Origin of the sequence: Micromonospora sp. NPDC007271 (assembly GCF_040634005.1) — a bacterium.
GTDB lineage: Bacteria > Actinomycetota > Actinomycetes > Mycobacteriales > Micromonosporaceae > Micromonospora.
In genome coordinates, this window is record NZ_JBEYER010000036.1 from 1 (window position 1) to 57,671 (window position 57,671).

A 57,671-nucleotide genomic window follows, 5' to 3' on the forward strand; every position below is an offset into this window, starting at 1 on the left:
GCCCCACCGGGAGCTACCCCGAGAGTCCGCGTAGCGGTCGTTGTGGATTCTGAGACCGGGTGTGTCGTTTCGGTGCGGCGCTGGCGTTGAAGCGGATCTCCTCGTCGGGCAGTCGTAGACCGTCCAGCCCTTGTGGTGTCCGGCGAGGTGATCTGCGGCGGCATCTCTGAGGAGGGCGGGGTTCGGGGCAGAGCCCGAGGTCTTCGGGTCTGGTCGTCCCTAAGCGTGGCCGGCGCACCGGGTGCTGTCGCTGGCCCTTGCGCACACCGTGCGGGACGGTCGCATGTCCCGGAATCCGGCGCGGGCGTGCGGCTGCCTCGGGTCGTGCGGGAGGAACCGGTGTTCCTCGACCACGACCAGGTGGCGAGGCTCGCGGAGGCGTGCGGGCGCTACGGGCTGCTGGTGCGGTTCCTGGCCTACACGGGCCTGCGGTGGGGTGAGGCGTCGGCGCTGCGGGTGTCGCGCCGGGATCTGCTGCGACGGCGGGTGACGGTGGCGGTGGCGTTCGCGGAGGTCGGCGGGGAGCTGGTCGAGGGCACACCGAAGAACCACCAGCGCCGGTTGGTGCCGATTCCGCGGTTCCTCGTCGACGAGCTGGCCGCGCACGTCGCCGGGAAGCGTCGGGACGCGCTGGTGTTCACCGCCCCGAACGGCGGGCCGCTGCGTAACACCAACTTCCGGTCGTGGGTCTTCGCGCCGGCTGCGGTGTCGGTCGGGCGCTAGGGGAGGGCGCGCAGGGTGAACAGGTTGTCGGCGGGGTCAACGATGGCCTTCAGCCGCGCGCCGACCTGAAGGACGGGCTCGTCGTCACAGCGGTAGACGGCCTCGAACGGCGGCACTCCCTCACCGCTGATGCGCAGGGTGAGCACGGCGTAGTCGGCACTGCCGTCGTGCGGGTCCTCCAGCTCCTTGGCCAGGACCTCAGCCGAGGCGGGCCGCCCGGCGGCACGCAGCCGCTGTGTCTCGTCGCGCCCCGCGTCGGCGCCGAACCACAGCGCCAGGCCCACCACCAGCAGGATCAGGACTGAGAGGACGCCGACGGGCACGGCGACCCACCACGGCCAGTCCACCTGGCCCGTCACGAACAAGAACGCCAGGGCGACCGCCGAGGCAAGGCAGACCACACCGGAGATGCGCGATCCGAGCAGGGCGTGCCTCCCGACGATCATCGCCTGCTTGCCCCGCATGCTCGAATCGGCGGTCACCGAGCCATCGTAATGACCGGGTGATTCGTCGCAAGGCCCACGAAAGGTTGAGGTCCGAAGGATAACGACGCTCGCGCGACGCCGTGGACGATCTGCTGAATGCCACAGCAGCGTCCGCCGATCGTGTCTGGTTCAGAAAAGCGGCGGGATAGTCGGACTGCGAGTGCGATCCGCCTGCCAGCGGGGGCGTGGTCGACCTCGGGAAACGGCGAAGCCCAGGTCGGTGACCTGGGCTTCTGCACCGAGCCGCCTGACGGAATCGAACCGTCGACCTACGCATTACGAGTGCGTCGCTCTAGCCGACTGAGCTAAGGCGGCAACGATCGCCAAGTGTACGGCACACCCCGGCCCGAAGCCGAACCGGTATCCCCGATCACTCCCCGATCCGGACATCGAGGCAGGTTCGGTACGTTCGCGGGAGGCCGTTCGCGTTCGGGCCGGACTACCCTGCCCGGGTGAGCGACGACCACGCACCGCCACCGCAGCCGATCCCCGAGGCGCATCCCGGTGCGCGGGCCGGCCGCCGGCCGCGCAGCCTGGACCCGCTGGAGCTGGGCTTCACCCCGCGCAAGCCGGTGCCCTGGCTGGCGCCGCTGCTGCTGATCAGCACCGGCCTGCGTACGCTGCTGGCAATGCTGTTCGGGGCGTACCTGGACAAGCGGGAGCTGCAGAACGCGTTCGGCGACGACACGTTCCGGCAGGTCGGGCCGGACGGCGGGCTCTGGCTGGACTACGTGGCCGACCTGGGCGACGGCTTCGACGCGACGTACTCGGTGGCGTACCTGCTCGCCCAGCCGGAGCTGACGGTCGACGGGCACCGGCTGCCCCGGGCGCAGACGCTGGTGATGGGGGGCGATCAGGTCTACCCGTCGGCGGCCTACGCGGCGTACGAGGACCGGTGCAAGGGGCCGTACCAGGCCGCGTTGCCGATGGCGCCGCCCGAGCGGCCGACGATCTTCGCGGTCCCTGGCAACCACGACTGGTACGACGGCCTGACCGCCTTCCTGCGGCTCTTCGTCCGATCCCGGGACCGGTACTTCGCCGGTTGGGGCACCGGTCAGTCCCGGTCGTACTTCGCGGTGGAGCTGCCCGCCGGCTGGTGGCTGCTCGGCCTCGACGACCAGTCCGGGTCGTACCTGGACGACCCGCAGCTCACCTACTTCGACAAGGTCGCCCGGAAGCTCACCCCACGGTCGAAGGTGATCCTCGCGGTACCGGCGCCGACCTGGGTGAAGGCCGCCGACCACCCCACCGCGTACGACTCGATCGACTACTTCATCCGGACGATCCTCGCCCCGACCGGGGCGCAGGTGCGGCTGCTGATCTCCGGCGACCTGCACCACTACGCCCGCTACGCCGGGCCGGAGCGGCAGCTCATCACCTGTGGGGGCGGGGGTGCCTACCTCTACCCCACGCACACTCTCCCGGAGCGGCTGGAGGTGCCGCCGCGCGACACACTCTCCCGCCGGGCCAGCCGCACCCGCGAGTACGACCTGGCGGCCCGCTTCCCGGAGAAGGCCCGCTCGCGGCGGTACGGCTGGGGCATCTTCGCCCGCCTGCCGTTCCGCAACCCGGGTTTCGCCACGCTGCTGGGCACCCTGCACACGCTGCTGATGCTGGCCATGGCCGGGGTGGCGGCGGACCGGGTGGGCGCCGCGGAGCAGCGGCTGTTCAGCGTGCCGCTGGTGATCATGCTGGTGGTGACCATGCTGGGCGCGGCGTTCTTCGCCAAGCCGCCCAGCGCCGGCGGGAAACGGCACGCCCGGCACTGGATCCTCGGCGTCTCGCACGGGCTGGCCCATGTCGCGCTGGCGGCCGGGGGCACCTGGCTCTGGCTGAAGCTGCCCTTCTTCGACTGGCCGTGGCCGTTGCCGGCGGTCGCCGCGGCGGTGCTGTACGGGCCGGTGAGCGGTCTGGTCGCCAGCCAACTGGTGGCGCTCTACCTGCTGGTGGCGGGGACGTTCGGGGTGAACGTCAACGAGCTCTTCGCCGGCCAGGGCATCGAGGACTCGAAGGCGTTCCTCCGCTTCCGGTTCGACCCCGACGGCACGCTGACCGTCTACCCGATCGCCCTTGACAGGGTCTCGCACGCCTGGCGGCTCAACCCCGACCAGTCCCCCACCGCCTCCTGGCTGCTTCCCGAGGCCCCCCTGCAGCCCCGCCTGGCCGAACCCCCCGTCGTCCTCCGCTGACCGCGGGGCGACCAGCAACGCCCGCGGAGGTCGCTCGCGCCACCGGGGCATGCCACGCTACGTCGAGGGCCGGTCCTCGTACGCCTGACGGGAACCGCAGACATCGGAGAGGGCACACCGGCTGACCGCTCCGTCGGAGTGGCGTCGAACGGTGATCGTCTCGCTCGGTGGGTGCCGGGACACGACCCGCCCCTCGCCCTCCGGGGTGCTGACCCGCTGGCCGGTTGTCGGATAATCGCTGCTTCGGGCGTAGAGCGGGTGCTCGTATTTGAGACAGCACATCAGCCGGCCGCACGCGCCGGAGATGCGCAGCGGGTTGAGCGGCAGGTCCTGGTCCTTTGCCATCCGGATGGTCACCGGCTCGAAGTCGGTGAGGAAGGTGGCGCAGCACAGGTCCCGGCCGCAGGAGCCGATCCCGCCCTGCACCCGCGCCGAGTCCCGGGCGGAGAGCTGCCGCAGCTCGACCCGGCAGCGCAGGGTGGCCCCCAGGTCGCGGACCAGCGAGCGGAAGTCGACCCGGTGCGGAGCGGTGAAGTAGATCGTGGTGCGGTCGCTGCCGGACTCCGACGTACCGAAGACGTGGTCGACGGCCACCACCTTCATCGGCAGCCCGTGCTCGCGGATGAGCCGCTTGGCGGCGACCTTGGCGTCGGCCTTGCGTCGGCGTAGCTGCTCGTCGCGGCGCAGGTCGTCCTCCTGGGCCAGCCCGGCCAACCTGGGGAAGCCGGCAGTGTCCTCGGCCACCCACTGCGCGGCCCAGACGCACTCGGCCACCTCGGGCCCGTCGTCGGTGGGCACCAGCACCTTGTCGCCCACCTGCGGGCGCAGCTCGCCGGGGTCGAGGTAGTAGAGACGCCCGTACCGGTTGAAACTGACCGCGCAGAGCATGCCCATGCCCTTCACCCTACGACCATCGGACGGTGCCGGCCCGGCCGCCCGTCGCCGTCCGGTCACCCGGCGCAGCGATCCATGATCGTCGACCCGACCGGGGCCCTGCCCGGGACGCGCCTCTTCTAGCCGATCCGCAGGGTCGAGTTGGCGGCCACGACGCCGGTCGTCCGCTCCCGCCACGTGGTCTCCGCCAGGCTCGGCGCCCACTGGCGCAGCAGCGTCTCCGCGCCGTCGTACGCCACGCCGAGCACACCGAGGACCCGGGTGGCGATCTCCGCCGCCGCCAGCGCCGCGGCCGGCCCGGTGTCGCCGCCCGGCCGGGTGACGGCGTGCACGGTCACCGCCTCGGCCGAGCGCAGCACGTCGGCCAGCGCCCGGGCCAGGGCGAGCCGACTCCCCTCCACCCAGTCGGCGAGCGCGTCGGCGTATCCGGCGGTCGACTCCAGGCGCCCGACCAGGCTCTCCGGGCCCTCGTCGAGGTGGCGGAGCAGTGCGGCGCGGGCCTCGTCGTACGCCGACGCGGCCGGCCCGGACCAGGCGACCGGATCGGCGAGCAGGGCGCAGGCGTCGTCGTACCCCCGGATCAGCCGGCGCACCGCGTGCCCGGCACCGGTCAGCGGTGCCGGATGCAGGTCGAGGAACTCGCGCACGGCCGCGCCGGGAAGCACCTGCATGCGGCGCAGCAGCGGCCAGAGCCGGTGCCCCTCGGGCGCGCCGGTGGCGAGCAGCGTGTCGACCCGGGCGAGCAGGTCGAGGCCCGGCTCGGCGAGGCGGTCCAGGGCGTCCATCAGGCCTCCCGGGCGAGCCGGTGGCGCACGGACTCGTCGGTGGCCGCGTAGCTGTCGGCGGCCCCGCGCAGGGCGGCCGCGGCGGCGGCCAGCCGGGCCGCGGCGACGGTGGCCTCCCGGGCCCGGTCGCCGGTGGCGGTGGTCCACTGCCGGTGCAGGGCGCGGCCGAGCTCGCCGGGACGGCCGTCGGCGTGCGCGCCGAAGGCGGGGTGCGGCGGGTCGGTGGCGGTCACCGTGCGGGCCATGGTGGCGAGGGTGGCGCTGGCCTCGTCGAGCCGGGTGGCCAGGGCACGCAGGATCTCCATGTCAGGCTCCCGCCAGCGGCCGGTACGCCGCGAAGGTCTCGTTGTGCAGCTTCTCCCGCGCCCACTGGGCGGCGTCCGCGGCGGCGGTGACCGCGGCCTGCACCGACCCGGCGACGTCGCGTGGGTTGCGCTGGTGCAGCGGGGCGAGGAAGCGCACGTCGGTGATCCGGCCACCGGCGGTCACCACCACCTCGACGAGCCCGTCGGGCGAGCGGACGGTGACCTCGACGGTGGCCACCGCCTGGTCGAACTCGGCCTGCAAGGCTTCGATGCGCCGGTAGCGCCGCACCGCCTCCTCGATCCAGGCCTCGTCGATCTCCCCCCGCGGCATCGGCGGACTCCTCCCGGCAGACCATCACTGAGCGTGCCGCCACCGTCACCGCGGCACACCGGACCGTACCGCACGTCAATCGCGCGTGTCGATGCCCTGTGGACAACACCGGAGGCCGGGCTTCAGCCCTTCCAGAGGGCGAGCATCATCGCCTCCACCGCGATCCGTGGCTTGACGTTCGCCTCGATCGCCGCCCGGCACTCCAGCACGGCCTCCAGCCGGCGCAGCGCCCCCTCGGCGGCCCACTTCTGCGCGCCGGCCTCGGCCAGCGCCGCGGTGTCGGTGTGCACCGGGGCGACCGGTGCCCGCAGCGCGCTGGCCAGCGCGTCCCGGTAGAAGCCAGCGAGGTCGACCAGCGCCCGGTCGAGGGCGTCCCGCTGGGCCCGGGTGGCCCGCGACTTCTGCCGCTTCTCCAGGTCCTTGAGCTGGCCGGCGGCGCCCCGCATCGCGGCAGCCGCGCCCCGGCCGGTCCCGCCCGCGCCCAGCGCGGTCTGCAACGCGGCCCGCTCCCCCTCGTCGAGTTCGGCGACCGACGCCGCGGCCTCCGCCTCGGCCGCCTCGATCAGCGCGGAGGCGGCGTCGAACGCCGCACCCACCCCGGTCAGCCGGCGCGGCACGGCGAGCACCGCGTCGCGGCGCTGCCGGGCCTCCGGGTCGCGGGCCAGCCGCCGGGCCCGGCCCACGTGCCCCTGCGCGGCCGCCGCGGCCCACTCGGCCACGTCGGGCGCGATGCCGTCCCGGCGTACGAGCACCTCGGCGACGGCGGCGGCCGGCGGCTGCCGCAACGCTACGATCCGGCAGCGCGACCGGATGGTCACCGAGACGTCGTCCGGGTGGGTGGACGGGGCACAGAGCAGGAAGACGGTACGGGGCGGGGGCTCCTCGATCGCCTTGAGCAGCGCGTTGCCGGCCGCCTCGGTGAGCCGGTCGGCGTCCGAGATGATCACGACCTGCCAGCGTCCGCCGGACGGCGTGCTGGCGGCCCGGAGCACCAGCGCGCGCATCTCGCCGACGCCGATGGAGAGCCCCTCGGGCACCACCAGCCGGACGTCGGCATGGGTACCGGTCATCGTGGTGTGGCAGCCGGGGCACCCGCCGCAGCCGGTGCCGTGCACGCACTGCAACGCGGCGGCGAAGGCCCGCGCGGCCACGGAGCGGCCGGAGCCGGGCGGCCCGGTGAAGATCCAGGCGTGGGTCATGCCCGCCCCGGGGCCGGCCCCCGCTCCGGCGGCGGCTGGGCCCGCCGTCGGGTCCGGTGCCGCGCCGGCCGGGGGCGCGGCATCGGCCGCCGGGCCGCCGGCACGGGCCGCCGGCACGGTGGAGGCGTGCAGCAGCGCGGCGGCCGAGGCGGCGGCGCGGCGCAGGATCGCCACCGCCTCGTCCTGCCCGACCAGGTCGGCGAAGACGTCCGCCATCAGGGAGAGCGCTCCATGGCCACCAGCTCCGCGTCGGATAACTCGGGCTGCACCGTGGTGTCGGGGCCGTGGGCGGGGCGCGGGTGCACGATGCCGGCCGGGTCGACCAGGAACTCGTCCACCCGCCGGGCGACCGCCTCGGCGATCTCCTCGGCCGGCCGGGAGGCGTCGAGCACCAGGTAGCGCTTGGGGTCGGCGGCGGCCAGGTCGAGGAACGCGTACCGGACCCGCTCGTGGAACGCGATCGACTCGGCCTCCAGCCGGTCGGCGCCCTGGCGGCGGGACTCGACCCGGGCCAGGCCGGTGTGCGGCTCGACGTCGAGGAGCACCACCAGATCGGGCTTGAGCCCGCCGGTGGCCCACGAGGAGAGCCAGGAGACCTCCTGCGCCGGCAGCGTACGGCCGGCCCCCTGGTAGGCCAGGGACGAGTCGACGTACCGGTCGCTGATCACCACGGCGCCCCGGACCAGCGCCGGCCGGACCACGGTGGCGACGTGGTGCGCCCGGTCGGCGGCGTAGAGCAGCGCCTCGGCGCGCGGCGACGGGGCCTCGACGCCCTCGGTCTCCAGCACCAGCGCGCGGATCCGCTCGCCCACGGCGGTGGCCCCAGGCTCGCGGGTGACCACGACGTCCCGCCCCTGCGCCCGCAGCCGGTCGGCGAGCGCGGCGAGCTGGGTGGACTTGCCGGCGCCCTCGCCGCCCTCGAAGACGACGAAGAGGCCGTTGGAGACGAAGGGCTCGGCCGGCATCAGCGGGCGGCCCCGGATCGAGCCCCACAGGTCGGCGAGGACCGGTACGCCCTTCTTGTCGTCCATCTGGCCGAACGCGCTGATCCCGGCGAAGATGCCGGCGACGCCCGCGGCGAGCAGCAGCAGCCGGGTCGAGGAGACCGAGACGCCCAGGTCTGCGATGGTCAGCCGGCGCGAGCCGCCGACCCCGACCAGGATGCTGCTCAGCGCGATGGCCAGGATCAGCACCAGCCGGGTGCCGATCTGCACCACCGCGAAGACCCGGCCGCGCACCTCGTCGGCGACCTCGCCGCCGAGCAGGGTGGTGCCGGCCAGGAAGGCCATGCCGGCGCCCGCGCCGACCAGGATCGCGCCGAGCATCGCCATGGAGAGATGGATCGCGAAGGCGAGCACCAGCACCGAGGCGCTGGCCAGCACGATGCTCATGCCGAACCAGCGCCGCCGGGACATGTCCCGCACGATCATCGGGCCGGCCCCGATGCCGATCGCCAGGCCGATGAAGATCGCGCCGAAGAGCAGGAAGAACGCGGCGTCACCGGCGCCGAGCGAGGCGGCGAAGAACTTGGCCGTGCCGACCACGATGCCGCCGCCGGCGAACGCGCCGAAGATGCCGAGCACCAGGCCGCGGACCAGTGGGGTCTGGCCGATGAACCGCCAGCCCTCGGTGAACTGGCGCACCATGCTCTGCTCGGTGGGCTCGCGCTCGCCCGTCCGGACCTGGCTGATCTCCCTGATCCCGAAGACGACCACCAGCGCGGTGGCGAGCCGGGAGAACGAGTTGACCCAGAGCGCGAGCTGCGCCGGCTCGGCCCAGGACGGCATCTGGCCGCCGGTCACCCCCCGGACGCTGCGGTCGAGCACCGCGGCGACGAGGGCGGCGGCGATCGGGGTGATGCCGTACGTGGTGATGAGGGTGAGCTGGTTGGCGGTCTCCAGCCGGGCGCGGGGGATCAGGTTGGGGACCGCGGCCTCCTTGGCCGGGATCCACAGCAGGGTGACCGTCTCGATCAGGAAGGTCGCGATCGCCGCCCAGGTGACCACCAGCCCGCCGCTGGCGCCGGTGAGCGCGTAGAGCGGGATGGAGGCGAAGAGGACGAAGCGCAGGAGGTCGCAGATGACCATCGTCCAGCGCCGGTCGAAGCGGTCGGCGAAGACGCCGGCCACCGGGCCGAGCACCAGCGCCGGGAGCAGCCGGATCGCGATCACACCGCCGAAGGCGGCACCCTTCGCCGTGCTGCCCGAAACCTGGGCGGCGGCGAACACGGAGGTGGCGAGCAGGCCGAGCCAGTCACCGAAGGAGGCGACGCCGAGCACGATCCACAGCCGGCGGAACGGCCGGATGCGCAGCACCGAGCGGATGGCGGCGGCTCCGGACCGGTCGGCCTGAGCCGCGGGCGACGACACGCCGGGCGACTCGCCGTTGTTCTGGCTTTCGATGGCCGTACCTCCACGTGCCGGCCCAGAGCTGGGCATCCCCGGTGGAACACTCTAGTCGCGGCGAGAACGCCCTCCGGAGCGACATTCGCCTGCTCGCCGAGCCTAGGCCGCCGGCACCACCGCCCGCAGCCCGGACATAAGCGAGGGTATTTCGCATTGACGCCCAGACAGTTAGCGTGCAGACGTGGCCACTGATCGTGACAAACTTCGCGATCGCCTCGACCGGGCGACCGCACACCTCGACCCGCCGTACGCCGTGGTCGATCTCGCCGCTTTCCACGCCAACGCGGACGCGCTAGTCGGCCGGGCCGCCGGCAAGCCGCTCCGGGTGGCCAGCAAGTCCGTCCGGGCACGGGACCTGCTCAGCCGGGTGCTGGGCCGCCCCGGCTGGCGGGGCGTGCTGGCGTTCACCCTGCCCGAGGCGATCTGGCTGGCCCGCACCGGCCTCAGCGACGACGTGCTGGTGGCGTATCCCACGGCCGACCGGGGGGCGCTCGCCGAGCTGGCCGCCGACCCGGCGCTCGCCGCGGTGGTCACGCTGATGGTCGACGACCCCGGTCAGCTCGACCTGGTCGACGCGGTGCGCCCGCCCGGGCGGCAGCCGCCGCTGCGGGTCTGCCTCGACCTGGACGCCTCCTGGCGGCCGCTGGGCGGGCGGGTGCACCTGGGCGTCCGCCGCTCCCCGGTGCACAGTGCCCGGGCGGCCGGCGCGTTCGCCGCCGCCGTCGCCGGCCGGCCGGGCTTCCGGCTGGTCGGCCTGATGTCGTACGAGGCGCAGATCGCCGGGCTCGGCGACGCGCCACCCGGGCAGGCGGTACGCGGCGCGGCGATCCGGGTCGCCCAGCGCGGGTCGTACCGGGAACTGCTGGACCGGCGGGCGGCGGCGGTCGCCGCGGTACGCGAGCACGCCGACCTGGAGTTCGTCAACGGCGGCGGCACCGGCAGCGTGGCCACCACCAGCGCCGACCCCGCGGTCACCGAGATCACCGCGGGGTCGGGGCTGTACGGGCCGACGCTCTTCGACGCGTACCGTGCCTGGCGGCCCACTCCGGCGGCGTTCTTCGCCTGCGCGGTGGTCCGCCGGCCGGCGCCCGGGCTGGCCACCGTGCTCGGCGGCGGCTGGATCGCCTCGGGTGCGGCCGGCGAGAGCCGGCTACCGCGCCCGTGGCTGCCGGCGGGGCTCAGCCTGCTCGGGGCCGAGGGCGCCGGTGAGGTGCAGACGCCGGTCACGGGTGCGGTCGCGACGACCCTGCGGGTGGGCGACCGGGTCTGGTTCCGTCACGCCAAGGCCGGCGAACTGTGCGAACGGGTCAACGAGCTGCACCTGGTCGACGGCGACGAGGTGGTCGCGACCGTGCCCACCTACCGGGGCGAGGGCCGCGCGTTCCTGTGATCGGGCCCGGAAAAAGGTGGCGGCGGGCCCCGGCGCACCTCGGGAACCCGCCGCTGCTCGTCGCGCCCGGTCGCACCCCGGGCACCGCACCGTTACGCGCGCCGGCAGGGCCGGCCACGCCTGGTTCAGCCCGACTGGGCCGCCTCGGTTCGGGCGTTGACCTGCCGGTGCAGGTACTCCCGGATGAGCGCCTTCGCCTCGGCCAGCACCCGCTCGTCGCCCTCGGGCCGGCGGCGGAACGCCAGCTTGATCAGGGCGTCGGCCGCTTCCACCGCGATCTCCAGGGCGAACCGGAGATCGGGTACGTCGGCCAGGCCGAACCGTTCGGTGAGCACGCGGGCGAGCTGGTCGGCGATCACGCCGTTGTTGTCCCGCTGCTCGTCGAGCAGGTGCAGGTCGACCACGTCGCCGAAGTGCAGGGTACGGAACCCCGGAACGGTGCGGTGCATCGAGATGTACTCGTCGATCGCCGCGTCGACGCCGTCCCACCAGTAGGTCAGGTCGTCGGAGGCGAAGCGCTCGTCGAGCCGCTGGAGGTAGGACTCCATGGTGCGCAGGGTCAGCGCCTGCACGATCGCCCGCTTGTCCGGAAAGAACTGGTAGACCGATCCGATCGCCACCTCGGCACGTTCGGCGAGCAGAGTCGTGGTCAAACCCTCGTACCCCACCTCGTCGACGAGCTCGGCGCAGGCGTCCAGCATCCGCTGGACCCGCGCGACACTTCGACCCTGCACCGGTACCCTGCGCAGCGGCCCGGTCGTGGCGGCTGGTGTGGACACTCGGCGCCACCCCCCTTCGACGGATGAACATATCTGCACGTCACCAGACTGTGACTACCGGTACAACGAGCAAGCCTCGATTACGGTATTTACCAGGCACAACGTTCCTGATATGAATTCAGTTCGTATTCATGTCGAGGAGCGTCCATGGCCGGTACGCCAGCCGCCTGGTCCAACTGGGCCGGCAACCAGCGCAGCACCGCCGCCCTGGTGGCGCACCCCCGGACCGTCGACGAGGTCGTCGAGGCAGTCCGGGCCGCCGCCGACGCCGGCCGGACCATCCGGGCCGTCGGCAGCGGGCACTCGTTCACCGGGGCCGCCCTGACCGACGGGCACCGGCTCGACCTGTCCGACCTGGCCACCGACGTCACTGTGGACACCGCCCGCCGGCTGGTCACCCTACCGGCCGGGATGACTCTGCACGCCCTCAACGAACTGCTCGCCACCCACAACCTGGCCCTGCCCAACCTCGGCGACATCGACGCGCAGACCGTCGCCGGGGCGCTCTCCACCGGCACCCACGGCACCGGCGCGCGGCTCGGCTGTCTGTCCACCTTCGTCACCGCGCTGACCCTGGTCACCGGCACCGGCGAGGTGCTGCGCTGCTCCGCCGACGCGCACCGCGACGTCTTCGCCGCGGCCCGGGTCGGACTCGGCGCGGTCGGGGTGCTGGTCGAGGTCACCCTGCGCTGCGTCGACGCCTTCGTGCTCCGCGCCCACGAACGGCCGGCGCAGCTGGACTCGGTGCTCGCCGACCTACCCGCGCTGGTCGGCGAGCACGACCACGTCGAGTTCTACTGGTTCCCGTACACCGACCGGGTGCAGGTCAAGACCAACGACCGGGTGCCCGCCGACGACCGGCCGCTGTCCCGCTGGCGCGGCTGGCTGGACGACGACTTCCTGGCCAACACCGTCTTCGCCGGGGCCTGCCGGCTGGGCCGCGCCGTGCCGGCGCTGGCCCCGGGGATCAGCGCGATCTCCGCCCGGGCGCTCACCGAACGCACCTACACCGGCCGCTCCGACCGGGTCTTCTGCACCCCGCGCCGGGTCCGCTTCGTGGAGATGGAGTACGCCCTGCCCCGTGCCACGCTGCCGGAGGCGCTGGCCGCGCTGCGCCGCATCGTCGACGGGCTGCCGTTCAAGGTGCTCTTCCCGGTCGAGGTGCGGTTCACCGCCGCCGACGACATCTGGCTCTCCCACGGGTACGGGCGGGACTCGGTCTACCTCGCCATCCACCAGTACGTGGGCATGCCGTTCGAACCGTACTTCCGCGCGTTCGAGGAGGTGGCGACGGAGCTGGGCGGCCGGCCGCACTGGGGCAAACTGCACTACCGGGACGCGGCGTCACTGGCTCCCGCGTACCCGAGGTTCGCCGACTTCCTGGCCGTCCGCGACCGCCTCGACCCCCACCGCCGCTTCACCAACCCCCACCTGACCCACATCCTCGGCGCCTGACGGCCCTCCCTCGCAGATCTTGGAAGGAAACGGCCTCCGGGCCGAAAGCTTCCAAGATCTCCTCGGAGGGACCTGTTACTCGGCGGAGGTGGGTGCCTTCTTGGGGGCCGCCTTCTTGGCCGGGGTGGCCTTGGCGGTTGTCGTCTTCTTGGCGGTGGTGGACTTGGCGGCAGCGGTCTTCTTGGCCGCCGTCTTCTTGGCCGGGGCGGCCTTCTTGGCTGCCGCCTTCTTCTTCGGCGCGGGGCCCTTCGCCCGCTTCTCGGCGAGCATCTCGGAGGCCTCCTCCAGGGTCAGCGCCTCCGGCGTCTGCCCGCGCCGCAGCGACGCGTTGGTCTCCCCGTCCGTGACGTACGGCCCGAACCGGCCGTCCTTGATCACCAGCGGCTTCTCGGTCAGCGGGTCGGTGCCCACCTCCCGCAGCGGCGGCGCGGCGGCCCGGCGCTGGCGGGTCTTCGGGGCGGCCAGCAGCGCCAGCGCCTCGTCCAGCGTGACCGTGAACATCTTCTCTTCCGAGTCCAGCGAGCGGAACTCGTCACCGCGCTTGACGTACGGGCCGTAGCGGCCGTTGTTGGCGAAGACCTCGTTGCCCTCGGCGTCCTTGCCGACGAGCCGGGGCAGGCTGAGCAGCTTCAGCGCCTCGTCCAGGGTGAGCGTGTCCGGCGACTGCGAGCGCAGCAGCGACGACTTCCGCTCGCCACTGGCCACGTACGGGCCGAACCGGCCGGACTTGAGCACGATCGGCTCGCCGGTGGCCGGGTCGTCGCCGAGCTTGCGCTCGCCCCCGCCGCCCAGGAACAGCTCGTGCACCTTCTCCGGGGTCAACTCGTCGGGCGCCAGCCCCTCCGGGATCGGTGCCCGGTCGCCGGAGGCGCCGCCCTCCTCGCCCTCGGCGGCGGCCGCCGGCGGCTCGCCCGGCAGCGCCCGCTGCAGGTACGGCCCGTACCGGCCGACCCGCACGACGACCTCGCGCCCCTCGTCGTCGGTGAAGAGCGGGATCGAGTTGACGCTGCGCGCGTCGATGTCGCTGAGGTTCTCCGTCACCAGCTTCTTGAGGCCACCGGCGTGCGCGATGGCCTGGTCGCCGGTGCCGTTGGCGCTGCCGAAGTAGAACGAGGTGAGGAAGTCCACCGCGGCGTGGTCACCACCGGCGATCTCGTCCAGCTCGTTCTCCATGCTGGCGGTGAAGTCGTAGTCGATCAGGCGCGGGTAGTGCTGCTCCATCAGCCCGATCACCGCGAACGCCAGGAACGACGGGATCATCGCCTGGCCGCGCTTGAAGACGTAGCCGCGGTCCTGGATGGTCTGCATGATCGACGCGTACGTCGACGGGCGGCCGATGCCCAGCTCCTCGAGGGCCTTGACCAGCGACGCCTCGGTGTAGCGGGCGGGCGGCTGGGTGTGGTGGCCCTGCGCGGCCAGCTCCTCGGCGGTCAGCGGCTGGTCCTTGACCAGGGTGGGCAGCCGCCGCTCGGCGTCCTCGGCCTCGGCGTTCTCGTCGTCGCTCGACTCGACGTACGCGCGCAGGAAGCCCGGGTCGGTGATGGTCTTGCCGGTGGCACCGAAGTCGGCCTCCTCCTGCGCGGAGGAGACCGCGCGGATGCGCACCGAGACGCTGGAGCCGACCGCGTCGGTCATCTGCGAGGCGATGGTGCGCCGCCAGATCAGCTCGTAGAGCTTGAACTCCTCGGCCGACAGCTCCTTGGCCACCTCGCCCGGGGTGCGGAAGTTGTCGCCCGCCGGGCGGATCGCCTCGTGCGCCTCCTGCGCGTTCTTCACCTTGCCGGTGTAGCGGCGCGGCTCCGGCGGCACGCTGCGCTCGCCGTACAGCTCGACGATCTGCCGGCGGGCCGCCGCGACGGCGGTCTCCGACAGGTTCACCGAGTCGGTACGCATGTAGGTGATGTAGCCGTTCTCGTAGAGCCGCTGCGCCGTGCGCATCGTCTGCTGGGACGAGAACCGCAGCTTGCGGGCCGCCTCCTGCTGCAGGGTGGAGGTGATGAACGGCGCGTACGGGCGGCGGCGGTAGGGCTTCTCCTCGACCCGGGTGACCGTGAACGGGCGGCCCGCCAGGCGGGCGGCCAGGCCCCTGGCCCCGCCCTCGTCGAGGTGGACCACACCCGCGCCGGCCTTCACCCGGCCGGTGGTCGGCTCGAAGTCCTTGCCGGTGGCGATCCGGTCGCCGTTCAGCGCGATCAGCGTGGCGTTGAACGCCCGCGGCCCGTCACCGGGGTTCACCACCGCGAGGCTGGCCAGGATGTCCCAGTACTCGGCGGTGCGGAAGGCCATCCGCTGCCGCTCCCGCTCGACCACGATCCGGGTCGCCACGGACTGCACCCGGCCCGCCGAGAGCTTCGGCATGACCTTCTTCCACAGCACCGGGGAGACCTCGTAGCCGTACAGCCGGTCGAGGATGCGCCGGGCCTCCTGGGCGTCGACCAGGTCCCGGTCGATCTCACGCGGGTTGGCCACCGCCGCCTGGATGGCGGGCTTGGTGATCTCGTGGAAGACCATCCGCTTGACCGGCACCTTGGGCTTGAGCGTCTCCACCAGGTGCCAGGCGATCGCCTCGCCCTCGCGGTCCTCGTCCGTCGCCAGGAAGATCTCGTCGACCTCCTTGGCCAGCTTGGTCAGCTTGCTGATCTGCTGCTTACGGTCCGCCGAGACCACGTAGAGCGCGTGGAAGCCGTTGTCGACGTCGACGCCGAGCCGCGCCCACGGCTCGCCCTTGTACTTGGCCGGCACGTCGGCCGCGTTGCGGGGCAGGTCCCGGACGTGGCCGAAGCTGGCCTCCACGACGTACCCCGGGCCCAGGTAGCCCGAGATCGTCTTGGCCTTCGCCGGTGACTCGACGATGACCAGACGGGTGGTTCCAGCGTTGCTCGGCACGTCTCTCTCCGACCTCACTCCTGCGTCCAGCCCGTGCCCGGGCCGTCTTACCTATGCCCGTTTCAGGCTGTGTTGCACCAGCCGGACCAGGGGCGGTCCGGATGTCCAACGTAACGCGCCGTCCGCGCTCCGGGTTTCGTGGGCGGGAAACGTCCGGTTCGGGCGACCCGGTCGGCCGCGCCGCCGGACGGCGCCACCGTACACCGTGGGTAGGGTGTCGAGCGGGCCACTGTGACGATCACGCACCCTCGGGCGAACCGACACCGGCCGGATTTCCTGTACAAACCGCTGCGGCGGTGTCCGGGATCGGACAACCGGCTCCGGTGACGCCCCGTTCAGCCGGCACCCGGCCACTCGGCCGCCGGTGCCGCCGCCGGGCGATCACCCACCAGCTCGGCCAGCCGGGCCACCCGCCGCCGCCCGCTGATCCGGTACGCGGGCCCGCCCTCCTCCGGCTCCACGAACGCCCCCGGCAGCCCCACGGCGGCCAGCGCCGCCCGCACCCGCGGCCAGCACTCCTCGTCGGCCGGGCCGAGGCCGAGCCGGACCCCGGCCGCCTCGACCACCCCGGCGGCGGCCAGCCAGAGCCGCAGCCGGCGCCCGTTGAGGTGGAAACCGGCCGGGGGTCGCTTCACCGTGCCGCGCAGCCAGGCCGCGGCCAGCGGCGCCAGGGTGGTCGCGTACGCGGTGCGGACCAGGTGCCGCCCGTCCTCGGTCGGCTCCCAGCTCGCTGCCACGCCCCGCGCGCCCAGCTCGGCCACCAGCGTGTGCACCCGCCAGGCGGCCGGCACCACCACGGCCAGCCGGGCCGTGCCGCCCATCCGGACCACCTCCCCGGGGCCGGCGAGCAGCCCGGCCAGATCCGCCAGGGACGGGTCCGCCGCCTCGGTGGAGAACAGCGAGGGCTGGCGGACCGGGTGCGGGGATGGTGGCGTCAGCGACACTCCGGGACCTCGTCGAAGGCCTCTTTGAGCTCGGGCGAGTTGAGCTTGCTGGTGTCCAGCGCGCTCCCGTCGTACTCCTTGTTGAGGGTGTCCACCGCGGCCCGCACCCCGTCGTAGAAGGGTCCGGGCTGGGCGGTGTCGAGCCCGTCGATGGTGTCCCGGGCCCGGCCGTACGCGTCCCGCATCCGGCCCAGCGAGGCGCGGAACCCGGCGGAGATCTCCTCGCCGTTGTCGGTCTCCGGCACGCCGGCCTGCTCGACCTTGCGCCGGGCGGTCTCGCTGGCCTCCTCGGCCCCGGCGAAGAGCCGAACCAGGTTCTCCTTGGCCTGCGCCGGGGTGGTCTGCGCGGTCATCTGCTGCTGGGTGCTGCTGGTGAGTTTGTTGATCTCGGCGCGCCACGGGGTGAGCGCCTGACAGACCGATGCCGCCCAGGCCCGGGGGCTGGGGCCACCGCACCCGGCGAGGAGGAGGCCGAGCGCGGCCAGGACCACCGTGAGCTTTCCGGCGGCTGCCGCCCGGCGCGTACGCATGCGAAGCAGCGTACGGCCTCCGGGTGGAACCGCCAGCGGTCAGGCTTCGTGCACCGGGCCACCGGGCGGGCCGGTTCCCGGCCGGCAGAGGTGCCGACCGGGAACCGTCACCGTCTCGCCGAGGGTCAGGCCCCGACCGGCTCCACCCGCTCCTCCGGGCTGCCCGCGCCGGCGTCGCTGCCGCCGTCGGACTCGCCCATCGCGATGCCCTTGCGCTTGCTGAACACCACGGCAGCCACGATGACCAGCGCGGCCGCCAGCGCGACCGTGATCCGCAGGGCGTTGTTCTTGTCCTCGCCCACGCTCCAGGCCACCACGGCCGGCGCGATCAGCAGCGAGACCAGGTTCATCACCTTGATCAGCGGGTTGATCGCCGGACCGGCGGTGTCCTTGAACGGGTCGCCGACGGTGTCGCCGATGACGGTCGCGGCGTGCGACTCGGAGCCCTTGCCGCCGTACGCGCCGTCCTCCACCAACTTCTTGCCGTTGTCCCAGGCGCCGCCGGAGTTGGCCAGGAAGACCGCCATCAGCGTGCCCGCCCCGATCGCACCGGCCAGGTACGACGCCAGCGCGCCCGGGCCGAGCCCGAAGCCGACCGCGATCGGCGCCATGATGGCCAGCAGGCCGGGGGTCATCAGCTCACGCTGCGCGTCCCGGGTGCAGATGTCGACGACCTTGCCGTACTCGGGGCGCTGGGTGCGGTCCATGATCCCGGGCAGCTCGCGGAACTGCCGACGTACCTCCATCACCACGGCGCCGGCCGAGCGGGAGACCGCGTTGATGGCCAGGCCGGAGAAGAGGAAGACCACCGCCGCGCCGACGATCAGACCGACCAGGTTGCGCGGGTTGGCCACGTTGAGCAGGTCGGCGATCGCGGCCTCGACGTTCTCCACCTTCGCGTCGCCGAACGCGGTCTTCAGCGTGTCGGTGTACGAGCCGAACAGCGCGGTCGCGGCCAGCACCGCGGTGGCGATGGCGATGCCCTTGGTGATCGCCTTGGTGGTGTTGCCGACCGCGTCCAGCTCGGTCAGCGTCCGCGCGCCGTGCTCGTCGATGTCACCGGACATCTCGGCCACGCCCTGCGCGTTGTCCGAGATCGGGCCGAAGGTGTCCATCGCGACGATGACACCGACGGTGGTGAGCAGGCCGGTGCCGGCCAGCGCGACCGCGAACAGCGACAGGGTGATGGAGCTGCCGCCGAGCAGGAACGCGCCGAACACGCCGGCGCCGATCAGCAGCGCCGAGTAGACCGCCGACTCCAGGCCGACGCTGATGCCGGCGAGGATGACGGTGGCCGCGCCGGTCTGCGAGCTCCTGCCGATGTCCTGCACCGGGCGCCGGTTGGTCTCGGTGAAGTAGCCGGTGAGCGCCTGGATCGCCGCGGCCAGCACGATGCCGATCAGCACCGCGCCGATGGCCACCCACTGCGGGTTGCGGTCGACGTCGGTGAGCCCGCCCTTGAGCTCGGCGAACGTCGCCGGGAGGTAGGCGAAGGCCGCGACCGCCACCAGCACCGCGGAGATCAGCGCGGAGAGGAAGAAGGCGCGGTTGATGGCGGTCAGGCCATTGCGGTCGGTGGCGCGCAGCCGGGTGATGAAGACGCCGATGATCGCGATGATCGCGCCGATGCCGGAGACGATCAGCGGGAAGACCAGGCCGTGCTCGCCGAACGCGGCGCGGCCCAGGATCAGCGCGGCGACCAGGGTGACCGCGTACGACTCGAAGAGGTCGGCCGCCATGCCGGCGCAGTCACCGACGTTGTCACCCACGTTGTCGGCGATGGTGGCCGCGTTGCGCGGGTCGTCCTCCGGGATGCCCTGCTCGACCTTGCCGACCAGGTCGGCGCCGACGTCGGCGGCCTTGGTGAAGATGCCGCCGCCGACCCGCATGAACATGGCGAGCAGCGCGGCGCCGAAGCCGAAGCCCTCCAGCACGGTCGGGGCGTCACCCTTGAAGAGCAGGACGACCAGCGCGGCGCCGAAGAGGCCGAGGCCGACGGTGAGGAAGCCGACCACGCCACCGGTCCGGAAGGCTATCTTCATGGCGCCCTCGCGCCCGCCTTCCCGCTCCCGGGCGGCCGCGGCCACTCGCAGGTTGGCGCGGGTGGCCAGCCACATGCCGGCGCCGCCGATGAACGCGCTGAACAGTGCGCCCACCACGAAGAACGCCGAGCGGCCGATCTTCACCAGGGTCTGGTTGCCGTCGGTGTCGTGCACCGGCAGCAGGAACAGCAGCACGACGGCGATGACCACGAAGATCGCCAGGGTGCGGAACTGCCGGAGCAGGTACGCCGAGGCGCCCTCCTGTACAGCGCCGGAGATCTCCTGCATGTTCTTGGTGCCCGTACCGGCTGCCAGCACCGCCTTGGTCAAGGTGGCGGCGAAGACGAGCGCCACCAGCGCGATGACCGCGGCGATGACGACGTACGTCGTGTTGGCTCCGGTAAGGGACAGGGCGCCGCCGTCGGCGGCCAAGGTCCCGGACATCTATGTCCTCCTGTACCGAACACTCGCGTCGCTCCGTGGAGACACACGGACCGACGCCTGGATGCGGATTCGCAAGCGAGCGCCAACCCACCCCGGCGGACCAGCGATGAACACCCATTCCCGCTGGCTGCGGGACAGATCACTTGCTGACAACCCGCGTACTGTAGCCCTCCGGCGTGTTGCGGGTCACACCGAGGGGGCACCCTGTCCCGATGATCTTCGTCGCTGTGCTATGCGAAAAAATCTGATATACGGCCGGAGCAGCACGACGAGGCCGCGTTCCCCGAGCGGGAACGCGGCCTGCGGCGCGAATTCAGGTCAGCGGCCGACCGGCCACACCATCCGGACCTCGGTGCCGACGCCCTCGTCGACCGGGCGCACCTGGAGGTCCTCGACGAAGCCGGCGAGCAGGGCGAAGCCGACCCCGGTGGTCAGCGCGTCCTCGCTGAGCGACTCCTTGGCCAACTCGTCGGGGGGCAGGGCGGCGAGACCGATGCTCGCCTCGATCGGGGCGCGGTCCACCACCCGGACCGTGTACGCCCCGCTGTCGGACATCTCCACCAGCACCGGGTCGGGCAGCCCGTACTGCCGGTGCAGGGCGACCGCCCGGGTGCACGCCTCACCGATCGCCAGGCGCACCTCGTCGAGCAGGTCCTCGCGTACGCCGGCCCGCCGGGCCACCGCGACGCCGACCAGGCGGGCGGTGCGGACGTGCACCGGGGCCGGCGAGAAGGAGAGCTTGACCGTCGCCATCACGCGCCGGCGCCGGTCGGGTCGGCGCTGACCGCCGCGTCGACCGTGGGATGCAGCGGGAAGACCTGGTCCAGCGCGGTGATCCGGAAGATCTTGAGCAGCGGCTCCTTGTCGCAGACCAGGCCGAAGGAACCGTCGGCCGAACGCAGCCGCTTCAGGGCGCCGACCAGCACGCCGAGGCCGGTCGAGTCGAGGAAGTCGACCCGCCCCAGGTCGACCACGACCCGGCGGGCACCGCCGTCGATCAGTTCGAGAAGCCGTTCCCGCAGGCGTGGCGCCGTGTACACGTCCACCTCACCGCCGACCTCGAGCACCGTGTGCTCCCCCACGGTGCGGGTCGCCAGCGACAGCTCCATCGGCCCCTCCTCGGTAAGCTCTCCTGGGCATCTAACCATCCCCGCCGGAGCGCCCCTTGGTCACCGGCCAGGGCACTCCCTTACCCAGGCGCCCCGCGTTTCATCTCCCCCGACCGTGCTCCGAAGGTGCAGGACGTGACTGACGACCCCGTGTCCGCGGGCGGCGGCCCCGGCCGGCCGCCGGCCGAGCTGCTGCGCCGGCTGCGCGCCCGGCACGCCTGCGACCCGGTCACCCACGTCGAACGGGTGGCCGCCCGGCCCGGGGAGCCGGCACCATGGCCGGCGTGGGCCCCCGAGGAGCTGCGGGCACCGTTCGCCCGGCGCGGCGTGGTCGCCCCGTGGCGGCACCAGACCGAGGCCGCCGAGCTGGCGTACGCCGGGCAGCACGTGGTGGTGGCCACCGGGACGGCGTCCGGCAAGTCCCTGGCGTACCAGCTGCCGGCGCTGGCCACCCTGCTCGCCGACCCGCGCGCCACCGTGCTCTACCTGGCCCCGACCAAGGCACTCGCCGCCGACCAGCTGCGCGCCGTCGCCGGACTGGAACTGGAGGGGGTACGCCCCGCCTGCTACGACGGCGACACCCCGCGCGCCGAGCGGGAGTGGATCCGCCGGCACTCCCGGTTCGTGCTGACCAACCCGGACATGCTGCACCACGGCATCCTGCCCGGGCACGCCCACTGGTCCGGGTTCCTGCGCCGCCTCGCGTACGTGGTGATCGACGAGTGCCACACCTACCGGGGCGTGTTCGGCTCACACGTGGCGCACGTGCTGCGCCGGCTGCGGAGACAATGCGGACGTTCGGGCCGCGTCTCCTCCCCGGCGCTCGCAGGCTCGCGCCACACGCCGGTCTTCATCCTGGCCTCCGCCACGTCGGGCGACCCGGCGGCGGCAGCCGGGCGGCTCACCGGCCTGCCGGTCACCGCCGTCACCGAGGACACCTCGCCGCGCGGCGGGGTGACCTTCGCGCTCTGGGAGCCACCGCTGCTGCCTCCCGACGCGTCGGCCTCGGCGGTGGACCTGGCACCGGTACGCCGGTCGGCGCTGCGGGAGACCGCCGACCTGCTCGCCGACAGCGTGGTCGAGGGGGTCCGCACCCTCGCCTTCGTCCGGTCCCGGCGCGGCGCCGAGGTGGTCGCCGCCAACGCCCGGCGCGCGCTCGACGAGGCGGTGCCCGGGCTGGGTGAACGGGTGGCCGCCTACCGGGCCGGCTACCTGCGCGAGGAGCGGCGCGAACTGGAACGCGCCCTGCTGCACGGCGACCTGCTCGGGCTCGCCTCCACCAGCGCCCTCGAACTCGGCGTCGACCTGGTCGGGCTGGACGCGGTGCTGATCTGCGGCTGGCCGGGCACCCGGGCGTCGCTCTGGCAGCAGGCCGGCCGGGCCGGGCGCTCCGGCGACGAGGCGCTCGCCGTGCTGGTGGCCCGGGACGACCCGCTCGACACCTACCTGGTGCACCACCCCGAGGCGCTGTTCGGCCGGCCCGTCGAGGCGACCGTGCTCGACCCGGCCAATCCGTACGTGCTCGCCCCGCAGCTCGCCTGCGCCGCGTTCGAGGCCCCGCTCACCCCGGCCGACCTGGAACTCTTCGGGGAGGGGGCGAAGGAGGCGGTCGACTCGCTGGTCGAGGCCGGGGCGCTGCGGCAGCGGCCGACCGGCTGGTACTGGCGCCACCGGGAACGCCCCGACGTCGACCTGCGCGGCGAGGACGGGGCACCGGTGTGCGTGGTCGAGGCGTCCACCGGCCGGCTGCTCGGCACCGTCGACGGCGGGTCCTCGCACTTCCTACTCCACCCCGGCGCGGTCTACCTGCACCAGGGCGTCTCGTACGTGGTCGACTCGCTCGACCTGGCCGACGGGTGCGCGCTGGTGCACGCCGAGGAGCCGGACTGGTCCACCCACGCCCGGGACGTCACCTCGCTCTCGGTGGTGTCGGTCCGGTCGTACGTCGACGCCGGGCCGGTCGGGCTCTTCCTCGGCGAGGTGGACGTGACCAGCCAGGTGGTGTCGTACCAGCGGCGACGGATCGCGACCGGCGAGGTGATCGACACCCGACCACTGGACCTGCCGGCCCGGGAGCTGCGTACCGTCGCCGTCTGGTTCACCCTCTCCCCGGAGTCGCTGGCTCTTGCCGGTGTGGAGTCGGCCGACGTGCCGGGTGGGCTGCACGCCGCCGAGCACGCCGCGATCGGCCTGCTGCCGCTCATCGCGACCTGCGACCGCTGGGACATCGGCGGACTGTCGACCGCCCTGCACCCGGACACCGAAGCGCCCACCGTGTTCGTCTACGACGGTCACCCCGGCGGGGCGGGCTTCGCCGAGCGGGCGTACGGGACGGCGGCGGCCTGGCTGCGCGCCACCCGCGACGCGATCGCCGAATGCGGCTGCGAGGCGGGCTGCCCGTCCTGCGTCCAGTCCCCGAAGTGCGGCAACGGCAACAATCCGCTCTCCAAGCCCGACGCCGTCCGGGTCCTCGACGTGGTCCTCGACAACCTGCCCCCGGCGGCGAACATCGCCGACGAACGCGGCGCGGCGCCGGACCGGGCGCACGGCGACGCCCCGGACGCACGCGGCGCGGCCCCCGACTCCGCGGCCGGCGGGCGCCCGGGCGAACGCGGCGCGGCCGTGCCTCGACAGGACGAGCGGTCGCCGGAGCGATCGGTCAGCGAGGGCCAGGCCGCATTGGAGACCGGCTGACCCGTCCGGCGGTGGGCGGCGGTCGTTGACGGCCACAGTGGACGGCAGCCGCTGACGGCGGCCGGACCGGTCGGCCGGTGAGACGGGCGGCTCGGCGGGCCACGCCGAGGATCGAACTGTGCGAAACTCCGGCGTTCGTTTTGTCGAAGGAGACCCGATGCAGCTCGACAGCTTGCAGACCCAGCACCAGTTCCTCATCCGCCAGCGGATCCGGATGATGGTGAACCAGTACGAGGTCCACGCCGTGGCGCCGGACGGTTCCGAGGGGGCGCTGCTCGCGTTCGCGCAGCAGAAGCGGATGGCGTTCAAGGAGCAGGTGACCATCTACACCGACGATTCCAAGCAGCACCCGCTGCTCGGTTTCAAGGCCCGCCAGGTGCTCGACCTCGGTGCCACATACGACGTGACCGACCACGCCGGCACCCCGATCGGCCTGTTCCGCAAGGATTTCGCCCAGTCGCTGCTGCGCTCCACCTGGCACGTCGAGCAGGCCGGCCTGCCGCAGGTCACCGGGCAGGAGCGCAGCCTGCCGGTGGCGCTGCTGCGCCGGTTCGTCGACTCGCTCTCGTGGCTGCCCTACCACTTCGATTTCGTGGCCGGCGGCCAGCCGGTCTTCACGGTCGTCAAGAAGTGGGGCCTCCGCGACCGGTACCTCGTCGAGATCCAGCACCCGCAGATCGACCGCCGGCTGGTCATCGCCATGGCGGTCGCGCTCGACGCGCTGCAGAGCCGCTGAGGCGTCCGCCTCGCTCGTCGGCCGACGGCGGCCCGGATTCCACCGGTCCCCGCCCTGGCCCGGGCCATCAGGTTCGATTCGGGTGGCCCGGGCCAGGGCGGAGGACAAGGTCAGCCGCGTACCGGGCCGGCCCGGGACGTCGCGGTGACGGTGCGTACCAGCCCGGGCAGCGGCGCGACCGTGACCTCGACCGTGACCACGGCATCGAGCCCATCGAGCCGGCAGGTCACCAGCCGCCCACCGTTGGCCCGGGCCAGCTCGTCGGCCCGGCCGCACGCGACGCTGTCGCTCTCGAGCGCCCGGCCGGCACCCGCCAGGGCCGCGAAGTCCGCGGCGTTCCGGGCCTGCTGCCATGCCGTCCGGGCCGAGCCCAGCGCCGCACCGAAGAGCCCGACCAGCACGAACACCAGACCTACGGCGAGCAGGCAGACGGTCGCCCCGCCCCGGTCCGCCGTTCGGCGACCCGGGATGCCGGCCCGCTGGTGGTACCGCCGTGCGCCGCGTGCCGGTGGTCGATCGTTCCTCACGATCGTGGCCTCGGCGTGCCTGGTTCGACGGCGGCCGCCGCGCTGGCCGCCACGGTGATCCGGGGCAGCCGCGCGCCAAGGGCCCGGACCGGTGCCCGGACCGTCGCGGTGACCCGGTCGTCGGCGACGGTGACCGAGATGTCCGCACCGGTGGGGGCGTGCCGGGCACCCGCCGCCGAACCGGACTCCCCCCGCGAGGCGGCCAGCGCCGCCTCCCGGGCCGCGGCCAGGCATCCGGCCCGTGTGGTCACCGCCTCGACCGCGGTGAGGCCGGTGAGGAGCAGCAGGACGAGCGCCGGCAGGCCAGCCGCCAGCTCGGCAGTGAAGGAGCCCCGCTCCCCAGCGCCCCACGACCGTCCCGGCGCGGCGGCTCCGGTCGAACCCGGACCGCACCGACGACGGCCGGCCCACCGGCGCCCGATCACTTCAGTGCTCGGTCGATGACGGCGGTGAGCGCGGACTGCACGTTGCCCGAGGTGAGCACCTTGAGCAGGATGCCGGCGAAGGCCACCGCGGCCAGCGTGCCGACGGCGTACTCGGCCGTGTTCATCCCGGCGTCACCCCGCAGACGGGCGAGAAGTTTGCGCATGTCGTCCCCTTTCTCGTGGGTTCACAGCACGTCGCCGAGGACGGCGACGATCACCGGCACCAGGCCGGCGAGAATGAAGGCGGGCAGGAAGCAGAGCCCGAGCGGCAGCACGATCAGCACGCCCGCCCGCCGGGCCGACGCCTCGGCCGCGATGGCCCGATCGGACCGCAGCTCGTCGGCGAGACGGGTGAGCGCGCCGGCCAGCGCCGTACCGCTGTTGGACGAGCGGATCGCGGCGGCCACCAGACGCTCGGCGCCAGCCACGGCATTCAGGTGGGCCCACGCCTCCGCCGCCGTACCGCCCAGTTCCAGCGTCCGGCCCACCCTCCCGAGCCGGCCGGCCAGCGGGCCGCCGAGCGCCTCGGCGACCGCCAGCACCGACCGGTCGACCGGCGCGCCCGCCCGGAGCGCGGCCGCCAGCAGATCCGCGGCGAGGGGCAGATCGGCGATTTCGCGGAGCCGACGGTCGCGAACGGCCCGCGGCTCGATCCGCCGCAGCAGCCGGTCCGCGGCCACGCCGGCCAGCACCCCGGCGATCAGGCCGGCCCACCCGCCGACCACGACCAGCGCGGCCACCCCGGCCAGGCCCGCCCCGAGCCGGATCCGGTCCGGCCACCACGCCGGCCTGGTCCGCTCCGCCACCGCCGGCCGGACGAGCAGACGAAGGCGTCGCCCCGAGCGGGCCGGCCTGCCGGTGGCGACCAGGAGCAGCGCCGCTCCGGCCAGGCAGCCGGCAGCCATCACCTGCCGGAACATCAGTCGTCCCGCCCCGGCGTCGCGCCGAGCCGCTCGGCCCAGAGCAGCCCGCCGATCTGCAACGCGACGGCCGCGAGTGCGCTGCCCCCGCCGATGGTCGTGTGCAGCAGCACTGAGACCGGGTCCACGCCGATGGCGTAACCGAGGCCAATGCCACCGAGCGGCAGCGCGGCCAGTAGCCACGCGGTCGCCCGGGACCCGGCGGCCTGGGCGGCAGCCGCGGCGAGGCCGCGGTCCGCGGCACGGGCGTCCGCCTCCACGCGTTCCAGCAGCTCGGCCAGGGGCGCCCCGGTCCGGTCGGCCAGCCGCACGGCAGCCCGGGCCAGCCGGGCGATCCGATGTGGCCCGTCGACGGCCGCGTTCCCGGCCGGCAGCCCGGCACGGAGGTCGGCGGCGAGGGCGCAGAGCTGGTCCAGTTCGCGGCGGCGGGCTCGATCGGCCAGCTGACGGGCACGTCGCCGCCGGACCGCCCGGGCCGCGAGCACGCCGTACGCGGCCAGCACCACCGCCGCCACCGGCCCGCCCAGTACGGCTCCCGCCCCGCCGCACGACAGCGCCGCCAGCAACAGGTCCCGCTGGCGTGCGGGCGCCGCCACCCGCTCCGCCAGCCGTCCTCCGGTGGCGAACCGGGCGGCCACCCGCCCGGCCGACGCGAAAACCTCCGGCAGGATGACGGCTCGGCACAGCACGGCCACCGGCCCACCGGGGACCTGGCCGACGGTCGGCCCACCGCGGCCGTGGTCCACGTCCGAGGCGCCGCCGGCCGACCCGGTCACCGCGGCACCGGCCGAGGTCGGGCTCATCGCCACGGCCGCCCGGGGCCGGCATCCGTCGGCCGGTCCGGGCGCGGCGGCCGGGTGCGTCGCGTCGTGCCGCCCAGGTGGGCGGACCGGCAGCGGCCGCTCCGCGACGGAGCGCGTCCCGCGTCGTCCGCCACGGGCCGTCGTCCGTGCTCCGCCGCTCCGGAACCCGGGGGCGGGACCGGCGACGTGGGACGCCGGCGGCACCAGGTTCCGGCCCACCGGGCCGAGGACGACCCGCTGCCGGGCCCGGCCGGCGCGCACCGGCCAGGCCACCGCCGCCGCGGCGGCGACCAGGAACACGATCACCAGCCAGCCCTGGGCGGTCACGACGGGCCCGCCGAACCCGGCCAGGCCGCGCAGAGGATGGGCGGCACGGTCACGTCCCGCTGCCGCAGCAGCGCGCCCAGCGGCCGGGCGGCAAGGCCGAGCCCGCGCCCGCGTACCCAGGCGGGAACCACGGTGACCAGCCGGTCCGGCCCCTCGGGGAGCAGCAGGCTCACCGACTCCAGCACCCGCCCCTCGGCGGTGCGCCGCATCTGCAGGAGGACCTGCAACGCCGCGGCGACCTGGGCGTGCAGGGCGGCCCGGGGCAGATTGCCGAGCAGCCCGAGCGCCTCCAACCGGGCCGGTACGTCCGTCGCGGCGTTGGCGTGCAGGGTCCCGGCGCCACCGTCGTGGCCGGTGTTCAGCGCGGCGAGCAGGTCGACCACCTCCGCGCCCCGGCACTCGCCCACCACCAGCCGGTCCGGGCGCATCCGCAGCGCCTGCCGGACCAGGTCGCTCAGCCCGACGGCGCCGACGCCCTCCACGTTGGACGTACGAGCCTGGAGACCGATCACGTGGGGGTGCACCGGACGGAGCTCGGACGCGTCCTCGACGAGTACGATCCGTTCCGTCCCGGGCACCATCCCGAGCAAGGTGTTGAGCAGGGTGGTCTTCCCGGAGCCGGTGCCCCCGGTGACCAGATACGCCAGCCGGGCCGCCACGACGGCGGCCAGCAGCGGCGCCACCGGCCGCGGCACGGTGCCCTGGCGCACCAGTTCGTCGAGGGTGAACGGCCGCTGCCGGAAGGTACGCAGCGAGAGGTACGGCCCGTCGGTCGCCACCGGCGGCAGCACGGCGTGCAGCCGGGTGCCGTCGGGCAGCCGGGCATCGGCGTACGGGGAGGCGTCGTCGAGCCGGCGGCCGGCTGCCGCGGTGAGCCGCTGCGCCAGCCGGCGTACGTCGTCGACCGTGCCGAGCGGCACGGCCACCTGCTGCAGCCCGCGTCCCCGGTCGACCCACACCCGGGTGCCGTTCACCAGCACGTCGGTGACCTGCGGGTCGGCCAGCAACGGGGCGAGCGGGCCGGCACCGACGAGGTCGTCGTGCACCCGGTCGGCGATCCGCAGCAGCGCGGTGTCCCCGAGCACGGCACCCGGCTCGGAGCGTACGGCGGTGACGATCGCGGCGGGGGTGACCGGGGTGGCCGCCTCCGCGAAGCGTTGCCGGACGCGGACGGCCAGTTCTTGCGAGTCGGCCGGGCCGCTCACGCCGCACCCCGCGCCGGCACGTCGGTCAGCTCGCCGAGGATCCGCTGGCAGAGCGCGGCGAGCGGCCCCTTCCCGGCGGCGGCGGGCGCCTCACCCCGCTCCAGGCCCCGGCAGAGCCCCGGCTCGGGACGCAGCGTGCCGGCGAGCGGCAACCCGAGCGCCCGAGCCACCTCACCGGCCTTGAGCCGGCCCGGGGCCGGCCCGCGCACGATCACCGCCAGGTCGGTGCAGTGCGGGGCGGCGACCGCCACCACCCGGGCCGCCGCGGCGGTGGCCCGCAACTCGGCCGGCACGACCACCAGCGCCCGGTCCGCGGCCTGCAACGCGACCACGGCCGCGTCGTCCAGATACCGGGGCAGATCGAGGATCACGACGTCCCGGCCCCGGCGGGCGGCGTCGACGGTGGCGGCCATCGCCTCGGCCGGCAGGTGCAGCAGGTCACCCCGGTCCCAGGAGAGCACAACCAGGTCGCCCCGGCTGGGCAGGGCCCGGACGAGCGACGGCGGGTCCACCCGCCCGTCGGTGTCGGTCAGGCCCGGCCAGCGCAACCCTTCCAGCTGTTCCCAGCCGAGCACGAGGTCGAGGCCGCCGCCGAGCGGATCAGCGTCGACCAGGAGGGTCCGCAGCCGGGCCCGCGCCGCGGTGACGGCCAGCCCGCCGGCCAGCACACTGGCCCCGGCACCGCCGCGCCCGCCGAGCACCGCCACGACCCGCGCGCCGCCGGGACCGGGCTGGTCACCCGCGCATTCGGCGAACCGGTCGACCAGCCACGGCTCGGCGGCGGGCAGGGTCGCGACGTGCTCGGCGCCGAGCAGCTCGGCAACCTGCGTACCCGGATCCAGGTGGCCGGAGCGGCCGACCAGCACCGTGCGGGGCCGGCGCGGCAGCCGGGCCCGCAGGCAGGCCTGCGCCTGGTCGGCGCCGACGAGCACCAGCGGGGCCGGCGCCCAACGGGCCCGGGCGGCGGCGGGATCGGCGGCCAACTCGACCTCGGTGCCGCCCGCCGCAGCGAGCCGGAGCAGCTCGTCGAGGAGTTCGCCGTCGGCGGTGACGAGCAGGGGAAGGCGGTGGTGCGGCGGGAGCGGGGTACGGGGCGGCATGACGGCCTCCAGCGGTCGGACTCGGACGTGCCGCCGGGAAGCCTGCCGGGACAGCCGGGCCGCCGCCCGTATCCCGCGGCTTCCTGTGGATGACGGAGGGCACTGTGGACAGGCCACGGCCGGAGGGATGATCTGTTATGGGCACCGGAGTCGGCGATCGACATCGCCGATTGCGTCACGGGCGGCGACGGCTGGCCGACGGAGCATCGCGGGCACCCGAAGTGCACCCACACCTGACGCGGGATGCCGCGGCTCCCACGTAGGGACGACCCACGTCGGGGGGAGGCGGTCCGGCTGTCTGGCCGGGACCGCGGTGTGCGGTGTGCGGTGCCGTAGCGTCATCCATACCGCCTGACCGGCAACGGCCGCCGCCGTTGATGTCAACCGCTGGTGTCAAGCGGACCCAGCCGCCGCTCCAACTGCTCGTTCCCGTCGTCACTCGGAGAGCCAAAGCAGCGGTGTCATCGCAACTGGGTCGCCCAAGATCTTCCTGGGCTCCATAATCCCTGCGTGTCGATCTCCGCCGACATCCGGGTCGTACGCGATCGGCTCGTCCGCTTGCCGAGCGCGACGCTGCGCTTGTGCGCTGCGTTGCGACGTTCAGCCCTTTTGGCCTGATCGGCACATTTGCCTATCTCGACCATCTGGCCGGCGATGGCGACCCATCCGACCGACTCATCGCGGCCGCCGACGTCCTCGACGCAGGTCACCTCGCTTGGCGCGACGAGCTGGCCCTGTTCGCCCAGCGGCGGAAAAGCGCTAAAGCCCGCGGTCTTCGTCGGGTCACACAAGCAGAGGTAGAGAAGTACGCGACTTTCGGGTGGCCCGGCAGCCTGACCGGCGAGACCACTGGACGCGCGCTCGATGAGCGTTTCTTGCGTGCCTGCGGGCTGGCGCTCTGGACGCCGGAGCCGGTGAACCTGCGCCGCCGCCTGCGCTGGTCCGAGCGCGCGTTGCAACCGCCGCCACGTTTCGAGGGCTGTCTGCCTGGCTGCATGGTCGTCGTGGAGGCCGTCATCGCGGCACTAGCGTGGGCGGTCTTCACTCCGCCCAGGATTTTCTGGTACAGCTTCGGCAGCATCGCTGCCGTAGCCCTGGTCGTCGCCGTCATCGACGGATTTCGTCGGGCCGCTGAGCAACGCCCACGGCACCGATCGACAGTGGAGCTGCTCACCCGCCGCCGTGAGGCTCTGACCGAACGGCTACGCCTAGCGGAGCAACAGAGTCAGGAGGCTCGGGCTGAACGGCATGGCAACAGCTGCCCCGGCTAAGCGGCCGCCGCTGTCGCGTCCTGAGGACGAGATGTCCCGCCGCCGCCATACCGTTCTCTGGCCGTAATCGGCGGGTGACCGTCGGTGCTCACCCTTGAGGGATGCTACGCACGGGGATGCTGGGACTGATCTGCCTGTTGGTGTTGGCCGGGCTGACCAGTTGCAGCCCGCCCACCGAAGGCGCGGTCGGGGTACGGCTGGACGCCGACGGCCGGCTGGTCGGGGTGTTCGACTGGTGCCGGGGCAAGGCCGGAACCAACGTGATCGCCCTCTACCTCGGCTCGGGCGGCGGCGGGGCCACGGGCGCCGACCCGGTGGTCTATCTCGAGCGGGATCCCGGGCGCAGCGCCCGCACTGCGGAGGAAGTTGTGCTGCTCGACCCAACTTCCGGCTGGCAGACGAAGGTGACACCGCCTTCGTTGGACGACGACCAGGTCTACGAACTGCGTGCGTGGAACGAGGACCACGGCAAAGTGCGGGATTTCCCGTTCCGGATCAGTGAGCTGCGTGGCCGCACCGGCTCCGAGGTGATCCTCACCAAGAGCTGGGACCTCGAGGAGCAGGCCTACGTTGCCACGTTCCGCACGCCAGAGGACTTCGTCAGCTACGCCGACACGGTGTGCAACCACTGAAGAGGCGCACCTTATCCGATCGGATCGTCTGCTGCCCCTCCCGCCTTTCCCAAGCGTGCCGATCAACCTCGTGCAGCGAGTGATGGGCCACGAGCAGGCGTCAACGACGCTCAATCGTTATACGCACCCCGGACGACTACGCGGCCCGAATCCTGGCGGCCTTCGACGCTTCTGCTGCCTCTCTGCTGCCTCAGGAGGAGGAACCGTCGGCGGAAAGCATGCTGGACGCAGAAGAGGAGGACCTGTGACCTGCGGTGGAGCATCGCTGCGCATAGGGACGACCCCCGTCGGGGGGAGACGGGGGTCGTCGGGAGGTTCGGCTCCGGGGGGGTCGAGCCGAAACCACTCAGCGGTAACGGGGGGCGCAACCGCCGAGGCCTACTCACTGACGGGATGTGAACTCTCGTCGCGAGCACAAGCATGCCGCAGCCGACCCTTATACGTCGAGTGGCGTCGGGTCCACCCACCGCTAAATCATGTTCGGAGAGTGTGATCGCCGTCACGATCCGCAGGCCTGCGCGCCACAGCGCCGGCCACCCCACCCCGGGCACCCGATCTTTGTTCTTTCTCGGGCTAGACTTTCGCGCCGTGGGCCGAGGTGCCGCTTTTTTCGATCTCGACAAGACCGTCATCGCCAAGTCGAGCGCTCTGGCGTTCGGTCGGCCGTTCTACCGGGACGGGCTGATCACACGGCGTGACGTGGTCAAGTCGGCGTACGCGCAGCTGATGTTCCGGCTCGGCGGGACCGACGAGCAGACCATGGCCCGGACCCGGGACTACCTCGCCACGCTCTGCAAGGGCTGGCAGGTGGAACAGGTCCGCCAGATCGTCGCGGAGACGCTGCACGAGCTGATCAACCCCTACGTGTACGCCGAGGCCGCCGCCCTCATCGAGGAGCACCAGGCTGCCGGCCGGGACGTGGTGCTGGTCTCCGCCTCCGGCGAGGAGATGGTCCGGCCGATCGGCGAGCTGCTCGGGGTGACCGACGTGATCGCCACCCGGATGGCGGTCGTGGACGGCCGCTACAGCGGCGAGGTGGAGTTCTACGCGGCCGGCCCGAGCAAGGTCGACGCCGTCAGCGAGTTGGCCACCGAACGCGGGTACGACCTGGCCGACTCGTACGCCTACTCCGACTCGTACAGCGATCGGCCCCTGCTGGAGTGCGTCGGCCACCCCACCGCGGTCAACCCGGACCGGGCGCTGCGCAAGCTGGCGGTGGAGAACTCCTGGCCGGTGCTGGAGTTCCGGCACCCGATCCCACTCGGTCGGCGGCTGCGCGAGCGGCCCGCCGTACCGGTCGCCGCGGCGGCCCTCGGCGTCGGCGTCGGCATCGCCATCGGAATCGCCTGGTACGGCCGGCACCGTCGCACCCGCGCCACCGCCGTCTCCTGACCCCACCCACCCCGGCCCGGCGAAGCACTGACCGAAGGGCCGGCGGCGCGGTCTCAGCCATCGCCGAGATCGCCCTGCCTCGCCCGGTCAACCCGACCGGTCGCGCAGGCTGACCACGCAGCCCCACCTTCCCTCTGCCGATCCGGCGCACCCGACGGTCCGCGCGTCGGCGGCGTCCGCTGGCCGCTGTTCGCCGTCCACCCACAGTCAGCCGCCGCCGAGCGCGGTATTGAGCAGACGCTCAAATTGCCCTACCCTCCCCTTAAGCAACTGCTCAAAACGGGGAGGACTGGCATGTCCGAGCAGGATGACCAACGACCACGCCGGACGACCGCCAACTGGGTGCTGGCCGGACTGATCACGGCCTTCGGGCTCCTGGTCTTCACGGCTGCGGTACGCGCCGGACGCGCCGACAGCGCCCTGCTGTTCGTGGCGCTGCCCGTCGTCCTCGCCGCAGCCCTGGCCCTCACCCCGGGCCGGACGACACACGGCCGGGTCTTCGTGATCACAACGATCTGTCTGCTGCTGGCGGCGGTCGCGCTGCACGAGGGCGCCGTCTGCGTGGTCCTGGCCGCTCCGCTGGTCTACCTGGCGTCGCACGGCACCACCGCCCTGATCCACGCCCTCCGGAACGCCTCGCGGCCGTACGCGATCATCGCGGTGCCGCTGCTGCTCCTGCCCGGCCTGGAGGGCAGCGGCATCGCACCTCGGGTGGACCCGGAGCAGTCGGTCGAGGTCGTCCGCGTCGTCGCACTCCCCGCCGACCAGGTGGCCGAGCGCCTCACGGCCGGCCCGCACCCCGTACCGGTCCGCTCCACGCCCCTGCGGATGCTGGGCGTACCCACGCCGGGCCACGTCAGCGGGGACGGCCTGGCCGTCGGTGACCGCTGGGCGTTCGGCTACCACGGCAGCGCGCACGGGCCGGGCGGCCACCTGCTCGCCGAGGTGGAGAGCGCCGGGCCGGAACGGGTGGCCTTCCGCTTCGTCGAGGACACGTCCATCACCGCGCGCTGGTTCACCTGGCGGCACGCCGAGCTGCGCTGGCGGGCGGTCGACCCCGGGCACACCGAGATCACCGTCACCGTCGACTACCGGCGCGGCCTGGACCCGTCCTGGTACTTCGGTCCCCTGCAGCAGCTCCTGCTCGGCGCAGGGCTCGGGCATCTGCTGGACATGATGGCGCTGCGATGACAGCTGCGATGACAGCAGCCCGTTACGTCAGCCTGGCGGTGCCGCTACTGGCCGTACTCGCAGCCGCACGGCTGGAGCGGCGCCAGCACGCTCGGGCGGCAGCGTTGCTGGCCTTCGTGGCGGCCGGGATCGGCATCGCGGCGCTCAACGAGGTGGCCCGCCGCACGGGCTGGTACGCCTTCGCGCCGGTGCGGGGCAGCTACCGGGGCATGCCGGTCGACCTCTGGCTCGGCTGGGCGGCCCTGTGGGGTCCCCTGCCGGTGCTGCTGCGCCGTTTCCTCCCGCTGCCGCTGGCGGTGGGCCTGCTGCTCTGGGTGGACGCCGTGGCGATGCCCGCGCTGCACCCGCTGGTCCGGCTGGGGCCGCACTGGCTCGTCGGAGAGGCCGTCGGGCTGCTCGCCGTGGCCCTGCCCGCCCAACTGCTCGGCCGGTACTGCGCGGACCGACGGCACCTGGTGGCCCGCGCGCTGCTCCAGGTCGGTGTCTTCGCCGCCCTGGTGCTCTGGTTCGTGCCGACGCTCGCCTTCGAGGTGGGCGACGGCTCCTGGGCCGGCCTCACCGGGCTGTCCGCGTCCGGGCTGCTGGTCGTCGCGCAGGTCGCGCTGCTGGTGGCGGCGCCGGCCCTCGCCGCCGTACGCGAGTTCGTCGTCCGTGGTGGCGGCACGCCGTACCCGTGGGATCCGCCCCGGCGACTGGTCACCACCGGGCCGTACGCCTACGTGGCCAACCCCATGCAGATCGGCGCGGCGGCCCTGGTGCTGCTCACCGCCGTGGTGGCCCGGAGCGGGAGCCTGGTCCTGGCGGCCGGGACGGCGGTCGCCTTCGCCGTGGCGGTCGCCGGGCCGCACGAGGTGCACGACCTCCACCTCCGGTACGCGGAAGGCTGGCGAGCCTACCGGCGGCAGGTGCGGAACTGGTGGCCGCGGTGGCGACCGTACCGGTCGGGGCCGCCCGCGGTGCTCTGGCTGGACGCCGACTGCGGACCGTGCGGGGCGACCTGGCGTTTCCTGGCCCGCCGGCAGCCGGTGGGCCTCACGATCCGGCCTGCCGTGACACACGAACGGGTGCTGTGGCGGGCGGAGTACGCGGGCGGAGACGGCCACGAGGAACGGGGGGTGGCCGCCTTCGCCCGCGCACTCGAACACCTCAGCCTCGGTTGGGCCCTGGTCGGCTGGATCCTACGGTTACCCGGGGTCGCCTGGCTCGCGCAGCTGGTGACCGATGCGATGATCGCACCGCCGCATCCGGCCGGGCCGCGAGGAGAGGGATGTCCGACACCAAACAGCGCCTCCTGGACGGCGCCATCGCCGCCGTCCGCGAGCACGGCATCGCCGGGGTCTCCGCCCGCACCATCGCTGCCGCCGCCGGGGTGAACCAGGCGCTGGTCTTCTACCACTACGGCAGCGTGGACGAGCTGCTCTCGGCGGCCTGCCGGGCCGGCACCGCCGCGCGGGTCGCGCACTGGTCCGGCGAGCTGGACCGGGTCACCTCGCTGCGCGAGCTGCTCGCCGTCGGGCGCGCCCTGCACGAGCAGGAGCGGGAACTGGGCAACGTCTCGTTCCTCGCCCAGATGCTCGCCGGGGCGCAGACCGACGAGCGGCTGGCCGCCGCGACGGCCGGCGCCCTCCAGCTCTGGGTGGACGAGATCGAGGCGGTCCTGCGGCGGGTGCTCGCCGGCTCCCCGTTCGCCGAGGTCGCCGACGTACCCGGCCTGGCGCGCGCGGTGTCGGCCGCGTTCATCGGACTCGAGCTGTACGACGGGGTGGATCGGGCCGCCGCGGAGCGGGCCATGTCCGCCCTCGACCAGCTCGCCGTGCTCATCGAGATCGTGGACGACCTGGGACCGATCGCCCGACGCGCCCTCCAGGCAAAGATCAACCGGGCGGTACGACGGGACTGAACCGGCCGGGCCCCGCTCAGGCGGCGGCGAGGATCTCGTCGCCGACGGCGGTGAGCTGGTCGGCGGCCACCTCCACGGAGGTCATGTAGTGCCGCAGCCAGGAGCGCAGGCCGTCGGGGGTGCCGGTGGCGAAGGCACCGGCCGCGCCGACGTACTCGGGCTCCCGCTCGCGGTGGCCGACGTCGACGCCGATCAGGCCGCGCGGGTCGAAACCGGTGGAGATCAGCACCAGCCGGGCGGCGGCCCGGGCCACCACCCCGGACGGGCCGGCGAACGGGCGCAGGTTCAGCAGCTCGCCGTGGACCACGGCGGCAAGGATCAGCGGCGGCACCCTCGTGCCACCGGCGACCAACCCGGCCAGCCCGTCGAGGCGTGCGGCGACCACCGGGTCGGCCACCGGCCGGCCCAGTTCCGACTCGGCGACGACGTCCCGGGCGGCGAGGACGTGCAACCTCGCGAGGATCTGCCGGGGAGCCTTCGGCCAGAGTTCGCTCAGCCCGGGCAGCGCCCCGGCCACCCGTAGCGCCCCCTGCAGCACCGGGTCGGTGACCGTCCCGGCCCGTACCTCCTCGCGGTCGTGCACCCGGCCCTCCAGGGCCGCACTGGCCACGGCGGTGCGGAGGCTGACCTCGGCGGCGACCTGCCCGCCGTGGCGGCGCAACGCGCGGTGCCGGTGCGCCTGGTCGACCCGGTCGCGGGCCCGCTCGACGGCGGGCGCGATGTCGGCGAGCGCGAGCAGCGGGGCGAGCGGGTCGGTGGTCACCCCGCCACGCTATCCACCCGTCCGCCGCGTCCCACCGCCAGTCGCCCCCCACGCGACCCAAACCACCCACACAGCGCCCCGGGCGGGAAGAAGGGAACCCGTCTCTACCGGAGGCGTTAAGAGGGGGCCCTTCCTTACAACTCGGCGCGCGGCGAAGGCCGCTGGGCGCGCGGCGCCGAAGCGGGCTGTCGCGGGGTGGCCGCCGCGCGACTAACCTCAGCGACGTACGAGACGCAGGTCACGCGACGAAGGAGCACGCATGAGCGAGGCATTGGCCAACTTGCTGAACGAGACGCGCCAGTTCCCGCCGCCGGCCGAACTCGCCGCGAACGCCAACGTCAAGGCCGACGCGTACGCCGAGGCGGAGGGCGACCGGCTCGGGTTCTGGGAGCGCCAGGCCGGGCGGCTGACCTGGGCGAAGCAGTGGGACCAGGTGCTCGACTGGTCGAACGCGCCGTTCGCGAAGTGGTTCGTGGGTGGCCAGCTCAACGTGGCGTACAACTGCCTGGACCGGCACGTGGCGGCCGGCCGGGGCGACAAGGTGGCGATCCACTGGGAGGGCGAGCCCGGCGACAGCCGGACGCTGACCTACGCGGACCTGCACCGGCTCACCTGCCAGGCGGCGAATGCGCTGACCGAGCTGGGCGTCACGGCCGGCGACCGGGTGGCGATCTACCTGCCGATGATCCCGGAGGCGGCGGTGGCCATGCTCGCCTGCGCCCGGATCGGCGCCACGCACAGCGTGGTCTTCGGCGGCTTCTCCGCCGACGCGCTGACCAACCGGATCCAGGACGCCACCGCCAAGGTGGTGATCACCGCGGACGGCGGCTTCCGCCGGGGCAAGCCGTCGGCGCTGAAGCCGACCGTCGACGAGGCGGTGGCGAAGTGCCCGTCGGTGGAGCACGTGCTGGTGGTCCGCCGCACCGGCGAGGAGGTCGCCTGGTCGGCGAAGGACCACTGGTGGCACGAGACGGTGGAGACGGCCTCGCCGGAGCACACCGCGCAGCCGTTCGACGCGGAGCACCCGCTCTTCATCCTCTACACCAGCGGCACCACCGCCCGGCCGAAGGGCATCCTGCACACCACCGGCGGCTACCTCACCCAGACGTCGTACACCACGCACGCGGTCTTCGACCTGAAGCCGGAGACCGACGTCTACTGGTGCACCGCCGACATCGGCTGGGTTACCGGCCACTCCTACATCGTCTACGGCCCGCTCTCCAACGGCGCCACCCAGGTCATGTACGAGGGCACCCCGGACACCCCGCACAAGGGCCGGCTCTGGGAGATCGTCGACAAGTACCGGGTGACCATCCTGTACACCGCGCCGACCCTGATCCGCACCATGATGAAGTGGGGCGAGGACATCCCCGCCGGGTACGACCTGTCCTCGCTGCGGCTGCTCGGCAGCGTCGGCGAGCCGATCAACCCGGAGGCGTGGATCTGGTACCGCCAGCACATCGGCCGGGGTGAGCTGCCGGTCGTCGACACCTGGTGGCAGACCGAGACCGGCGCGATCATGATCTCGCCGCTACCGGGCGTCACCGAGGCCAAGCCGGGCTCGGCGATGGCCCCGCTGCCCGGCATCGTGGCCGACGTGGTGGACGACCAGGGCCAGTCCGTACCGAACGGTGGCGGTGGCTACCTGGTGCTCAGGGAGCCGTGGCCGTCGATGCTGCGCACCATCTGGGGCGACGACAACCGGTTCATCGAGACGTACTGGTCACGGTTCGGGGCCGGCGCCAACGCCGGCGGCGAGTGGGTCTACTTCGCCGGCGACGGGGCGAAGAAGGACGACGACGGCCACATCTGGCTGCTCGGCCGGGTCGACGACGTGATGCTGGTGTCGGGGCACAACATCTCCACCACCGAGGTGGAGTCGGCGCTGGTCAGCCACCCGTCGGTGGCCGAGGCGGCGGTGGTCGGCGCGACCGACCCGACCACCGGCCAGGCGATCGTCGCGTTCGCCATCCCGCGCGGCAACGCGGAGACCTCCGGCGAGGCCGGCGAGCAGCTCATCGCCGACCTGCGCAACCACGTCGCGAAGACGCTCGGCCCGATCGCCAAGCCACGGCAGATCATGCTGGTCCCCGAACTGCCGAAGACCCGCTCCGGCAAGATCATGCGCCGGCTGCTGCGGGACGTCGCGGAGCACCGCTCGCTCGGCGACGTCACCACCCTGCAGGACTCCTCGGTGATGGAGCTGATCTCGGCCGGCATCGGCGGCGGCAAGTCCGACGAGGACTGATTTCGGCGTACCCGGTGGTGGGTGACGGTCCGGACGGGCCGTCACCCACCGTCGTTTTCCGGCTACCCGACCGGAGGTTCGGTGGAGGCACGACGGGCTGAACGGGCAGAGGGACACCTCGCCCCCTGTTGGCAGAGGTTCCTTCTCCTCTAGGTTCAGCCAATCGGACGGTTAGACGACCATCATTGCGATGTCTGCCCGTCCAGTTTCCTCCTCCCATGCCCGACGAACGGAGTGGCATGAACACGAAACCCCATCGGCGGCGGCGCCTACTCGTCGCGCTGCCCGCCATCGCCCTCGCCGCCACGTCACTGACCGTGACGGGCAGCGCGGCCGCGCAGACGTCCGGTCCGGCGCCGGCCACCATCGGGGCGGACGAGTACTACATCAACTACGCCGAGCCCGAGGTGCAACCGGACACCGCTGGTAAGGAGGTCAAGGGCAAGGACGGGATCTTCACCTCGCCCGCGGACGAGGCCCGGGCGTACGACCGGAAGTACGCCGGCGGCAACCCGGTGACGGCGCGCGAGCTGGCCAAGCTGGAGGCCAAGGCGATCAAGACGGGCCAGAGCCCGCGCAAGATCAAGCAGGCCAAGGGCACCCAGACCGCCAAGCTGCTCACCCTGCTCGTGGAGTTCAACGACCGGGCGAACGACGACTTCACCAACGTCCTGGTCCCCAGGACGGTCTTCGAGGACCGGACCTGTGTCCCCGGCACCGTCCAGAACGGCCCGAAGCACAACAACATCGCCAGCCCGGCCACCCTGCCCCACGAGGACAACAACTCGATGTGGGTGCCGGACTTCTCACCCGCGCACTACGACAAGATGCTCTACACCAAGGAGGGCATCACCGAGCGGGTCCGCACGGACCTGACCGGGCCGGACGGCAAGCCGGGCATCAGCCTGGCCGGCCGGACCATGCACAACATGTACCTGGAGATGTCCAAGGGCGCGTACACGGTGGACGGGCAGGCCAGCCCGTGGATCACCGTGCCGCACTCGGAGGCCTGGTACGCCGCGTCCCGCTGCTTCCAGGACGACAACGGCAACTGGGTCGCCGGACGGCAGCAGTCGATGAACGGCCACCCGGACAACCCGCTGGGTGCCGCGCGACTCGCCACGGACGCGATCGACACGCTGGCCAAGATGGACCCGAACTTCCCCTGGGCCGACTACGACATCGAGGACCAGAGCGACCGGGACGGGGACGGCAACTACCACGAGCCGGACGGCGTCATCGACCACCTGGTGCTGGTGCACGCCGGCAAGGGCAAGTCCAGCGGCGGCGGCGACCAGGGCATCTACGCCGTCTGGGCGCACTCCTCCTCGGTGGCCGGTGGCTACACCATCCCCGGCACCAACCTGAAGGTGTCGAACTACATCGTGCAGCCGGAGGACGCCGGCGTCGGTGTGTTCGCCCACGAGTTCGGGCACGACCTCGGCCTGCCGGACCTCTACGACACCTCGGGCAACGCCGACTCGGACGTCGACTTCTGGGACCTGATGGCCTCGGGCTCGCACTCCGGTGAGATCTTCCAGGCCCTGCCCACCCACATGGGGCTGTGGGACAAGTGGGTGCTCGGTTGGGCCGACCCGCTGAACATCAACCCGGGTGACGACCCGCGCGCGGTGCAGCTCGGGCAGACCTCGCGCACGCCGGTCGGCACCAAGGACGGCATCAAGATCAACCTGCCGGACAAGGTGATCACGCTGGCCGAGCCGCACAGCGGGGCCAACATGTGGTACAGCGGCGCCGACCAGGACTGGGCCGACGTCAAGCTGAGCCGTACGGTGACCGTCCCGAACGCCGCCGACGCGAAGTTCTGGATGTGGAACAACTACATCATCGAGGCGGACTGGGACTTCGGCTTCGTCGAGGTCTCCACCGACGGCGGCGCCACCTGGACCGAGCAGAAGGTCTACGACGCCACCGGCAAGCTCGTCTCGACCAACGACGGCTACGCCGACCCGAACGGGCGGATGGCCGACTACGGCGGCAAGAAGTACGGCCTCGGCGGCACGACGAACGGGTGGCGGCACGACTACGTCGACCTGTCGGCGTACGCCGGGAAGACGGTGCAGCTGCGCCTGCGCTACGCCACGGACGCGGCGTTCGTGGAGCGCGGCTGGTTCGCCGACGACTTCTCGGTCACCGGCGGCGGGACCACCACCTGGAGCGACGACGTCGAGAACGGCACCAACGGCTGGACCCTGACCGGTGGCACCTTCACCGACACCACCGGCGCGGGGTGGCACACCGACACCGGCACCCAGGTCAAGGCGCATTACTACCTGGCCGAGTGGCGCAACTTCGACGGCTTCGACCAGGGCCTGAAGTACACCTACGACACCACCTACTCCCGCGACGCCTGGAAGGTGGAGAAGGTCGCCTACAACGCGCCGGGCATGCTGGTCTGGTACCGGGACACCACGCTGGGCAACGTCAACCACGTCACCGGGCAGTTGACCACCCTGCCCAGCTACGGCGCCAAGGGCGGGCTGCTGATCGTCGACTCGCACAACGAGCCGCTGCGCCGGCAGGGCGAGGCGGCGGTCAAGGACGAGTCCGTGCTCGACAACCTGCCGAGCCGCCCGCAGTCCTCGAACGCGGCCTTCTCGCTGAACCCCACGTACCCCTTCACGGAGTGTCTCGAGGCGGTGGGCGAGCCGTACAGCGAGTACTGCAGTCAGTTCGCCGCGCAGGCGCCGGTGACCGCCTTCACCGACGCCAAGGGCTGGTACCCGGGCATCGAGGTCCGCGACGGGCGGCTCTTCGCGCGGGACAGCGACGCCTCGGTGGTCATCCCGTCGCGCGGCCACGCGCCGTACACCACCCGGATCACCAACCCGGACGGCAGCCCGGCCACCGGCCTGTACGGCACGGACCTCGGGTTCACCGTGCTGGGCTCGGGCAACCCGGGTGACGCGGGCGTCGCCTACGGCGTCTCGATCACCATCAAGCGGGCCGCGAAGGACAACTCGTTCGCCACGGTGTATGTGACCTCGGCGCGGCCGTGACCTGACCCGCCGTCGCGGATCAGGCCCGTCCGCGGGGCCCGTCCGGAGCAAGCCGCTCCGGGCGGGCCCCGTCGCCTTTTCGACGCCGGAATTGCCGCAGAGATCGAGAGTGACATTTTCGGGGGCGACGGCGCTTCCCTTGGGGATCCCATAATCACCGTTACGCTAAGTGATCGTGATCAAACCGTAATGTAAATCGCGGTCGGAATCCTGCGCTGGTTGGTCCCGATTCACCCCGGAAAGAAGGCCACCCGCACCGGTAATTGACCGGTGACAAGGGTCCCCACCCTCTGCCATTGTGAGTGACGCATGACATGACAGCGATGGCTACTGCTGTCTCTGTCATGTAACAGATCCACAAAGGAGGAGGACCTTTGAGGAGACGAGTCACAGCGGGCCTGGCCTCGGCCGCGGCCGCGCTGCTGGCAGCCGGTGTCGTCACGGCGCCGGCGGCCGCCGCCCCGGCGGCGGAGCCCACCCCCGGCGCCGACAAGGTGAAGCACGGCAAGGACAACCTCCCGGATCCGAAGGCGGATCAGCACCGGGAGATCCGTAAGCAGGCCATCTCCGACCTGCTGACGGGCAAGGCCAAGCTTCAGACGCGCAACGGCTCGAAGGTCATCCAGGTCAAGGACGACCTGTTCGTCGAGTACCAGAAGCCCGCGAAGACCGACCCCATCTTCACGATGCTGGTCAACTTCGGCGACAAGACCGACCCGCGGACCGGCGGCACGCCCGGCCCGGTGGTCAACCAGATCCCCGAGCCGGACCGCAACTGGGACGGCAGCTCGACCGACGACAACAGCACCCTGTGGCGCCCCGACTTCCACCGGGAGCACTACACGGACATGTTCTACGGTCCGGGCGAGTCGATGCGGGACTTCTACCTGAAGCAGTCCGGCGGGCGGTACACGGTCGGCGGCGACGTCAGCGACTGGATCACCGTGCCGTACAACGAGGCCCGGTACGGCAGCAACAACATCTCCGACGCCGACGGCTCCTGGAACTTCGTCAGGGACAGCGCCACGTCCTGGTACGAGACCCAGATCAAGGCCGGCAAGACGCCGCAGCAGATCAAGGACTACCTGGCCCAGTTCGACGTCTGGGACCGGTACGACTACGACGGCGACGGCGACTTCAACGAGCCCGACGGCTACATCGACCACTTCCAGGCGGTGCACGCCGGCGAGGGCGAGGAGGCCGGCGGCGGCGCCCAGGGCGAGGACGCCATCTGGTCGCACCGCTGGGCCGCGTTCCCCAACCTCGAGGGCAAGGCCGGCCCGGCCGGCAACCTCGCCGGTGGTGTCCAGATCGGTGACTCCGGGTTCTGGATCCGTGACTACACCACCGAGCCGGAGAACGGTGGTCTGGGCGTCTTCGCCCACGAGTACGGCCACGACCTCGGCCTGCCGGACCTGTACGACACCCAGGGCGGCGACAACGGCGTCGGCTTCTGGAGCCTGATGGCCTCGGGTTCGTGGCTCGGCCACGGCACCGACGACATCGGCTCGACCCCGGGCTACATGGACCCGTGGTCGAAGCTCTTCCTCGGCTGGCTGAACTACTCGGTGGTCGACGAGAAGAGCGGCACCACCAAGGTGACCCTCGGGCCGGCGGGCGACAGCGACGGGCCGAAGGCCCAGGCGGTCGTGGTGAACCTGCCCGCGCAGACCCAGACCACGAACTACAACACGCCGTTCGGCGGGTCGTACGAGTGGTGGGGCGGCAGCGCCGACGACCTGAACAGCACGCTGACCCGCACCCTGGACCTGACCGGCGCGACCGCCGCGTCGATCACCGCGAAGGCCCAGTGGGACATCGAGGAGGACTACGACTTCCTCTACGCCGAGGTGTCCACCGACGGTGGCGCCACCTGGCACGCGCTGAGCAACTCGCTGATCGATCAGGGCGAGACCGGGGTCGACGGCTCGACCAGCGGCGCGTGGGTCGACCTGACCTACGACCTGTCGGCGTACGCCGGACAGACCGTGGCCTTCCGCTACCGCTACGCCACCGACGGCGGCCTGCACTTCGCCGGCCCGTTCCTGGACAACATCGCGCTGACCAAGAACGGCACGGTCGCATGGACCGACGACGCGGAGACCCTGGCGACGGAGTGGACCGTCAAGGGCTGGACCCGGATCACCGGCTCGGTCACCGACACCTACCCCCGCTTCTACCTCGCCGAGAACCGGACCTACTTCGGTTACGACGACACGCTGCGGACCGGTGGGTACAACTTCGGTTGGGCCAACACCCGGCCGGACTTCGTCGAGCGGTTCTCGAACCACCCCGGCCTGCTGATCTGGTACGTGAACTACGCGTACGGCGACAACAACACGTCGCAGCACCCGGGCTACGGCCTCAACCTGCCGGTCGACGTCCGGTCCCAGAAGATCAACGTTCCGGGTCAGGGCGTGATCACCAACCGCCGCGGCGGCTACGACGCGACGTTCAGCCTGTACGCCAAGCCGGCCCAGACCTTCCACAAGAACGGTGTGGCGGTCACGGTCCCGGCGCTCGACCCGCAGCCGGTCTTCGACGACAGCGGCATCGGGACGTACTGGAACTCCGGCAACGCGCAGAACTCGGTGAAGGTGGCCGGCACCGGCACCCGGATCCAGATCCTGCAGCAGGGCACCACCCCGACCAGCGGCATGGTCGTCAAGGTCACCAACTGATCGGGTAGCACCGAACCGAATGGGGCCGGTGGCGGCGACGCCACCGGCCCCATTCGCGTACCCCGGGACGTTCGCCCAATCCTGCCCGCCCGATCGACCGATGCAGATGTGACGGGGTGAGCCATTCCCGACAAGAAGTTGCTACAAATCGACGCGGATGTCTTTCCAGGGATCACCGGAATGTCTATCTTCACCAGTGGTCCCACTAGTGGGACGCTCTCACCGGCCCGTACCCCGTCGGGCCGGTTCCCTCACACCGGAGGTACCACGTGCGCAAAGTCGCAGTGGGTCTGCTCGGGCTTTCGCTGACGGCGACGTCACTGGTGGCAGGCACGGCCGCCAGCGCCGCGCCGGCGCCGAAGCTGCCGGCTGCCGCTCCGTCGGTTGCCGAGCCCGCGCAGACTGATCACGATCTGCCCAACCCGCTCGAGGAGAAGCGGCGGGCGCTGCGCCAGGAGGGCCTGAGCGAGGTCCTGTCCGGCCGGACCAAGGCCGAGAAGATCAACGGCAGCACGGTCGTCAAGGTCGGCGAGAAGGCGGCCAAGGGGCCCAAGGCGGGCAAGGCCGCCAAGAGCACCAAGGCAGGCAAGGGCCCGACCCAGGACCAGTACGTCGAGCTCTCCCGCGAGACGACCGACCGCATCTTCGTGATCCTCGCCGAGTTCGGCAACGAGCGGCACCCGAGCTACCCGGACCAGGACACCGACCCGGACACCCCGGGCCCGACCCGGTTCGACGGGCCGCTGCGTAACGAGATCCCGAAGCCCAACCGGGCGCTGGACAACTCCACCGTCTGGCAGTCGGACTACAGCGCCGACCACTACCGCAAGCTCTACTTCGGCACCACCCCCGGCGACGAGTCGCTGAAGCAGTACTACGAGGCGCAGTCCTCGGGCCGGTACAGCGTCGACGGCGTGGTCACCGACTGGGTGAAGGTGCGGTACAACGAGGCCCGCTACGGCCGCTCCGGCGGCTACCCGTGCGGCTCGAACGTCTGCACCAACACCTGGGCGCTGGTCCGGGACGCCGCCAACCAGTGGGTCGCCGACCAGAAGGCCGCCGGCCGGACCGGCGCGCAGATCGCCGCCGACCTCCGGGCCATGGACCAGTGGGACCGGTACGACCACGACGGTGACGGCGACTTCAACGAGCCGGACGGCTACATCGACCACTTCCAGATCGTCCACGCCGGCGGTGACGAGGCCGACGGTGACCCGCACCAGGGTGAGGACGCCATCTGGAGCCACCGCTGGTACGCCTACGCGTCCGACATCGGCAACACCGGCCCGGCCGAGAACCCGCTGGGCGGCACCCAGATCGGCAACACCGGCGTCTGGATCGGCGACTACACCATCCAGCCGGAGAACGGCGGCCGGAGCGTCTTCTACCACGAGTACGGCCACGACCTCGGTCTGCCGGACGACTACAACGTGACCAGTGGTGGGGACAACAACAACGAGCACTGGACCCTGATGGCCCAGAGCCGGCTCAACGCCAAGAACGACGGTGGCATCGGCGAGCGGGGTGGCGACCTCGGCGCCTGGAACAAGCTCCAGCTCGGCTGGCTCGACTACGAGGTCGTCGTCGCCGGGCAGAAGCGCACCCTGGAGCTGGGCCCGCAGGAGTACAACTCCAAGAAGGCGCAGGCCGCCGTGGTCGTGCTGCCGCAGCGGGAGTACACGTTCGAGAACGGCAAGCCGTTCGAGGGCACCAAGCAGTTCTTCTCTGGCAACGACGACGACCTGAACAACACGATGACGCGGACGATCGACCTCACCGGGAAGACCACCGCCGCGCTGTCGATGAAGGGTCGCTACACCATCGAAGAGGACTACGACTACCTCTTCTTCGAGGTCTCCACGGACGGTGGCCAGAGCTGGGCGACCCTGCCGGGCACGGCCAACGGCAAGGCGCTCAAGGAGATCTCGCCCGGCCGCTACGCGCTGGACGGCTCCAGCAACGGGCAGTGGGTCGACATCAACCTCCCGCTGAACGCCTACGCCGGCAAGTCGGTGCAGTTCCGGCTGCGCTACCAGACCGACGGCGGCCTCTCCGCCGGCGGCTTCTACGGTGACGCGATCACCGTCACCGCCGACGGGCAGACGCTGGTCAGCGACGGTGCCGAGGCCGGTGCCGCCGGCTGGGCCATGAACGGGTTCAGCGTGGTCGAGGAGACCTACAAGCGGAAGTTCGACAACTTCTACATCGCCGGCAACCGCTCGTACGTCTCGTACGACCAGTACCTGAAGACCGGCCCGTACTACTTCGGCTACCTGAACAGCCGGCCCGACTGGGTGGACCACTACGCGTACCAGCAGGGTCTGCTGATCTCCTACTGGAACCTCCGGTGGGCCGACAACGACACCTTCGCCCACCCGGGTGAGGGTCGGAACATGATCATCGACGCGCACCCGCGGCCGATCTACAACCTGACCGGCAACCCCTGGCGGGCCCGGGTCCAGGTCTACGACGCGCCGTTCAGCCTGAAGAAGGCGGACTCGTTCACGCTGCACATCAACAGCCAGCCGCAGTACATCCGTGGCCAGGACGCGCAGCCGCTGTTCGACGACACCAAGCAGTACTGGTACCCGGAGCTGCCGAACCACGGCGTCAAGCTCCCGGCGGCCGGCGTCAAGATCAAGGTCATGGAGCAGAACGGCACCTCGATGAAGGTGAAGTTCTCCTGAGCCGCTGATCGACGCGACAGCGCACCACGCGATGCCCGGGCAGGTCACTGCCCGGGCATCGCCCGTCTCGGGGCCGGTCCGGCGGCGCGCCGCCGCGCCGCTTCCGCCGGTGCTGACGCACGCGCCGCCACCCCGCTTCCTCCGTGCTGTCCCGGAGAAACCCCTGATCCCCGCCACCTGCGCAGCCGTTGTCCCGCTACCGCCCCTAGGCTGTGCCACATGACCGACCAGCGAGGCGGACCCGTCGACGAGTCCTGCGTCCTCTCCGACGGGCCGTGGACGCACCGGTTCGTCGGTGCCAACGGGAGCCGCTTCCACGTCGTCGAGGCCGGCACCGGCCCGCTGGTGCTCTTCCTGCACGGCTTTCCCGAATACTGGTTGGCCTGGCAGGAGATCCTGCCGGCGGTCGCCGACGCGGGATTCCGCGCGGTGGCGATGGACCTGCGCGGGTACGGCGCGAGCGACAAGCCACCCCGGGGGTACGACGGCTACACCCTCGCCGCCGACGTGGCCGGGCTGATCCGGGCGCTCGGCGAGCGGTCGGCAACCCTGGTCGGCGCCGGGGCCGGCGGCCTGATCGCGTGGACCGCCGCCTCGTTCCACCCCAGCCTGGTCCGGCGCCTGGTCGTGCTCGGGGCGCCGCACCCGCTCCGGCTGCGGGCCGCCATCTTCGCCGACCCGCGCGGCCAGTTCGCCGCCGCCACCCCGGCCCTGAAGTTCCAGCTTCCCCGGTACGAGCACGTGCTGACCCGCGACGACGCCGCCGAGGTGGAGGCGATCCTGCGACGCTGGGGCGGGCCCCGCTGGGTCGACGGCCCCACCTTCGCGGCGTACGCCCGGTGCTGCCGGGAGGCGATGCAGATCCCGCAAGCGGCCTTCTGCGCCATGGAGGGGTACCGCTGGGCATTCCGGTCGGTGCTGCGCCTGCACGGCTACCGGTTCGTCAAACTGATGCAGCGACCGCTGGCCACGCCGACCCTCCAGCTGCACGGCGCGCTGGACCGGGCGTCGCTACCGCGTACCGCCCAGGGCTCGGGCCGCTACGTGACCGCCCCGTACGAGTGGCGGCTGCTCGACGAGGTCGGGCACTTCCCGCACGTGGAGGCCCCCGACGTGGTGCTCGGGGAGATTCTGCGCTGGACGAAGTCCTGACTCAGAGCCGCTGTTCCCGCAGGTCGGTGACCTCGTTCGCCGGCGCCCAGCCCTGGTAGACCCCGAAGTCGAAGGCTTCGAGGCCCAGCGCGCGGGCCACCGGCCAACGGCCGCCGGTGTACTCCACCCGCAGCCAGCCGTCGTGCTCGGCCAGCACGATGAACGGCTGCCCCTGCCACGTGCAGGTGGTCCGCACGTACGCCAACTCCTCGACCTCGGCGGCCGGCACCACCCGGACGTGGCGGCCGGTGCGTACCTCCTCGAAGCCCTCGCCCGGTTCGGGCTGATAGAGGCGGACGTCGTCGCCGTCCGGGCTGGCCTGGTACTCCTGGCCCCGCCAGCGGGCCACGTAGCCGTCGCGGATCACGGCTCACCGACCCGTCGCCAGAGCAGCGCATCGGTGTCCAGGACCGCCACCACGCGGTCGCTGCCGTCCGCGCCGATCCGGCACAGCTGCGCGCCGTGCGGCAGCCGCGCGCTGTCCACCTTGAACTCGGCGATCACGTCGCTGCTCTCCCCCGGCGCGAAACCGTTGCCGCGGAACGGGGGACGCTCGATCACCCAGCCCTCCATCGCCCGCATCGCGGCGTCGTTCTGCCCCCCGTACGGGATGCGGTAGAGGCTCGGCCGGTACGCCGGCCAGCGCAGCACGTAGATCTCCTCGGCGTTCCGGGCGAACGGCGAGTCGGGGTAGCCCAGGCCGAGCGCGTCGTACAGCTGCCCCGGCGTGCTCAGGTGGGCCAGTTCGCTGGCCCGGTGCACGAAGCCGGACACCCGGTCGTAACCGCGCTCCAGGTAGTAGGCGAGCTGGCTCGGGGCGACCGCCTTCTGCATGGTCACCGGCCGGCTCGCGTCGACCGGCGGCGCGGCGGGCCGGGCGACGGCCACCCGCTCGGCCTCGGCCGCGGGCGGTTCCGGCTCGCTCTCCGGGTCGTCCCCGAGCCCCACCTCGGCGGCCCAGTTGGCCAGCGCGAGGACCTGCTCGCCGGGGTACTTCGCCCCGACCGGGGTGCCGGGGTTCACCGCGAACGACCAGCTCTCGTCCGGCCAGCGCCGGATGAGCTGGACGAACTTCACGAGCACCGTCTCGACCGCCCCGTCGGCGCCGTCGGCCAGCCGCTCGGGCGAGGTGTAGACCACCACGTACGTCTCGCCGTCGAGCTGCTCCGTCCGCCAGACGAAACCCGGATCGCCCGGCCGGCTGCCAGGCGCGGAGCCGGGCGCGACGGGCAGCAGTACCCGGGCCAGCAGCAGGGTGGAGAGGAAACCGTCGGTGCTGCCGCTACCCGCCGCCCCGAGCAGGTCCTCCTCCACGTCGTTCGCCGGCACGAAGTCGGGCGGCACCGGCTCGACCGACTTCGGCGCGACGGGCACCGCCGACTCCGGCGCGACGGGCACCGCCAATCCCGGCGCGACCGGCACCGCCAATTCCGGCGCGGCGGCCGGCCCGTCGGGCGGGATGATCTGCTCGAACAGCCCCACCGTGGGCTGGGGCGGTGGCTCGGGCGGCTCGAACAGTCGCACCGTGGGCTCGGCCGGCTCGAACAGTCGCACCGTGGGCTCGGCCGGCGGGGCCGGCGGCTCGAGCAGCGAACCGGACGGGATGCCGGCTGCCCGTGCGGCGGGCGGGTCGATCGTGAGCGGCACGGTGGGGTCGGCGGGGCCGGCCCAGGGCGTACCCGGTCCGTCGCCGTCGGCCCGGTGCGGCGAACCCGTCTCGGCCGGCGGTGCCGAGGTGGCGGCGGGCACGGTGGGCACCGCGTACGGCTCGGACGCCGCGGGCGCGGGGCTGGGGATCGGCCGGGTCGGGAGCTCCTCGGGCCCGGTGAGATCCCGGGACTCGATCACGGTGCCCTCGATGACGATCGGCTTGAAGCCCCGCTGCGGCGCGGGTGGGCCGGACACCGGCTCGGCGATCGACGGGGGCAGTTCCTCCGCCGCCGCCGACGTGAAGGCCCCGCCCCCCTGATCTCTCGGTGCCGGGCGGGCCGACTCGTCCGTACCCGTCCCGTCGCCGGCATCCGGGCGGCGACGCGGCAGCGCCTGGGTCGCCTCCTCGTCGGGGGTTGGCGCGGGCCGGAACGCCCGGGCCGGTTCCTCCGGGCGGAGCGCCTGCGTGGTCTCCCCGGCATCCACCGCCAACGACCGGGTGGGCTGCTCCGGCACCGGCTCGTTCAGCGGGCGACGACGTGGGAAGGGCTGGCCACCGGGGCCGAACCGGGACGGCGGAACCGCACGCTCACCGGCCCGGTGCGCCGGGTCCAAGGGCGACAGTCGGCGGGCCGAGCGCCCTGAGGCGGGCTCGAAGAAGGACCGGGCGGGAGGCGGCGAGGCCTCGCCGGGCCGGCCGTTCGCCGGACCGCTACGCCCGGCACCGCCGATCGGTTCCGGCCCGCCCGGGCGCCGCCGCAGGTCGTCGAGCCGGCCGGAGAGGCTCTCGGAGCCGGGGTCGGGACGGTCACCGGGTGAGTCGGCGGTGCCGCCGACGGGAGCGATGCGGCCCGTCCGGGCGGGCCACCCCGGCCGCGCGGATCCCTCGTCACCGGGCCGCTGGGGCGCGGAATGGTGGGACGCCGGCTCCGACCGGCCGGCGATCGGCGGGCCGGCCGGTCCGGTCGCGCCGGAAACGGTGGGCCGGGCCGCCGGCACGGCGATCGGCAGGGTCGACGGCTCGTCTCCGCCGACCGGATTACGACCGCCTCCGACGGGCGAGGCCGACGCGGGCGGGACCGATGCGGACGGAACCGACGCGGGCGGGACCGGTGCAGGTGGAAAAGACGCGGGCGGGACCGGCGCGACCGGCGAGCGGCCGGCGACCGCGTCGGGCAGCGGTGGGGTCGTGGCGTCCCGGCCAGGTGCGCTGGCACGGACCCGGGCCGCCGTCTCCACCCGTTCCAGTCGGGCCCGGGCACCCATGGTGCGGCCCGGCAGCCGGACGTCGCCCCGGGCGAGCTGCGCCACGAACCAGGCGGGCAGATAGCCCTCGATCGGCAGGCCGGGATTGACCGCCAGCCACCACTCGTGGTTGGGCCACCCGGCGGCCAGATCGGCGTACGGGACGCGGCGCGTGGCGCCGGCGTTCCCGCCCAGGCAGGCCCGCAGGGCGGTGGCAGAGGTGAAGGCGAGAACGTGCGTCCGGCCACCGGTGGTCCAGGTGCCCCAACCCACCGGGCCCCGCCCGGCCGGCGACTCCGTGACGACCGGTAGCAGCAGGTCGACGCGGGCCAGGATGCGGAAGTAGAGCTGCTGATCCTGCGCGCTCAGCGCGTCCCGCATCGCCACCTCGGCCTCGGTGGCCGGCTCCCATGCGGTCACGGCCACCTCTCCTTCGGCGAACAGGCCATAGGCATCGCCTAACAACCTACAAGGTGGTAACAAGATCACAATGGCTGGCCGGCGGCGGTGCGCCGGGGTGCCGACGAGCCGCTAACATCCCGTTCCGGAGCCGACACGATACGGAGGCGATCGATGTCCCGGCCCATCGCGCGCCCGGCCCTGGCCGTCCTTGCGGCCGCCCTCGCCGTCGGGTCGCCGGCCGCACCGGCCGCGGCTCGCGCGCCGTCGGTCTGCACCCCGCCGCCCACCCCCGCCCGCCCGGTCGCGGATCAGCCGTGGCCGCAGCAACGGTACGCGCCGGACCGGCTCGCCCCGCTCGCGACCGGTGCCGGGGTGACCGTCGCGGTGATCGACTCCGGGGTGGACCGCACCCATCCGCAACTGGCCGGGCGGGTGCTCGCCGGCGCCGACTTCCTGGATCCGGGCGGCGACGGCACCCGGGACTGCGCCGGGCACGGCACCGGAGTGGCCAGCCTCATCGCGGCGACACCCCGGCCGGGGGTGGCCTTCCACGGGCTCGCCCCGGGCACCCGCATCCTGCCCGTACGGGTCAGCGAACAGCAGGTGGTCGAGGGGCGGGAGTCGGGGCGTACGGTTGGCGCGGCTGACTTCGCCCGGGCCATCCGGTGGGCGGTCGACCACGACGCCGACGTGCTCAACCTCTCCGTCGTGCTGTACGCGGACAGCCCCGCGGTCCGCCTCGCGATCGCGTACGCCGTACGCCGCGACGTCGTCGTGGTGGCCGCCGCCGGCAACCTGCACGAGAGCGGCAATCCCCGGCCGTACCCGGCGTCGTACGACGGGGTGCTCGGGGTGGGCGCGATCGGGGCGGACGGCACCCGCTCCGCCTTCTCCCAGACCGGCCCGTACGTCGATCTGGTCGCTCCCGGCAGCGACGTGCTGATGGCGGCCCCCGGCCAGGGGCACCGCCGGGCGGAAGGGACGAGCTACGCGACGCCCTTCGTGGCCGCCACCGCGGCGCTGCTGCGGCAGTACCACCCCGAGCTGAGCGCGGCCGAGGTGGCCCGGCGGATCGTGGCCAGCACCGACCCGGCCGCGGGGAGCGGTGCCGGTGCCGGGGTGTTGAACCCGTACCGGGCGGTGACCGAGTCGGCCGGGCCGGCGGTGGCGCGCTCGCACCGGAGCGCGGCCCTGCCGGAGGACCGGCCGGACCCGGCCGAGGTGGCACAGCGGACGCGACGGGCAGCGGCCCGGGACCGGGCGCTGCTGGTGGCCGGTGCGACCGGGGCGGCGACCGTCGTCGTGGTGTTGCTCGCCGTGGTGCTGCCCTGTGGTGCCCGGCGCCGCTGGCGGCCCGCCGGCCCGGCCTGATCACCGACGTGCCCCGATCCGAGTAGCGCAGTTGCCCGGCCGGCGCCGGGACACGCCAAGATCCGCACAGCGGTGGGTTAGCGGCGGCCTCGATCGAGCCGGGTGGCTGCCTTTCCCGGGACGCTGTGCGGATCTCGACCCGCAGCGGCGGCGACTACTGGAAGAGGTTGACGTTGCGCTTCTCGGTGTCGAGGTAGTCGGCGGCGGAGTCCTCCACCGCGAGCTTGATGTCGCGCAACATGGCCTGCAGGTCCTGCGATGCGGCCCGCCACCGCGCCTGCCGCTGCTCGTACGCCTCGCGGGCCTCGCCCGTCCAGCTCGCGACCAGCGGCGCGGCGTCCCGTTCGAGCTGGCCGAGCTGACTGTCGAGGGTGTTCAGCGCCTTCTGGATGTCCGCGCCGGCCTGCTGCAGCGCGGCGAAGTTGACGACCAGCACACCGTGGTCCATCGGATTCTGTTCCTTCCGTGCGTCAGAGCGGCAGCTGGATGCCGCGGTGCGTGCCGGCGACCCGGCTGGCGGCCTCGGTGTCCGAGACGTCGTACTGCGCGCCGGCGGTGCGGATCGCGGTGGCGGTCTCCCGCAGGGCCCGCTGGAGTGCCGCCTGGTCCTGCGCCCACTGCTGCTTGACCTGCTCGAACGAGCGCCCGCCGGCACCCCGCCAGGCCTGCTGCAGCACCTCCAGCTCGGCCATCAGGCCGCTGAGCATGCTCTGCAACGACTGGTCCACCTGCTCGAACTTCGCGGCGGTCTGCTGCATCACCGCGGCTTCTGCCTGGGTCTGGGACACCCCGGACGTCACCTCGTCTCCTCGGTCGTGGCTGGCCGTCGGAACGACCACCGTGGACTCGCCGGGCGCAGAACCGGATTCGGGGATGGGGACGGCGCGCACTCCGGCGAAACTCGTCGCTGACGGTAGTCGCCCGATTCCCGTTGTGCTACCCCCTCGGCTCCCCTGTGGACAACGAAGCCCTACCATGAGCCACACCGACGTCACGCGACGCACAGGACGGGGAGGCACCGTGAGCGCGAGGAGCGAGCCGGGCCTGCGAGCCCCGCAGTCGCGAACCAGGAAGGCACCGTGAGCGCGAGGAGCGAGCCGGGCCTGCGAGCCCCGCAGTCGCGAACGGGGAAGGGCCGGTGACGGCGACCAGTGCCGGACGCCGCCCGGTGCCCGCGGCCGGGCGCCCAGCACAGTGGACGGCACCCGGCCTGCGGGCCGGGCAGGTGGTGGCGGCACAGGTCGCGGTGGCGGTGCTGGCCGCGGCCGTCGGCCGGGGAGTCGCGGTGACCGTCGTCGCCCTGCTCGCGGCGGCGGTGCTGCTGCCCGTTGCCTGGGTGCGGCTCCGCGGCCGGTGGCTCTACGAGTGGCTGCTGGTGGGGCTGGCGCACCTGACCCGCCGGCGATCCCTGCCGGCGGCCGCCGGGGCGGACGCGATGCTGGACCTGGTGGTCCCCGGCGCGGCGGTCCGCCCGGCCGAGCTGGCCGGCCGCCCGGCCGCCCTGCTCGAGGACGCCGACGGGATGGCCGCGCTGTTGGAGATCGGTGACCCCGACGACCTGCTCGGTGACGGCCCCCGGGCCCTTCCCGCGCCCCGGTCCCTGCTGCCGCCGCCGAGCCCGGAGCAGCCACCGGTCCGGCTCCAGTTGCTGCTCTCGGCGTCGCCCGCCCCGGCGCCGGCCGCCGCCCCGAGCCCGGTCGGCACGTCGTACCGCCAACTCACCGACGGGCGGTTGGCGGGCCGGGCCCGGGCGGTGCTCGCCGTGCGCGTGCTGCGGGCTGACGGCTGGTCGGACGACGAGTTGCGCCGGGCGCTCGCCGGCACCGTCCGGCGGATCGTCCGCCGGCTCGGCCCGCTGGCCGGCCAGCCGCTGGGCGGGGCCGCGGCGCTCCGGGTGGTCGCCGAGTCGGCCCATCACGACGCCGGCGCACCGGTACGCGAGTACTGGCCGGCGGTGACGGTGGGCGGGCTGGCCCAGACCACCTGGCGGCTGCGGCGCTGGCCGGATCCGCGTACCGACGCGGGCCGGCGGCTGGTGCCCCGGCTGCTCGCCCTGCCGGCCGCCGCCACCACCGTCTCGCTCTGCGTCGGTCCCCGCGTCGGCGTCGACACCGCCCCGGTGCCCGCCGAGCTGACCGTACGCCTGGCCGCCCGGACCGACGCGGAGCTGTCCGCCGCCGAGCAGGCGCTGCGCCGGCTCGCCGATGACCTCGGTGCCGAGATCCGGCGGCTCGACGGCGAGCACCTGGCCGGCCTGGCCGCCACCCTGCCGCTGGCGCTGGCCCGGGCCAACACCCCACCGGCTACGGCCGAACCGGACGCGCTGGAACTCTCCCTCGGCGAGTCCGGCCTGATGGTGGGTGCCAACCGGCACGGCGGCGCGGTGACCGTGCGTCTGTTCCGTCCCGGGGCGACCCGGCTGCTGCTGGTCGGCGGGGTACGCGCCGCGCAGCTCATGGCGCTGCGGGCGCTGGCGCTGGGCGCCCGGGTGGTGGTGCAGACCGCCCGGCCGCGGGCATGGGAGCCCTTCGTACGCGGGGTGGGCACTTCCGGCGGCCCGGTGCCGCTGATCCCGCCCGGGCGGCCGGTGGGCGGTGCGCCGGGCTCACCGCTGCACCCGTTGCTGCTCGTGATCGACGCCGGGCCGGTGCCACCGGAGGTGGGGACGGCGGCGGCCTGGCAGTCCGTACTGGTGGTGCGGGACGAACTCACCCCGGCGGACACGGCGGCGCTGGCCCGGGCCGACCTGGCGATCCTGCAACCGCTCGATGCGGGCGAGGCGGCGCTGGCCGGTGCGGCGCTGGGCCTCGGCGGCTCGGCGGAGTGGCTGACCCGGATCCGGGACGACATGGTCGCGGTGGTGAACCGCCGGGCCCTGCGCTGGGCGCTGCTGTCGCCGACGCCGATCGAGTCGCAACTGGTCGGTCGGCCGAGCCGCCGCTGAGCGGCCGCGATTCGTCGATCTTCATGGGTTCCGCCGCTGGCCGGGGCGTGGCACGATCCCGGCCATGGAATTCCTGAAGGGCCTTCTGATCCGAGTGGCCACGACGGCGGTGGCCTTCTGGCTGGCCACCCTGATCATCCCGGGCATCACCCTGAACGCCGCGACGGTCACCGAGAAGGTGCTCACGCTGGTGCTGGTCGCGGCGATCTTCGGGGTGGTCAACGCGGTGCTCCAGCCGATCATCAAGACCGTCGGCTGCGCCTTCTACCTGCTCACCCTCGGCCTGATCGCCCTGGTGGTCAACGGCCTGCTCTTCCTGCTGACCAGCTGGATCGCCGGTCAGGCCGGGCTGCCGTTCCACGTCGACGGCTTCTGGCCGGCCGCCGTGCTGGGTGCCCTCCTCGTCGGCATCGTGACCTGGCTCCTCGGCACCGTCCTCGACCGCGACTGAAGCGCCCTGCCGATTCCCGCCCACCGGCCAGGCCAGTGGGCGGGAATTGGCTGGTGAGGGGCGGGTGGGCCGGCACTAATGTGCCAAGGGTGTTCGTTTTGACCCGCCCCGACGGTTACCAGCTCACCACCGATCCGGCCCGGCTCGACCTCGACCGCGTGCACCGTTGGCTCTCCACCGACGCCTACTGGGCTGCCGGGCGGGAGCGGGACGTGGTCGAGCGGGCCTTCGCCGGCTCGATCGGGTTCGGCGTCTACCGACCTGGCGACGGGCAGCAGGTGGCCGTGGCCCGGGTGGTCACCGACCAGGCCACCTTCGCCTGGCTCTGCGACGTCTACGTCGACCGGGCCGAGCGGGGCCGGGGGCTGGGCACCTGGCTGGCCGGCGCGGTCCGCGACCACCTGGCCGAGCTGGGGGTACGCCGGATCGTGCTGGCCACCGCCGACGCGCACGGGGTGTACGCGAAGGTCGGCTTCACCCCGGTCGAACCAGGCATGTGGATGAAGTGGGCACCGCCGGTGAGCCAGGTCACCGGAAAGGACCAGAGTGCCGCTTCACCACTTACGGTAGAGGCGTGAACCAGACCCGCCTCGGTTACCTGTACGGCTTCGGCGCGTACCTCATCTGGGGTTTCTTCCCGATCTACCTGAAGCTGCTCCGCCCGGCCGGCCCGGTGGAGATCCTCGCTCACCGGATCGTCTGGTCGGTCATCTTCGTCGCTCTGCTGCTCGCCGCGATGCGCAACATCGGCTTCCTGCGGGCGCTGGCCCGCCGGCCCCGGACGCTGGCCGGCATCGCCGTGGCCGCCGCGCTGATCGCCGTCAACTGGGGCACCTACATCTACGGGGTGAACTCCGACCGGGTGGTGGAGACCGCCCTCGGCTACTTCATCAACCCACTGGTCATCGTGCTGATCGGGGTCTTCTTCCTGCGCGAGCGACTGCGCCCGGCGCAGTGGGCGGCGCTCGGCGTCGGCGGGCTCGCCGTGGCGGTGCTGACCGTCGACTACGGCCGGCTGCCCTACCTGGCGCTGGTCCTG

General features: G+C 73.0%; 48 protein-coding genes and 1 tRNA gene (1 of these 49 running past the window's edge). 22 read left to right on the forward strand and 27 right to left on the reverse strand.

The features are described 5' to 3' along the window. Nucleotides 1–324 precede the first annotated feature (324 nt). Nucleotides 325–723, forward strand: coding sequence for a tyrosine-type recombinase/integrase (locus ABZ570_RS15320; protein ID WP_358062744.1), 399 nt, complete (start codon nucleotides 325–327; stop codon nucleotides 721–723). Here ABZ570_RS15320 and ABZ570_RS15325 read toward each other — a convergent pair. Together ABZ570_RS15325 and ABZ570_RS15330 are read right to left on the reverse strand one after the other, a co-directional pair. After that, nucleotides 720–1,205: a hypothetical protein gene (locus ABZ570_RS15325; protein ID WP_358062747.1), complete on the reverse strand. Its 486-nt coding sequence runs from the start codon at nucleotides 1,203–1,205 to the stop codon at nucleotides 720–722. The two genes, ABZ570_RS15320 and ABZ570_RS15325, sit on opposite strands and share 4 nt — an antisense overlap. A gap of 244 nt (nucleotides 1,206–1,449) precedes the next feature. Continuing rightward, a tRNA-Thr gene (locus tag ABZ570_RS15330) sits at nucleotides 1,450–1,523 on the reverse strand. A gap of 170 nt (nucleotides 1,524–1,693) precedes the next feature. Here ABZ570_RS15330 and ABZ570_RS15335 point away from each other — a divergent pair. Then, nucleotides 1,694–3,397 carry a metallophosphoesterase gene (locus ABZ570_RS15335; protein WP_358062872.1) on the forward strand — a complete coding sequence of 568 codons (1,704 nt, stop codon included), beginning with the start codon at nucleotides 1,694–1,696 and terminating at the stop codon, nucleotides 3,395–3,397. A 57-nt stretch (nucleotides 3,398–3,454) separates the two neighbouring features. Here the strand turns inward: ABZ570_RS15335 and ricT are convergent, their stop codons facing one another. From ricT to tmk, 6 genes are all read right to left on the reverse strand, one after another. Then, entirely contained in the window at nucleotides 3,455–4,291 is an 837-nt protein-coding gene (gene ricT / locus ABZ570_RS15340) for a regulatory iron-sulfur-containing complex subunit RicT (protein WP_358062750.1), read from the reverse strand. Between the two features lie 119 nt (nucleotides 4,292–4,410). After that, nucleotides 4,411–5,076 (reverse strand): hypothetical protein, encoded by a 666-nt coding sequence (locus ABZ570_RS15345; RefSeq protein ID WP_358062753.1) that lies wholly within the window; start codon nucleotides 5,074–5,076, stop codon nucleotides 4,411–4,413. Next, nucleotides 5,076–5,381 (reverse strand): hypothetical protein, encoded by a 306-nt coding sequence (locus tag ABZ570_RS15350; RefSeq protein ID WP_358062756.1) that lies wholly within the window; start codon nucleotides 5,379–5,381, stop codon nucleotides 5,076–5,078. Before ABZ570_RS15350 ends, ABZ570_RS15345 begins: the two co-directional genes overlap by 1 nt. A gap of 1 nt (nucleotide 5,382) precedes the next feature. Continuing rightward, on the reverse strand, nucleotides 5,383–5,712 hold the full coding sequence (locus tag ABZ570_RS15355) for a YbaB/EbfC family nucleoid-associated protein (protein ID WP_358062759.1): 330 nt from the start codon (nucleotides 5,710–5,712) through the stop codon (nucleotides 5,383–5,385). A 122-nt stretch (nucleotides 5,713–5,834) separates the two neighbouring features. Beyond that, complete coding sequence (locus tag ABZ570_RS15360) at nucleotides 5,835–7,127, reverse strand: DNA polymerase III subunit delta' (protein WP_358062762.1); 1,293 nt, start codon at nucleotides 7,125–7,127, stop codon at nucleotides 5,835–5,837. After that, the gene (tmk, locus tag ABZ570_RS15365; protein ID WP_358062765.1) at nucleotides 7,127–9,280 is read right to left on the reverse strand and encodes a dTMP kinase; all 2,154 of its coding nucleotides are present in this window, start codon (nucleotides 9,278–9,280) and stop codon (nucleotides 7,127–7,129) included. The genes ABZ570_RS15360 and tmk overlap by 1 nt, the downstream gene beginning before the upstream one ends. Nucleotides 9,281–9,497: 217 nt before the next feature. On the opposite strand from tmk, the gene ABZ570_RS15370 reads away from it, so the two are divergent. Further along, nucleotides 9,498–10,706: an amino acid deaminase/aldolase gene (locus tag ABZ570_RS15370; protein ID WP_358062768.1), complete on the forward strand. Its 1,209-nt coding sequence runs from the start codon at nucleotides 9,498–9,500 to the stop codon at nucleotides 10,704–10,706. A gap of 125 nt (nucleotides 10,707–10,831) precedes the next feature. Here ABZ570_RS15370 and ABZ570_RS15375 read toward each other — a convergent pair whose 3' ends face one another. Continuing rightward, nucleotides 10,832–11,407 (reverse strand): TetR family transcriptional regulator, encoded by a 576-nt coding sequence (locus ABZ570_RS15375; RefSeq protein ID WP_358062875.1) that lies wholly within the window; start codon nucleotides 11,405–11,407, stop codon nucleotides 10,832–10,834. Between the two features lie 225 nt (nucleotides 11,408–11,632). Here ABZ570_RS15375 and ABZ570_RS15380 point away from each other — a divergent pair, with 225 nt between their 5' ends. After that, nucleotides 11,633–12,940 (forward strand): D-arabinono-1,4-lactone oxidase, encoded by a 1,308-nt coding sequence (locus ABZ570_RS15380; protein ID WP_358062770.1) that lies wholly within the window; start codon nucleotides 11,633–11,635, stop codon nucleotides 12,938–12,940. A 75-nt stretch (nucleotides 12,941–13,015) separates the two neighbouring features. Here the strand turns inward: ABZ570_RS15380 and topA are convergent, their stop codons facing one another. The 6 genes from topA to ABZ570_RS15410 form a co-directional block, all read right to left on the reverse strand. Beyond that, entirely contained in the window at nucleotides 13,016–15,826 is a 2,811-nt protein-coding gene (topA, locus tag ABZ570_RS15385) for a type I DNA topoisomerase (protein ID WP_358062773.1), read from the reverse strand. Between the two features lie 335 nt (nucleotides 15,827–16,161). After that, the gene (locus ABZ570_RS15390; protein WP_358062776.1) at nucleotides 16,162–16,770 is read right to left on the reverse strand and encodes a hypothetical protein; all 609 of its coding nucleotides are present in this window, start codon (nucleotides 16,768–16,770) and stop codon (nucleotides 16,162–16,164) included. Beyond that, nucleotides 16,761–17,300 carry a hypothetical protein gene (locus ABZ570_RS15395; RefSeq protein WP_358062778.1) on the reverse strand — a complete coding sequence of 180 codons (540 nt, stop codon included), beginning with the start codon at nucleotides 17,298–17,300 and terminating at the stop codon, nucleotides 16,761–16,763. Before ABZ570_RS15395 ends, ABZ570_RS15390 begins: the two co-directional genes overlap by 10 nt. Before the next feature lie 125 nt (nucleotides 17,301–17,425). Further along, nucleotides 17,426–19,786, reverse strand: coding sequence for a sodium-translocating pyrophosphatase (locus ABZ570_RS15400; RefSeq protein ID WP_358062781.1), 2,361 nt, complete (start codon nucleotides 19,784–19,786; stop codon nucleotides 17,426–17,428). 318 nt (nucleotides 19,787–20,104) lie between these two features. Next, nucleotides 20,105–20,542, reverse strand: a complete 438-nt coding sequence (locus tag ABZ570_RS15405) for an ATP-binding protein (protein ID WP_089004397.1) — start codon at nucleotides 20,540–20,542, stop codon at nucleotides 20,105–20,107. Next, nucleotides 20,539–20,895 (reverse strand): STAS domain-containing protein, encoded by a 357-nt coding sequence (locus ABZ570_RS15410; protein ID WP_358062785.1) that lies wholly within the window; start codon nucleotides 20,893–20,895, stop codon nucleotides 20,539–20,541. The genes ABZ570_RS15405 and ABZ570_RS15410 overlap by 4 nt, the downstream gene beginning before the upstream one ends. A gap of 126 nt (nucleotides 20,896–21,021) precedes the next feature. Between ABZ570_RS15410 and ABZ570_RS15415 the strand changes: the two genes are divergently transcribed. Continuing rightward, on the forward strand, nucleotides 21,022–23,589 hold the full coding sequence (locus ABZ570_RS15415) for a DEAD/DEAH box helicase (protein WP_358062788.1): 2,568 nt from the start codon (nucleotides 21,022–21,024) through the stop codon (nucleotides 23,587–23,589). 157 nt (nucleotides 23,590–23,746) lie between these two features. After that, on the forward strand, nucleotides 23,747–24,325 hold the full coding sequence (locus ABZ570_RS15420) for a hypothetical protein (protein ID WP_358062791.1): 579 nt from the start codon (nucleotides 23,747–23,749) through the stop codon (nucleotides 24,323–24,325). 110 nt (nucleotides 24,326–24,435) lie between these two features. On the opposite strand, the gene ABZ570_RS15425 is transcribed toward ABZ570_RS15420, so the two are convergent. The 7 genes from ABZ570_RS15425 to ssd all read right to left on the reverse strand — a co-directional run bounded on the left by ABZ570_RS15425 (nucleotide 24,436) and on the right by ssd (nucleotide 29,632). Continuing rightward, nucleotides 24,436–24,795 carry an Rv3654c family TadE-like protein gene (locus ABZ570_RS15425; protein ID WP_358062878.1) on the reverse strand — a complete coding sequence of 120 codons (360 nt, stop codon included), beginning with the start codon at nucleotides 24,793–24,795 and terminating at the stop codon, nucleotides 24,436–24,438. Between the two features lie 53 nt (nucleotides 24,796–24,848). Further along, nucleotides 24,849–25,166, reverse strand: a complete 318-nt coding sequence (locus tag ABZ570_RS15430; protein WP_358062881.1) for a TadE family type IV pilus minor pilin — start codon at nucleotides 25,164–25,166, stop codon at nucleotides 24,849–24,851. A 107-nt stretch (nucleotides 25,167–25,273) separates the two neighbouring features. Beyond that, nucleotides 25,274–25,441 (reverse strand): DUF4244 domain-containing protein, encoded by a 168-nt coding sequence (locus ABZ570_RS15435; RefSeq protein ID WP_076470820.1) that lies wholly within the window; start codon nucleotides 25,439–25,441, stop codon nucleotides 25,274–25,276. Nucleotides 25,442–25,462: 21 nt separating this feature from the next. Next, on the reverse strand, nucleotides 25,463–26,197 hold the full coding sequence (locus ABZ570_RS15440; RefSeq protein ID WP_358062794.1) for a type II secretion system F family protein: 735 nt from the start codon (nucleotides 26,195–26,197) through the stop codon (nucleotides 25,463–25,465). Continuing rightward, nucleotides 26,197–27,327, reverse strand: coding sequence for a hypothetical protein (locus ABZ570_RS15445; protein ID WP_358062797.1), 1,131 nt, complete (start codon nucleotides 27,325–27,327; stop codon nucleotides 26,197–26,199). Before ABZ570_RS15445 ends, ABZ570_RS15440 begins: the two co-directional genes overlap by 1 nt. Continuing rightward, the gene (locus ABZ570_RS15450) at nucleotides 27,324–28,532 is read right to left on the reverse strand and encodes a TadA family conjugal transfer-associated ATPase (protein ID WP_358062800.1); all 1,209 of its coding nucleotides are present in this window, start codon (nucleotides 28,530–28,532) and stop codon (nucleotides 27,324–27,326) included. The genes ABZ570_RS15445 and ABZ570_RS15450 overlap by 4 nt, the downstream gene beginning before the upstream one ends. Then, nucleotides 28,529–29,632 carry a septum site-determining protein Ssd gene (gene ssd / locus ABZ570_RS15455; RefSeq protein ID WP_358062803.1) on the reverse strand — a complete coding sequence of 368 codons (1,104 nt, stop codon included), beginning with the start codon at nucleotides 29,630–29,632 and terminating at the stop codon, nucleotides 28,529–28,531. Before ssd ends, ABZ570_RS15450 begins: the two co-directional genes overlap by 4 nt. 581 nt (nucleotides 29,633–30,213) lie before the next feature. Here ssd and ABZ570_RS15460 point away from each other — a divergent pair. The 6 genes from ABZ570_RS15460 to ABZ570_RS15485 all read left to right on the forward strand — a co-directional run bounded on the left by ABZ570_RS15460 (nucleotide 30,214) and on the right by ABZ570_RS15485 (nucleotide 36,018). Then, nucleotides 30,214–30,903: a hypothetical protein gene (locus tag ABZ570_RS15460; protein ID WP_358062806.1), complete on the forward strand. Its 690-nt coding sequence runs from the start codon at nucleotides 30,214–30,216 to the stop codon at nucleotides 30,901–30,903. 116 nt (nucleotides 30,904–31,019) lie between these two features. Continuing rightward, a complete protein-coding gene (locus ABZ570_RS15465; RefSeq protein ID WP_358062809.1) occupies nucleotides 31,020–31,535 on the forward strand; it encodes a hypothetical protein in 516 nt (171 codons plus the stop codon). A gap of 588 nt (nucleotides 31,536–32,123) precedes the next feature. Beyond that, a complete protein-coding gene (locus tag ABZ570_RS15470) occupies nucleotides 32,124–32,927 on the forward strand; it encodes an HAD-IB family hydrolase (RefSeq protein ID WP_358062811.1) in 804 nt (267 codons plus the stop codon). Between the two features lie 294 nt (nucleotides 32,928–33,221). Next, nucleotides 33,222–34,118: a hypothetical protein gene (locus ABZ570_RS15475; protein WP_358062814.1), complete on the forward strand. Its 897-nt coding sequence runs from the start codon at nucleotides 33,222–33,224 to the stop codon at nucleotides 34,116–34,118. An 8-nt stretch (nucleotides 34,119–34,126) separates the two neighbouring features. Next, nucleotides 34,127–35,491, forward strand: coding sequence for an isoprenylcysteine carboxylmethyltransferase family protein (locus ABZ570_RS15480; protein ID WP_358062817.1), 1,365 nt, complete (start codon nucleotides 34,127–34,129; stop codon nucleotides 35,489–35,491). Next, nucleotides 35,386–36,018 carry a TetR/AcrR family transcriptional regulator gene (locus ABZ570_RS15485; RefSeq protein WP_358062820.1) on the forward strand — a complete coding sequence of 211 codons (633 nt, stop codon included), beginning with the start codon at nucleotides 35,386–35,388 and terminating at the stop codon, nucleotides 36,016–36,018. The genes ABZ570_RS15480 and ABZ570_RS15485 overlap by 106 nt, the downstream gene beginning before the upstream one ends. 16 nt (nucleotides 36,019–36,034) lie before the next feature. Here ABZ570_RS15485 and ABZ570_RS15490 read toward each other — a convergent pair whose 3' ends face one another. Continuing rightward, the gene (locus tag ABZ570_RS15490) at nucleotides 36,035–36,781 is read right to left on the reverse strand and encodes an oxidoreductase (RefSeq protein ID WP_358062823.1); all 747 of its coding nucleotides are present in this window, start codon (nucleotides 36,779–36,781) and stop codon (nucleotides 36,035–36,037) included. Between the two features lie 259 nt (nucleotides 36,782–37,040). On the opposite strand from ABZ570_RS15490, the gene acs reads away from it, so the two are divergent. From acs to ABZ570_RS15515, 5 genes are all read left to right on the forward strand, one after another. After that, entirely contained in the window at nucleotides 37,041–39,029 is a 1,989-nt protein-coding gene (gene acs, locus ABZ570_RS15495) for an acetate--CoA ligase (protein ID WP_358062826.1), read from the forward strand. Between the two features lie 239 nt (nucleotides 39,030–39,268). Beyond that, nucleotides 39,269–42,049: an immune inhibitor A domain-containing protein gene (locus ABZ570_RS15500; RefSeq protein WP_358062829.1), complete on the forward strand. Its 2,781-nt coding sequence runs from the start codon at nucleotides 39,269–39,271 to the stop codon at nucleotides 42,047–42,049. 374 nt (nucleotides 42,050–42,423) lie between these two features. Next, a complete protein-coding gene (locus tag ABZ570_RS15505) occupies nucleotides 42,424–44,730 on the forward strand; it encodes an immune inhibitor A domain-containing protein (RefSeq protein ID WP_358062832.1) in 2,307 nt (768 codons plus the stop codon). Between the two features lie 284 nt (nucleotides 44,731–45,014). Next, the gene (locus tag ABZ570_RS15510) at nucleotides 45,015–47,417 is read left to right on the forward strand and encodes an immune inhibitor A domain-containing protein (RefSeq protein WP_358062884.1); all 2,403 of its coding nucleotides are present in this window, start codon (nucleotides 45,015–45,017) and stop codon (nucleotides 47,415–47,417) included. A 219-nt stretch (nucleotides 47,418–47,636) separates the two neighbouring features. After that, entirely contained in the window at nucleotides 47,637–48,569 is a 933-nt protein-coding gene (locus tag ABZ570_RS15515) for an alpha/beta hydrolase (protein ID WP_358062835.1), read from the forward strand. Nucleotide 48,570: 1 nt separating this feature from the next. On the opposite strand, the gene ABZ570_RS15520 is transcribed toward ABZ570_RS15515, so the two are convergent. Together ABZ570_RS15520 and ABZ570_RS15525 are read right to left on the reverse strand one after the other, a co-directional pair. Continuing rightward, nucleotides 48,571–48,936 (reverse strand): hypothetical protein, encoded by a 366-nt coding sequence (locus tag ABZ570_RS15520; RefSeq protein WP_358062838.1) that lies wholly within the window; start codon nucleotides 48,934–48,936, stop codon nucleotides 48,571–48,573. Further along, nucleotides 48,933–51,884 (reverse strand): SseB family protein, encoded by a 2,952-nt coding sequence (locus ABZ570_RS15525; protein WP_358062841.1) that lies wholly within the window; start codon nucleotides 51,882–51,884, stop codon nucleotides 48,933–48,935. The genes ABZ570_RS15520 and ABZ570_RS15525 overlap by 4 nt, the downstream gene beginning before the upstream one ends. A gap of 153 nt (nucleotides 51,885–52,037) precedes the next feature. Between ABZ570_RS15525 and mycP the strand changes: the two genes are divergently transcribed. Continuing rightward, nucleotides 52,038–53,237: a type VII secretion-associated serine protease mycosin gene (gene mycP, locus ABZ570_RS15530; RefSeq protein WP_358062843.1), complete on the forward strand. Its 1,200-nt coding sequence runs from the start codon at nucleotides 52,038–52,040 to the stop codon at nucleotides 53,235–53,237. A gap of 154 nt (nucleotides 53,238–53,391) precedes the next feature. On the opposite strand, the gene ABZ570_RS15535 is transcribed toward mycP, so the two are convergent. Together ABZ570_RS15535 and ABZ570_RS15540 are read right to left on the reverse strand one after the other, a co-directional pair. Beyond that, nucleotides 53,392–53,685 (reverse strand): WXG100 family type VII secretion target, encoded by a 294-nt coding sequence (locus ABZ570_RS15535; RefSeq protein WP_358062846.1) that lies wholly within the window; start codon nucleotides 53,683–53,685, stop codon nucleotides 53,392–53,394. Between the two features lie 22 nt (nucleotides 53,686–53,707). Beyond that, complete coding sequence (locus ABZ570_RS15540) at nucleotides 53,708–54,025, reverse strand: WXG100 family type VII secretion target (protein WP_357849948.1); 318 nt, start codon at nucleotides 54,023–54,025, stop codon at nucleotides 53,708–53,710. Between the two features lie 350 nt (nucleotides 54,026–54,375). Here ABZ570_RS15540 and eccE point away from each other — a divergent pair, with 350 nt between their 5' ends. The 4 genes from eccE to rarD form a co-directional block, all read left to right on the forward strand. Next, entirely contained in the window at nucleotides 54,376–56,181 is a 1,806-nt protein-coding gene (gene eccE, locus ABZ570_RS15545) for a type VII secretion protein EccE (RefSeq protein ID WP_358062849.1), read from the forward strand. A 64-nt stretch (nucleotides 56,182–56,245) separates the two neighbouring features. Then, nucleotides 56,246–56,632 (forward strand): phage holin family protein, encoded by a 387-nt coding sequence (locus ABZ570_RS15550; RefSeq protein WP_358062852.1) that lies wholly within the window; start codon nucleotides 56,246–56,248, stop codon nucleotides 56,630–56,632. A gap of 89 nt (nucleotides 56,633–56,721) precedes the next feature. Then, entirely contained in the window at nucleotides 56,722–57,210 is a 489-nt protein-coding gene (locus ABZ570_RS15555) for a GNAT family N-acetyltransferase (protein WP_358062855.1), read from the forward strand. Beyond that, on the forward strand, nucleotides 57,207–57,671 hold the 5' portion of the coding sequence (rarD, locus tag ABZ570_RS15560) for an EamA family transporter RarD (RefSeq protein ID WP_358062858.1). The gene runs 462 nt beyond the window's last position; only the first 465 of its 927 coding nucleotides appear in the window; the start codon lies at nucleotides 57,207–57,209; the stop codon falls past the right edge of the window. Before ABZ570_RS15555 ends, rarD begins: the two co-directional genes overlap by 4 nt.

What these genes read in the sequence shown, in the direction of transcription:
- ABZ570_RS15485 (WP_358062820.1), top strand. Translation starts at nt 35,386, where the DNA reads ATGTCCGACACCAAACAGCGCCTCCTGGACGGCGCCATCGCCGCCGTC.
- ABZ570_RS15410 (WP_358062785.1), bottom strand. Translation starts at nt 20,895, where the DNA reads ATGGAGCTGTCGCTGGCGACCCGCACCGTGGGGGAGCACACGGTGCTC.
- ABZ570_RS15500 (WP_358062829.1), top strand. Translation starts at nt 39,269, where the DNA reads ATGAACACGAAACCCCATCGGCGGCGGCGCCTACTCGTCGCGCTGCCC.
- ABZ570_RS15480 (WP_358062817.1), top strand. Translation starts at nt 34,127, where the DNA reads ATGACAGCAGCCCGTTACGTCAGCCTGGCGGTGCCGCTACTGGCCGTA.
- acs (WP_358062826.1), top strand. Translation starts at nt 37,041, where the DNA reads ATGAGCGAGGCATTGGCCAACTTGCTGAACGAGACGCGCCAGTTCCCG.
- ABZ570_RS15420 (WP_358062791.1), top strand. Translation starts at nt 23,747, where the DNA reads ATGCAGCTCGACAGCTTGCAGACCCAGCACCAGTTCCTCATCCGCCAG.
- ABZ570_RS15395 (WP_358062778.1), bottom strand. Translation starts at nt 17,300, where the DNA reads ATGCGTACGCGCCGGGCGGCAGCCGCCGGAAAGCTCACGGTGGTCCTG.
- ABZ570_RS15515 (WP_358062835.1), top strand. Translation starts at nt 47,637, where the DNA reads ATGACCGACCAGCGAGGCGGACCCGTCGACGAGTCCTGCGTCCTCTCC.
- ABZ570_RS15475 (WP_358062814.1), top strand. Translation starts at nt 33,222, where the DNA reads ATGTCCGAGCAGGATGACCAACGACCACGCCGGACGACCGCCAACTGG.
- ABZ570_RS15550 (WP_358062852.1), top strand. Translation starts at nt 56,246, where the DNA reads ATGGAATTCCTGAAGGGCCTTCTGATCCGAGTGGCCACGACGGCGGTG.
- ABZ570_RS15375 (WP_358062875.1), bottom strand. Translation starts at nt 11,407, where the DNA reads ATGCTGGACGCCTGCGCCGAGCTCGTCGACGAGGTGGGGTACGAGGGT.
- ABZ570_RS15465 (WP_358062809.1), top strand. Translation starts at nt 31,020, where the DNA reads ATGCTGGGACTGATCTGCCTGTTGGTGTTGGCCGGGCTGACCAGTTGC.
- ABZ570_RS15355 (WP_358062759.1), bottom strand. Translation starts at nt 5,712, where the DNA reads ATGCCGCGGGGGGAGATCGACGAGGCCTGGATCGAGGAGGCGGTGCGG.
- ABZ570_RS15400 (WP_358062781.1), bottom strand. Translation starts at nt 19,786, where the DNA reads ATGTCCGGGACCTTGGCCGCCGACGGCGGCGCCCTGTCCCTTACCGGA.
- ssd (WP_358062803.1), bottom strand. Translation starts at nt 29,632, where the DNA reads ATGCCGCCCCGTACCCCGCTCCCGCCGCACCACCGCCTTCCCCTGCTC.
- ABZ570_RS15440 (WP_358062794.1), bottom strand. Translation starts at nt 26,197, where the DNA reads ATGTTCCGGCAGGTGATGGCTGCCGGCTGCCTGGCCGGAGCGGCGCTG.
- ABZ570_RS15535 (WP_358062846.1), bottom strand. Translation starts at nt 53,685, where the DNA reads ATGGACCACGGTGTGCTGGTCGTCAACTTCGCCGCGCTGCAGCAGGCC.
- mycP (WP_358062843.1), top strand. Translation starts at nt 52,038, where the DNA reads ATGTCCCGGCCCATCGCGCGCCCGGCCCTGGCCGTCCTTGCGGCCGCC.
- ABZ570_RS15345 (WP_358062753.1), bottom strand. Translation starts at nt 5,076, where the DNA reads ATGGACGCCCTGGACCGCCTCGCCGAGCCGGGCCTCGACCTGCTCGCC.
- ABZ570_RS15360 (WP_358062762.1), bottom strand. Translation starts at nt 7,127, where the DNA reads ATGGCGGACGTCTTCGCCGACCTGGTCGGGCAGGACGAGGCGGTGGCG.
- ABZ570_RS15380 (WP_358062770.1), top strand. Translation starts at nt 11,633, where the DNA reads ATGGCCGGTACGCCAGCCGCCTGGTCCAACTGGGCCGGCAACCAGCGC.
- ABZ570_RS15435 (WP_076470820.1), bottom strand. Translation starts at nt 25,441, where the DNA reads ATGCGCAAACTTCTCGCCCGTCTGCGGGGTGACGCCGGGATGAACACG.
- ABZ570_RS15350 (WP_358062756.1), bottom strand. Translation starts at nt 5,381, where the DNA reads ATGGAGATCCTGCGTGCCCTGGCCACCCGGCTCGACGAGGCCAGCGCC.
- ricT (WP_358062750.1), bottom strand. Translation starts at nt 4,291, where the DNA reads ATGGGCATGCTCTGCGCGGTCAGTTTCAACCGGTACGGGCGTCTCTAC.